General features: G+C 73.1%; 55 protein-coding genes and 1 pseudogene (2 of these 56 cut by a window edge). 38 read left to right on the top strand and 18 right to left on the bottom strand.

Annotated features, from left to right (window positions below):
• Window positions 1–1,375 carry the 5' portion of an alkaline phosphatase D family protein gene (locus BLW47_RS09040; protein ID WP_091554288.1) on the bottom strand. Its footprint begins 329 nt before the window's first position, so the window shows 1,375 of its 1,704 coding nt (coding positions 1–1,375); its start codon is at window positions 1,373–1,375; its stop codon lies beyond the left edge, outside the window.
• Window positions 1,376–1,529: 154 nt separating this feature from the next.
• Here BLW47_RS09040 and ftsY point away from each other — a divergent pair, with 154 nt between their 5' ends.
• From ftsY to BLW47_RS08990, 10 genes are all read left to right on the top strand, one after another.
• Window positions 1,530–2,768 carry a signal recognition particle-docking protein FtsY gene (gene ftsY / locus BLW47_RS09035; RefSeq protein WP_091554284.1) on the top strand — a complete coding sequence of 413 codons (1,239 nt, stop codon included), beginning with the start codon at window positions 1,530–1,532 and terminating at the stop codon, window positions 2,766–2,768.
• Between the two features lie 6 nt (window positions 2,769–2,774).
• Window positions 2,775–3,605 (top strand): aminoglycoside phosphotransferase family protein, encoded by an 831-nt coding sequence (locus BLW47_RS09030; protein ID WP_175543552.1) that lies wholly within the window; start codon window positions 2,775–2,777, stop codon window positions 3,603–3,605.
• 163 nt (window positions 3,606–3,768) lie between these two features.
• Window positions 3,769–5,163, top strand: a complete 1,395-nt coding sequence (locus BLW47_RS09025) for an ammonium transporter (protein ID WP_091554277.1) — start codon at window positions 3,769–3,771, stop codon at window positions 5,161–5,163.
• A 24-nt stretch (window positions 5,164–5,187) separates the two neighbouring features.
• Window positions 5,188–5,526, top strand: a complete 339-nt coding sequence (locus BLW47_RS09020) for a P-II family nitrogen regulator (protein ID WP_175543567.1) — start codon at window positions 5,188–5,190, stop codon at window positions 5,524–5,526.
• Window positions 5,527–5,537: 11 nt separating this feature from the next.
• Window positions 5,538–7,829: a [protein-PII] uridylyltransferase gene (locus BLW47_RS09015; protein WP_091554270.1), complete on the top strand. Its 2,292-nt coding sequence runs from the start codon at window positions 5,538–5,540 to the stop codon at window positions 7,827–7,829.
• 154 nt (window positions 7,830–7,983) lie between these two features.
• Window positions 7,984–9,537, top strand: coding sequence for a signal recognition particle protein (gene ffh, locus BLW47_RS09010; RefSeq protein WP_091554267.1), 1,554 nt, complete (start codon window positions 7,984–7,986; stop codon window positions 9,535–9,537).
• Between the two features lie 42 nt (window positions 9,538–9,579).
• Window positions 9,580–10,158 carry a Uma2 family endonuclease gene (locus tag BLW47_RS09005; RefSeq protein ID WP_091554262.1) on the top strand — a complete coding sequence of 193 codons (579 nt, stop codon included), beginning with the start codon at window positions 9,580–9,582 and terminating at the stop codon, window positions 10,156–10,158.
• 18 nt (window positions 10,159–10,176) lie between these two features.
• Window positions 10,177–11,256, top strand: a complete 1,080-nt coding sequence (locus tag BLW47_RS09000; protein ID WP_091554258.1) for an amidohydrolase family protein — start codon at window positions 10,177–10,179, stop codon at window positions 11,254–11,256.
• 82 nt (window positions 11,257–11,338) lie between these two features.
• On the top strand, window positions 11,339–12,745 hold the full coding sequence (gene proS, locus BLW47_RS08995; RefSeq protein ID WP_091554254.1) for a proline--tRNA ligase: 1,407 nt from the start codon (window positions 11,339–11,341) through the stop codon (window positions 12,743–12,745).
• Between the two features lie 20 nt (window positions 12,746–12,765).
• The gene (locus tag BLW47_RS08990; protein ID WP_091554250.1) at window positions 12,766–13,413 is read left to right on the top strand and encodes a ribonuclease FAU-1 family protein; all 648 of its coding nucleotides are present in this window, start codon (window positions 12,766–12,768) and stop codon (window positions 13,411–13,413) included.
• A gap of 11 nt (window positions 13,414–13,424) precedes the next feature.
• Here BLW47_RS08990 and BLW47_RS08985 read toward each other — a convergent pair whose 3' ends face one another.
• On the bottom strand, window positions 13,425–14,372 hold the full coding sequence (locus BLW47_RS08985) for a GlxA family transcriptional regulator (RefSeq protein WP_091554246.1): 948 nt from the start codon (window positions 14,370–14,372) through the stop codon (window positions 13,425–13,427).
• An 82-nt stretch (window positions 14,373–14,454) separates the two neighbouring features.
• Here BLW47_RS08985 and BLW47_RS08980 point away from each other — a divergent pair, with 82 nt between their 5' ends.
• The 12 genes and pseudogenes from BLW47_RS08980 to BLW47_RS08925 all read left to right on the top strand — a co-directional run.
• A complete protein-coding gene (locus BLW47_RS08980; protein WP_091554243.1) occupies window positions 14,455–15,015 on the top strand; it encodes a cysteine hydrolase family protein in 561 nt (186 codons plus the stop codon).
• Between the two features lie 202 nt (window positions 15,016–15,217).
• The gene (gene rpsP / locus BLW47_RS08975; protein WP_091554240.1) at window positions 15,218–15,679 is read left to right on the top strand and encodes a 30S ribosomal protein S16; all 462 of its coding nucleotides are present in this window, start codon (window positions 15,218–15,220) and stop codon (window positions 15,677–15,679) included.
• Window positions 15,654–15,914, top strand: coding sequence for an RNA-binding protein (locus BLW47_RS08970; RefSeq protein WP_175543551.1), 261 nt, complete (start codon window positions 15,654–15,656; stop codon window positions 15,912–15,914). Before rpsP ends, BLW47_RS08970 begins: the two co-directional genes overlap by 26 nt.
• A complete protein-coding gene (gene rimM / locus BLW47_RS08965; protein WP_091554234.1) occupies window positions 15,914–16,471 on the top strand; it encodes a ribosome maturation factor RimM in 558 nt (185 codons plus the stop codon). The genes BLW47_RS08970 and rimM overlap by 1 nt, the downstream gene beginning before the upstream one ends.
• Window positions 16,472–16,491: 20 nt before the next feature.
• Complete coding sequence (gene trmD / locus BLW47_RS08960; protein WP_091554231.1) at window positions 16,492–17,265, top strand: tRNA (guanosine(37)-N1)-methyltransferase TrmD; 774 nt, start codon at window positions 16,492–16,494, stop codon at window positions 17,263–17,265.
• Window positions 17,266–17,387: 122 nt separating this feature from the next.
• The gene (gene rplS / locus BLW47_RS08955) at window positions 17,388–17,744 is read left to right on the top strand and encodes a 50S ribosomal protein L19 (protein WP_091554228.1); all 357 of its coding nucleotides are present in this window, start codon (window positions 17,388–17,390) and stop codon (window positions 17,742–17,744) included.
• Between the two features lie 186 nt (window positions 17,745–17,930).
• Window positions 17,931–18,830, top strand: a complete 900-nt coding sequence (gene lepB / locus BLW47_RS08950; RefSeq protein WP_091554225.1) for a signal peptidase I — start codon at window positions 17,931–17,933, stop codon at window positions 18,828–18,830.
• Entirely contained in the window at window positions 18,827–19,468 is a 642-nt protein-coding gene (gene lepB, locus BLW47_RS08945; RefSeq protein WP_091554222.1) for a signal peptidase I, read from the top strand. The genes lepB (BLW47_RS08950) and lepB (BLW47_RS08945) overlap by 4 nt, the downstream gene beginning before the upstream one ends.
• Window positions 19,469–19,511: 43 nt before the next feature.
• Window positions 19,512–20,009 carry an NUDIX hydrolase gene (locus BLW47_RS08940; protein WP_245736545.1) on the top strand — a complete coding sequence of 166 codons (498 nt, stop codon included), beginning with the start codon at window positions 19,512–19,514 and terminating at the stop codon, window positions 20,007–20,009.
• Window positions 20,010–20,852: a ribonuclease HII gene (locus BLW47_RS08935; RefSeq protein ID WP_091554218.1), complete on the top strand. Its 843-nt coding sequence runs from the start codon at window positions 20,010–20,012 to the stop codon at window positions 20,850–20,852.
• Window positions 20,849–21,172 (top strand): DUF2469 domain-containing protein, encoded by a 324-nt coding sequence (locus tag BLW47_RS08930; RefSeq protein ID WP_011905215.1) that lies wholly within the window; start codon window positions 20,849–20,851, stop codon window positions 21,170–21,172. The genes BLW47_RS08935 and BLW47_RS08930 overlap by 4 nt, the downstream gene beginning before the upstream one ends.
• Window positions 21,173–21,251: 79 nt before the next feature.
• Window positions 21,252–21,860: pseudogene (locus BLW47_RS08925) on the top strand (murein hydrolase activator EnvC family protein); the annotation flags it as partial.
• Here BLW47_RS08925 and BLW47_RS08920 read toward each other — a convergent pair.
• The 3 genes from BLW47_RS08920 to BLW47_RS08910 all read right to left on the bottom strand — a co-directional run bounded on the left by BLW47_RS08920 (window position 21,844) and on the right by BLW47_RS08910 (window position 24,637).
• Complete coding sequence (locus BLW47_RS08920) at window positions 21,844–23,034, bottom strand: aminotransferase class V-fold PLP-dependent enzyme (protein WP_091554215.1); 1,191 nt, start codon at window positions 23,032–23,034, stop codon at window positions 21,844–21,846. The pseudogene BLW47_RS08925 and the gene BLW47_RS08920 overlap by 17 nt on opposite strands.
• Window positions 23,035–23,180: 146 nt before the next feature.
• Complete coding sequence (locus BLW47_RS08915; RefSeq protein WP_091554211.1) at window positions 23,181–24,122, bottom strand: tyrosine recombinase XerC; 942 nt, start codon at window positions 24,120–24,122, stop codon at window positions 23,181–23,183.
• Window positions 24,123–24,298: 176 nt separating this feature from the next.
• Entirely contained in the window at window positions 24,299–24,637 is a 339-nt protein-coding gene (locus tag BLW47_RS08910; protein WP_139307199.1) for a hypothetical protein, read from the bottom strand.
• A gap of 278 nt (window positions 24,638–24,915) precedes the next feature.
• Here BLW47_RS08910 and BLW47_RS08905 point away from each other — a divergent pair, with 278 nt between their 5' ends.
• Entirely contained in the window at window positions 24,916–25,695 is a 780-nt protein-coding gene (locus BLW47_RS08905; RefSeq protein ID WP_217634806.1) for a GntR family transcriptional regulator, read from the top strand.
• 124 nt (window positions 25,696–25,819) lie between these two features.
• Here the strand turns inward: BLW47_RS08905 and BLW47_RS08900 are convergent, their stop codons facing one another.
• The 4 genes from BLW47_RS08900 to BLW47_RS08885 all read right to left on the bottom strand — a co-directional run bounded on the left by BLW47_RS08900 (window position 25,820) and on the right by BLW47_RS08885 (window position 30,637).
• Complete coding sequence (locus BLW47_RS08900) at window positions 25,820–27,421, bottom strand: acyltransferase family protein (RefSeq protein ID WP_091554200.1); 1,602 nt, start codon at window positions 27,419–27,421, stop codon at window positions 25,820–25,822.
• 68 nt (window positions 27,422–27,489) lie between these two features.
• A complete protein-coding gene (gene dprA / locus BLW47_RS08895) occupies window positions 27,490–28,686 on the bottom strand; it encodes a DNA-processing protein DprA (RefSeq protein ID WP_091554197.1) in 1,197 nt (398 codons plus the stop codon).
• A gap of 16 nt (window positions 28,687–28,702) precedes the next feature.
• Window positions 28,703–30,220, bottom strand: coding sequence for a YifB family Mg chelatase-like AAA ATPase (locus tag BLW47_RS08890; RefSeq protein ID WP_091554192.1), 1,518 nt, complete (start codon window positions 30,218–30,220; stop codon window positions 28,703–28,705).
• Between the two features lie 57 nt (window positions 30,221–30,277).
• A complete protein-coding gene (locus BLW47_RS08885; protein WP_091554189.1) occupies window positions 30,278–30,637 on the bottom strand; it encodes a YraN family protein in 360 nt (119 codons plus the stop codon).
• Between the two features lie 483 nt (window positions 30,638–31,120).
• On the opposite strand from BLW47_RS08885, the gene rpsB reads away from it, so the two are divergent.
• The 7 genes from rpsB (at window position 31,121) to BLW47_RS08850 (ending at window position 38,024) form a co-directional block, all read left to right on the top strand.
• Window positions 31,121–31,948, top strand: coding sequence for a 30S ribosomal protein S2 (rpsB, locus tag BLW47_RS08880; protein ID WP_091554186.1), 828 nt, complete (start codon window positions 31,121–31,123; stop codon window positions 31,946–31,948).
• A 137-nt stretch (window positions 31,949–32,085) separates the two neighbouring features.
• On the top strand, window positions 32,086–32,916 hold the full coding sequence (gene tsf / locus BLW47_RS08875) for a translation elongation factor Ts (RefSeq protein ID WP_091554182.1): 831 nt from the start codon (window positions 32,086–32,088) through the stop codon (window positions 32,914–32,916).
• A 157-nt stretch (window positions 32,917–33,073) separates the two neighbouring features.
• Window positions 33,074–33,841, top strand: a complete 768-nt coding sequence (pyrH, locus tag BLW47_RS08870; protein WP_091554179.1) for a UMP kinase — start codon at window positions 33,074–33,076, stop codon at window positions 33,839–33,841.
• Between the two features lie 239 nt (window positions 33,842–34,080).
• Window positions 34,081–34,638 carry a ribosome recycling factor gene (frr, locus tag BLW47_RS08865; RefSeq protein WP_091554175.1) on the top strand — a complete coding sequence of 186 codons (558 nt, stop codon included), beginning with the start codon at window positions 34,081–34,083 and terminating at the stop codon, window positions 34,636–34,638.
• A complete protein-coding gene (locus BLW47_RS08860) occupies window positions 34,638–35,846 on the top strand; it encodes a phosphatidate cytidylyltransferase (RefSeq protein ID WP_091554170.1) in 1,209 nt (402 codons plus the stop codon). The genes frr and BLW47_RS08860 overlap by 1 nt, the downstream gene beginning before the upstream one ends.
• 83 nt (window positions 35,847–35,929) lie before the next feature.
• Window positions 35,930–37,063, top strand: coding sequence for a dual-specificity RNA methyltransferase RlmN (rlmN, locus tag BLW47_RS08855; RefSeq protein WP_091554166.1), 1,134 nt, complete (start codon window positions 35,930–35,932; stop codon window positions 37,061–37,063).
• 37 nt (window positions 37,064–37,100) lie between these two features.
• Window positions 37,101–38,024: a DivIVA domain-containing protein gene (locus BLW47_RS08850; protein WP_091554163.1), complete on the top strand. Its 924-nt coding sequence runs from the start codon at window positions 37,101–37,103 to the stop codon at window positions 38,022–38,024.
• 66 nt (window positions 38,025–38,090) lie between these two features.
• Here BLW47_RS08850 and BLW47_RS08845 read toward each other — a convergent pair whose 3' ends face one another.
• Window positions 38,091–38,312 (bottom strand): DUF2631 domain-containing protein, encoded by a 222-nt coding sequence (locus BLW47_RS08845; RefSeq protein WP_091554159.1) that lies wholly within the window; start codon window positions 38,310–38,312, stop codon window positions 38,091–38,093.
• Window positions 38,313–38,554: 242 nt separating this feature from the next.
• Here BLW47_RS08845 and BLW47_RS08840 point away from each other — a divergent pair, with 242 nt between their 5' ends.
• Window positions 38,555–40,105: a Rieske 2Fe-2S domain-containing protein gene (locus tag BLW47_RS08840; protein ID WP_091554156.1), complete on the top strand. Its 1,551-nt coding sequence runs from the start codon at window positions 38,555–38,557 to the stop codon at window positions 40,103–40,105.
• Between the two features lie 81 nt (window positions 40,106–40,186).
• Here BLW47_RS08840 and BLW47_RS08835 read toward each other — a convergent pair whose 3' ends face one another.
• The gene (locus tag BLW47_RS08835) at window positions 40,187–41,797 is read right to left on the bottom strand and encodes a phytoene desaturase family protein (RefSeq protein WP_245736544.1); all 1,611 of its coding nucleotides are present in this window, start codon (window positions 41,795–41,797) and stop codon (window positions 40,187–40,189) included.
• A gap of 121 nt (window positions 41,798–41,918) precedes the next feature.
• On the opposite strand from BLW47_RS08835, the gene BLW47_RS08830 reads away from it, so the two are divergent.
• The 7 genes from BLW47_RS08830 (at window position 41,919) to BLW47_RS08800 (ending at window position 50,227) form a co-directional block, all read left to right on the top strand.
• Window positions 41,919–44,168, top strand: coding sequence for an MMPL family transporter (locus BLW47_RS08830; RefSeq protein WP_245736543.1), 2,250 nt, complete (start codon window positions 41,919–41,921; stop codon window positions 44,166–44,168).
• A gap of 85 nt (window positions 44,169–44,253) precedes the next feature.
• Complete coding sequence (locus BLW47_RS08825) at window positions 44,254–44,826, top strand: YcxB family protein (RefSeq protein WP_091554148.1); 573 nt, start codon at window positions 44,254–44,256, stop codon at window positions 44,824–44,826.
• A gap of 77 nt (window positions 44,827–44,903) precedes the next feature.
• Window positions 44,904–45,569: a Uma2 family endonuclease gene (locus tag BLW47_RS08820; RefSeq protein ID WP_091554144.1), complete on the top strand. Its 666-nt coding sequence runs from the start codon at window positions 44,904–44,906 to the stop codon at window positions 45,567–45,569.
• 43 nt (window positions 45,570–45,612) lie between these two features.
• On the top strand, window positions 45,613–46,824 hold the full coding sequence (gene dxr, locus BLW47_RS08815) for a 1-deoxy-D-xylulose-5-phosphate reductoisomerase (RefSeq protein ID WP_091554141.1): 1,212 nt from the start codon (window positions 45,613–45,615) through the stop codon (window positions 46,822–46,824).
• The gene (locus BLW47_RS08810; RefSeq protein ID WP_091554138.1) at window positions 46,824–48,074 is read left to right on the top strand and encodes a M50 family metallopeptidase; all 1,251 of its coding nucleotides are present in this window, start codon (window positions 46,824–46,826) and stop codon (window positions 48,072–48,074) included. Before dxr ends, BLW47_RS08810 begins: the two co-directional genes overlap by 1 nt.
• Window positions 48,075–48,082: 8 nt before the next feature.
• Window positions 48,083–49,255, top strand: a complete 1,173-nt coding sequence (gene ispG, locus BLW47_RS08805) for a flavodoxin-dependent (E)-4-hydroxy-3-methylbut-2-enyl-diphosphate synthase (protein ID WP_091554134.1) — start codon at window positions 48,083–48,085, stop codon at window positions 49,253–49,255.
• A 132-nt stretch (window positions 49,256–49,387) separates the two neighbouring features.
• A complete protein-coding gene (locus BLW47_RS08800) occupies window positions 49,388–50,227 on the top strand; it encodes a GNAT family N-acetyltransferase (protein WP_091554667.1) in 840 nt (279 codons plus the stop codon).
• A gap of 46 nt (window positions 50,228–50,273) precedes the next feature.
• On the opposite strand, the gene BLW47_RS08795 is transcribed toward BLW47_RS08800, so the two are convergent.
• The 7 genes from BLW47_RS08795 to pcaB form a co-directional block, all read right to left on the bottom strand.
• Window positions 50,274–51,341, bottom strand: coding sequence for an NADH:flavin oxidoreductase/NADH oxidase (locus BLW47_RS08795; protein WP_091554131.1), 1,068 nt, complete (start codon window positions 51,339–51,341; stop codon window positions 50,274–50,276).
• Window positions 51,342–51,373: 32 nt separating this feature from the next.
• Window positions 51,374–52,684, bottom strand: a complete 1,311-nt coding sequence (locus tag BLW47_RS08790; protein WP_091554127.1) for a dicarboxylate/amino acid:cation symporter — start codon at window positions 52,682–52,684, stop codon at window positions 51,374–51,376.
• Between the two features lie 186 nt (window positions 52,685–52,870).
• Window positions 52,871–53,512: a DUF998 domain-containing protein gene (locus BLW47_RS08785; RefSeq protein WP_091554124.1), complete on the bottom strand. Its 642-nt coding sequence runs from the start codon at window positions 53,510–53,512 to the stop codon at window positions 52,871–52,873.
• A 140-nt stretch (window positions 53,513–53,652) separates the two neighbouring features.
• Window positions 53,653–54,459, bottom strand: a complete 807-nt coding sequence (locus tag BLW47_RS08780; RefSeq protein WP_091554120.1) for an IclR family transcriptional regulator domain-containing protein — start codon at window positions 54,457–54,459, stop codon at window positions 53,653–53,655.
• 34 nt (window positions 54,460–54,493) lie between these two features.
• The gene (pcaC, locus tag BLW47_RS08775; protein WP_091554117.1) at window positions 54,494–54,919 is read right to left on the bottom strand and encodes a 4-carboxymuconolactone decarboxylase; all 426 of its coding nucleotides are present in this window, start codon (window positions 54,917–54,919) and stop codon (window positions 54,494–54,496) included.
• Window positions 54,916–55,692, bottom strand: coding sequence for a 3-oxoadipate enol-lactonase (gene pcaD / locus BLW47_RS08770; RefSeq protein WP_091554115.1), 777 nt, complete (start codon window positions 55,690–55,692; stop codon window positions 54,916–54,918). The genes pcaC and pcaD overlap by 4 nt, the downstream gene beginning before the upstream one ends.
• Window positions 55,689–56,167: the end of a 3-carboxy-cis,cis-muconate cycloisomerase gene (gene pcaB / locus BLW47_RS08765; protein WP_091554111.1), read on the bottom strand. Its footprint extends 892 nt past the window's final position; the window shows 479 of its 1,371 coding nt (coding positions 893–1,371); the start codon falls outside the window, past its right edge; the stop codon is at window positions 55,689–55,691. Before pcaB ends, pcaD begins: the two co-directional genes overlap by 4 nt.

Here is a 56,167-nt window from a genome sequence, read left to right as displayed (position 1 = left end):
AGTGGTGCACGTCCCCCGACAGGACACTGATCGAGGCCGGGGCCCCGTACGCCGGCCCGGCGCCGACCCGCCGACCGGCGCCGTCCCCGTCGCCCGTCCCGATCCGGGCGAAGAGCGTGCCCAGCGCGGTGAACGAGCGCTGGAACGCCGCCCAGTGCTCCAGGTCGAGCCCGCGCCGCAGCCATTCGGAGAACCCCGCCACCCAGCGCCGCGGGGACTCGGCCAGCAGTTCGTTCCACGCCTCCAGGTAGTGGATGCCCGGGGGCATCAGCCAGGGCAGCGACGCCCCGACCACCAGGTGCTCGTACTCGCCGTGCGCCTGGTCGAGGAACCAACTCCACTCGGCGGGCGGCAGCATCGCCCTCCGTCCCGGCTGGAGCACCCGGCTGCACCGGTTGTCGAGGACGACCAGCCGGGTCCGCCCGATGTCGAGCGCGTAGCTCCACTGGTACTGCCGCGTCCGCCACTGCTCGTGGTCGTGCGCCACGTCAGCTTCCTGGTCGACCCGTGCGCCGAACTCGCGCAGCACCGCGGTCGCGTCCTCCGCGGCGATCACCTTGGCGTAGACCGGGTCGGCCGCGATCTGATCCGGGTGCAGGTTGCCGAGGTGCTGGTAGACCCAGTACGAGGCGAGGCCGCTGGCGATCCGCTCCGCCCACCACGGCTGCCGGCGCGCGTCCGTCCGCCACGACGCCGAGGTGTTCCAGTCGTCGATCACCTCGTGGTCGTCGAAGATCATGACGCTCGGCACGGTCGAGAAGAGCCACCGGATCTCGGGGTCGCGCCACGATTCGAGGTAGAGCGCGGTGTACTCGTTGAACGTGACGACCTGGTCGACCGGGGCGTCGACGGGGCGACGCCGGCGGCGGCGCAGGAAGCGGCGCACCTTCGGCGAGGTCTCGTCCGCGTACACCTGGTCGCCGAGGAGCACGAGTTGATCGGGCCAGGCCGGGTCGTCGCCGTCGAGCGCCATCAGCCGGCGGGCGTACGCGTCGAGCGCGTCGGGGGGCAGTCGACGGGCGGAGGCGCGCGGGGTGGCCTCGCGGCAGGAGCCGAAGACGAGCCGGACCGGTTGGTCGCGGTCGTCGGCGGCCCGGGTGCGGATGACACTGACCGGGTACGGCGAGTCCGGCAACGGCCAGACCCGCTCGCCGTCGAGCAGCACCTCGTACGCCGCCGCCGTCCCCGGCGCGAGTCCGTCCACCACCACGAGCGCGTAGTGGTGGTCGAACGCGGTGAACGTCGGCGCGCTGCCGTGGCCGCCGCCGACGGCGCGCACCTCGACCACCGTCGGCGCGCTCGTCTCGACCCAGATGGTGGCGCGGGTCCCGACGACGCGGCGCAGGACCGGGCCGATCAATAGTTCAGCGTGCACGGGCGTGACCAGCCGCGGGCATGACCGACCTCCGAGGGGTGAGGGGTGAGCCCATCTTCTCTACCCGCAGCGTCCCACGGCTACCCGTGACGTTCGCCGCGCGATCGGTGCGGTGGGCGGGACGCCCGGACGGGCATCTGTCAGGATTTCCCGCATGACGGATTACCTCGTGGCCGCTCTGGTCCTGCTGGGCGTGCTGGTGCTCGGCGCCGTGGGTCTGATGGTGCCCCGGCTGCGTCGCCCACCGCGGCCGCCGGCCCGACCGGCCCCGCCGGTGGAGGAGCCGCAGCGCCCGACCGGGGTGATCGTCGCGGAGCCGCCGCCGGCGCGCGCGCCGGACGTGGTGACGCCGGAGGTGGCCGCCCCCGAGGTGGTGGTGCCCGAGGTCATCGAGCCCGAGGTGCTGGAACGCCCCGAGGTCGTGCTGCCGCCGGTGATCGAGCGCCCCGAGCCGACGGCCGGACGGCTCGTCCGGCTGCGGGCCCGGCTCTCCCGGTCGCAGAACGTCTTCGGCAAGGGGCTGCTCGGTCTGCTCTCCCGCGACCACCTCGACGAGGACGCCTGGGAGGAGATCGAGGACAGCCTGATCACCGCCGACGTCGGGGTGGAGGCGACCCGCGAGATCGTCGACCGGCTGCGGGAGCGCACCCGGGTGCTGGGCACCCGTACCGCGAGCGGGCTGCGGGCGCTGCTCGCCGAGGAGCTGGTGAGCGCGCTGAGCCCTGAGCTGGACCGCTCGCTGCGCACCACCGGCGCGACCGGCAACCCGGCGGTGATCCTCGTGGTCGGGGTGAACGGCGCCGGCAAGACCACCACGTGCGGCAAGATCGCCCGCGTGCTCGTCGCGGACGGGCGCAGCGTGCTGCTCGGCGCGGCCGACACGTTCCGGGCCGCCGCCGCCGACCAGCTCGCCACCTGGGGCGGCCGGGTCGGCGCGGAGGTGGTGCGCGGGCCGGAGGGCGCGGACCCGGCGAGCGTCGCGTTCGACGCGGTGCGGCGGGGGATCGACGTCGGCGTGGACACCGTGCTGGTGGACACCGCCGGCCGGCTGCAGAACAAGATCGGCCTGATGGACGAGCTCGGCAAGGTCAAGCGGGTCGTGGAGAAGCACGGCCCGGTCGACGAGACGCTGCTGGTGCTCGACGCCACGACCGGCCAGAACGGCCTGGAGCAGGCCCGGGTCTTCACCGAGGTGGTCGATGTGACGGGCGTGGTGCTGACCAAGCTGGACGGGACCGCCAAGGGCGGGATCGTGATCGCCGTGCAGCGCAAGCTCGGCATCCCGGTCAAGCTGGTCGGGCTCGGCGAGGGCCCGGACGACCTCGCCCCCTTCGACCCGGTGCAGTTCGTCGACGCCCTGCTCGGGGTCGAGCCGCTCGGAACGGATGCGTAGCCTCGGGTGACATACCGCGATCAGGCGCCACGCCTCGGGAGACCGTACGTGACCCAGCAGGAGATCCCGCTCCGCGGTGGCAACGTCAGCACCGTGGTGCGGGTGGGGGACACGGTCCGGCGCAACGCCGGGCCGTGGACGCCGTCCGTGCACGCGCTGCTGCGCCACCTCGAGTACGTCGGGTTCACCGGGTCGCCGCGGGCGTACGGCATGGACGAGCGCAACCGCGAGGTGCTGTCGTACCTGGAGGGGGAGTGCGGCGAGTACCCGCTGGCCCCGCACTGGGTCACCGACGAGGCGCTCGTGACGGTCGCGACGATGCTGCGGATGTTCCACGACGCCCAGTACGGCTTCCAGCCGCCGCCGGGGGCGGTGTGGCGCTCGTTCGGGCCGCCGCCGCCGGACACCGAGGTGATCTGCCACCACGACGCCGCCCCGCACAACGTCATCTGGCGGCCGGACGGGACGCTGGCCCTGATCGACTTCGACCTCTGCTCGCCGGGCGCCCGGATCTACGACGTGGCGTACGCGGCGTGGACCTGGGTGCCGCTCTTCTCCGACCGGGACTCCTACACGCTCGGCTGGAAGCGGCCGGACCGGCCGCGCCGGCTGCGGCTCTTCGCCGACGCGTACGGGCTGATCCCGCGGGACCGGCACCGGCTGGTGCGCACGATCCGCAAGCGGGTCGTCGACCACGTGGAGGGGATCCGCCGGATGGCGGCGGCCGGCGATCCGGCGTTCGTCCGGATCGTGCACAAGGGCCATCTGCGTCGGCCGATGCGCGACCTGCGATTGCTCGACTACGAGCGGAACATTCTGGAGCAGGCGCTCCTCTGATCTTTCTCCCTCGGTGTCCGTTTTAACGGCCCGTGAGGGTTTCTTCACACGTCCGAAACAACCCGTGACCGCGCCGAAACAGCGTCGAACCGCTGCCGGAAACAGGCCACGGGAAGGCTTCGCCGCATCGGGTGTCGAAGAGACTCACCAAAGGGAGGCCAGCGTGCCTGACGCACCGACGATCGACTCCGGCAACACCGTGTGGTTGCTGGTCTCGACCGCGCTCGTGCTGCTCATGACGCCGGGTCTGGCACTGTTCTACGGTGGCCTGAACCGGTCCAAGGGCGTTCTGAACATGATGATGATGAGCTTCTCGGCGATCGGGCTGATCTCGATCCTGTGGTTGCTCTACGGCTTCACGGTCGCCTTCGGGTCGGACGTCAACGGCGTCTGGGGGGATCTGGGGCAGTACCTCGGCCACCGCACGTACCTCGCCGAGACCGACCTGTGGGGGGCCACCGCGGAGAACCCGAGCGGCATCGGGGTCCCGCTCTACGTCTTCATGGCGTTCCAGATGATGTTCGCGGTGATCACCGTCGCCCTGATCAGCGGCGCGGTCTCCGACCGGGCCAAGTTCGCCGGCTGGCTGCTCTTCGCGTTCGGCTGGGCCACGCTGGTCTACTTCCCGGTGGCGCACATGGTCTGGGGCGGCGGCCTGATCGGCGCCAAGCTGCACGCGCTGGACTTTGCCGGCGGCACCGCCGTGCACATCAACGCCGGTGCCGCGGCGCTCGGCCTGGTACTGGTGCTCGGCAAGCGGGTCGGCTGGCCGAAGGAGCAGATGAAGCCGCACAACGTGCCGATGGTGGCGCTCGGCGCGGGCCTGCTCTGGTTCGGGTGGTTCGGCTTCAACGCGGGGTCCGAGCTGACCGTCGACGGCGTCGCCGGCCTGGCCTTCATCAACACCCAGGTCGCGACCGCGGCGGCGGTGCTCGGCTGGATCGTCGTCGAGTGGATCAAGAGCGGTAAGCCGACCATGGTCGGCGCGTCCTCCGGCGCGGTCGCCGGCCTGGTGGCGATCACCCCGGCGTGCGGTTTCATCGAGCCGTGGTCGGCGGTGCTGCTCGGCCTGGTCGCCGGCGCGGTCTGCGCGCTGGCGGTCAGCCTGAAGTACAAGCTCGGGTACGACGACTCGCTCGACGTGGTCGGCGTGCACTTCGTCGGCGGCTGGATCGGCTCGCTCTGGCTCGGCCTCTTCGCCACCACGAAGGTCAACAGCGCGATCTCGGAGGTGATCGGGGCGTCGAACGGGCTGTTCTACGGCGGCGGCCTCACCCAGTTCGGCCGCCAGCTGCTGGCCGGTCTGCTCGTCACCGTCTGGTCGTTCGGGGTGGCCTGGGTCCTCGGCTTCGTGATCCAGAAGACGATCGGGTTCCGCGCCGACGCGGAGGACGAGGTCAACGGCATCGACGTCGCGGAGCACGCGGAGACCGCGTACGACTTCTCGCCGGCCACCGGCGGGGGCGGCGCGTTCGCGATGGCGGGCCTCGGCTCGCCCGGGAAGACTCCGGCCGCGGGCGCGCCCGCCGCGCCGGTCAACGAGAAGGTCGCCGGTTAACGTTCCCTGATGGAGGGGTTGAAGATGAAGCTGGTGACCGCGGTCATCAAGCCGTACCAGCTCGACGCGGTGAAGGACGCGCTGCACGCCCTCGGCGTGGCCGGCCTGACCGTGAGCGAGGTCCAGGGCTACGGCCGCCAGAAGGGGCACACCGAGGTCTACCGGGGTGCCGAGTACACGGTGGAGTTCCTGCCGAAGATCCGGGTCGAGGTGCTGATCGACGAGATCGACGTCGACAAGGTCGTGGACGCGGTGGTGACCGCGGCCCGGACCGGCAAGATCGGTGACGGGAAGGTGTGGGTCACGGCCGTGGAGGACGTGGTCCGGGTCCGCACCGGCGAGCGCGGCCTCGACGCGCTCTGAGCGAGGTACGGATGATCAAGGGGTCGGCGGCGCGCGAGGCCGGGAACGCGCCCGCCGGCCCCTTGATCGACGGGGAGCCAGGGATCGGCCCGGCGGCGCGGGCGGACCGGGCCGCGGCGCTCGACCGGTGGCTCGGCGGGTTGATGCCGGACCGGCCCGAGGGTGGCGTCGCGCTGGTCGCGGTCGGGGGGCTGGGACGGCGGGAGTGCGCGCCGCACAGCGACCTCGACCTGGTGCTGCTGCACGCCGGGGTGCCCGGCATGGACGAGCTCGCCGCGAAGCTCTGGTATCCGATCTGGGATGCGCGGCTCGGGCTGGACCACTCGGTGCGGACCCTGCCCGAGGCGCTGTCGGTCGCGCACGACGACGTCAAGGTGACGCTCGGCCTGCTCGACGCCCGGCACGTCGCGGGCGACCGGGAGCTGTCCGGGCAGCTGCGCGCCGCCGCGACCGAACAGTGGCGGCGTACCGCGCTGCGCCAGCTGCCGCGGCTGCGCGAGGTCACCGCGGCGCGCTGGCGGGCCCACGGCGAGCTGGCGTTCCTGCTGGAGGGCGACCTCAAGGAGGCGGCCGGCGGCCTGCGGGACGTCGGGCTGCTGCGCGCCATCGCGCTCGCCGGGATCGCCGACACCCGCCCGGCGGCGCACGCCGCCCACCGGCGGCTGCTCGACACCCGCGACGCGCTGCACCTCGCGGTCGGCCGCCGGGTGGACCGGCTGGTCGCGCAGGAGCGCGCGGCGGTCGCCACGCTGCTCGGGCTCGACGACGGGGACGCGCTCCTGCGCCGCGTCGCCGGTGACGCCCGCACCGTCGCGCACGCGCTCGACGACGCCTGGCGGGCGGCCGACCGGCTGCGCGCCGGCCGCGGGCGCACCGGGCGTCCGACGCGGCGCCCGGTGGCCCGCGACGTGGTCGAGCACGACGGCGAGCTGGTGCTCGCCCGTACCGCCATCGGCGCCCGGCCCGACCCGAGCCTGTCGCTGCGGGTCGCCGCCGCCGCGGCCACCACCGGACTGCCGATCGCGCGGGCCACCTGCGAGTGGCTCGCCGCGTACTGCCCGCCGCTGCCGACGCCGTGGCCCGAGCCGGCCCGCACCGCGCTGGTCGCCCTGCTCGGCGCCGGTCCCGGCCTGGTGCCCACCTGGGAAACCTGCGACCGGTACGGCCTGGTCGACCGCTGGTTTCCGGAGTGGCCGCGGATGCGCAGCCGGCCGCAGCACAACCCCGTGCACCGCTTCACCCTCGACCGGCACCTGGTGCAGGCGGCCGCCGAGGCGACCGGGTACGCCCGCGAGGTGGACCGGCCCGACCTGCTGCTGCTCGGGGCGTTCCTGCACGACGTCGGCAAGGGGCTGCCGGGCGCGGACGCGTCGCGCCCCGACCGGATCGGCGTCTGCGCCGACCACAGCACGGTCGGCGCCCCGATCGCCGCCGGGATCGCCACCCGGATCGGGCTGCCGCCCACCGACGTCGCGGTGATCGAGAAGCTTGTCCGGCTGCACCTGCTGCTGCCCGACGTTGCCACCCGGCGCGACCTGGGCGACCCGGTGACGATCGCCGCGGTCGCGGACGCCGTCGGCGACACCGGCACGTTGGCGCTGCTGCACGCGCTGGCCCGGGCCGACGCGCGCGCCACCGGGCCGGCCGCGTGGTCGGAGTGGAAGGGACGGCTGATCGCCGAGCTCGTGCGCCGGGTGCACACCGCGTTGGACACCGGCGTGCTGCCCGCCCCGCCGGTCCCCGATCCGGCGCTGGTCGCGGGCGCGCTGCCGGCGGTGCACATCGACGGGGACCGGGTGGCGGTGGCCGCGGCGGACCGGCGCGGCCTGCTCGCCGCGGTCGCCGGCTGCCTCGCCCTGCACCGGCTCGACGTGGTCGGCGCGGACGCGTCCACGGTCGAGGGGCGGGCGCTGGTGGAGTTCCGGGTGCAGCCGCGCTACGGCACGCCGCCGGACACGGTCGCGCTCGCGGCGGACCTGCGGCGCGCGGTCGCCGGCGACGTCTCCGTGACCCAACGGCTGCGCGGACGCGCGCTCGCGGCGGGCCGCCCCGGCGCCGCGCCCCGGGTGGTGTGGCACCGTGGCGCCGCCACCGACGCGGTGGTGCTGGAGCTGCGCGCGGCGGACTCCGCCGGGCTGCTCTACCGGGTCGCCAGCGCGCTCGACGCGGCCGGCGCCCAGGTGCGGGCCGCGCGGATCTCGACCCTCGGCGGGGACGTGGTGGACGCCTTCTACCTCGTCGGGGCCGCCCCGTCCGATCCCGAACGCGAACGCCTGGAGGCCGCCGTCCTCGCCGCCGTGTGACCTGTCCGTCGGGGGCGGTCGGGGTGGGCCGGTCAGGAACCGATCGGCCGGATCGGGCGTTGAGGTGAACGGCCGGATACCCTTGCCACGGCCGGGAGTGCGACCGCCGGCCACGTACTGCCCGCCGCAATTCTGACAAACGGGATGTTACGCCGTGTTTGACACCTTGAGTGACCGCCTGACGGGGATCTTCGGCAAGCTCCGCGGCAAGGGCCGGCTCACCGACGCCGACATCGACGCGACCGCGCGTGAGATCCGGCTCGCCCTGTTGGAGGCCGACGTCGCGCTGCCGGTGGTGAAGACCTTCATCGCCAGCCTCAAGGAGCGGGCGCGCGGCGCCGAGGTGTCGCAGGCGCTCAACCCGGCGCAGCAGGTCATCAAGATCGTCCATGAGGAGCTCGTCGGCATCCTCGGCGGCGAGGGGCGCCGGCTGCAGTTCGCCAAGCAGCCCCCGACCGTGATCATGCTCGCCGGTCTGCAGGGTTCCGGTAAGACCACCCTCGCCGGCAAGCTGGCCCGCTGGCTGAAGGCCCAGGGCCACCAGCCGCTGCTGGTCGCCGCCGACCTCCAGCGCCCCAACGCCGTCAACCAGCTCCAGGTGCTGGGCGGTCGCGCCGGCGTCGAGGTGTACGCGCCCGAGCCCGGCAACGGCGTCGGCGACCCGGTCCGGGTGGCCGAGGCGTCGATCGAGCACGCCAAGCGCGCCGCCCGGGACATCGTGATCGTCGACACCGCCGGCCGGCTCGGCATCGACGCCGAGATGATGGCGCAGGCCGCGAACATCCGCGACGCCGTCGACCCCGACGAGGTCATCTTCGTCATCGACGCGATGGTCGGTCAGGACGCGGTCACCACCGCCGAGGCGTTCCGCGACGGTGTCGGGATCACCGGTGTGGTCCTGTCCAAGCTCGACGGCGACGCCCGCGGTGGCGCCGCGCTCTCGGTCCGGCACGTCACCGGGCAGCCCATCCTCTTCGCGTCCACCGGCGAGAAGCTGGAGGACTTCGACGTCTTCCACCCGGACCGGATGGCGAGCCGCATCCTCGGCATGGGCGACGTCCTCACTCTGATCGAGCAGGCCGAGCAGGCCTTCGACGCCGATCAGAAGGAGAAGATGACCGCCAAGCTGATGGGCGGGGAGCAGTTCACGCTGGAGGACTTCCTCGAGCAGCTGATGGCGGTGCGCCGGATGGGCCCGATCGCCAACGTGCTGGCGATGATGCCCGGCATGGGTCAGATGAAGGACCAGTTGGCCGAGGTCGACGACAAGCACCTCGACAAGGTCGCCGCGATCATCCGCGGCATGACGCCGGGCGAGCGGACCAACCCGAAGATCATCAACGGCTCCCGCCGGGCGCGCATCGCCAACGGCTCCGGGGTCACCGTGATGGACGTGAACCAGCTGCTCAACCGGTTCGCGGACGCGCAGAAGATGATGAAGCAGATGGGCGGCATGATGGGCCTGCCCGGCAGCCGGCGGAAGGCGACCAAGTCCCCGAAGAACAAGCGGAAGGGCGCCAAGGGCGGCGGGCGGCAGCGGGTCGGCGGTCCCGCCGGCGGCATGCCCGCCGGATTCCCGGGCGGGATGCCGCAGCTTCCGCCGGGGCTCGACCCGTCCGCCCTGCAGGGCGGCGACGGCTTGCCGCCGGGGTTCAAGCTGCCGAAGCTCGACTTCAACAAGCTGACCAAGCGGGACGGCGGGAAGTAGGCTCTCATCGATAGGGTGGCGGCGACCACCGGAGGAGGAACCATGACCGCGGCGCCCCTGCGGCCGGAGCGGCGGGAGTGGACGGTCGACGACCTCGGCGAGCTGCCGAACGACCTCCGGTACGAACTGGTCAACGGAAGGTTGATCGTGCCGTCGCCGACCCACCTGCACCAGGACCTGTGCGTGGAGATCCTGCTCGCGCTCCGCGCGAACTGTCCGCCGGAGTACGTGGTCAGCCTCGACCTGTCGATGAAGGTCAACCGGCGTAACGAGCCGCGACCGGACGTGGTCGCGTTGCGTCCCGACCGCGTCGACCGGAGCCCCGTGCCGGTCGAGGACGCGATCCTCGCCGTCGAGGTCGTCTCGCCGGAGTCGACCTTCCGGGACATGTACGACAAGGCGCGGGTCTACGCCCATGCCGGCGTCGCGACGTACTGGGTGGTCGATCCGCTGCACGAGCGGATGACGCTTACCGAGATGCTCCTCGGCGCGAACGGCGAATACGAGGTGGGCGTCCACACCGACGATGTCTTCACGACCGAGCGGCCGTGGAAGGTGACGATCGACCTGCCCGCGCTCACGACGCGGTGGGCGGGGCTGCGCGAGCGTCGCGGGGCGTGATGCGGTAGGACTGTGCGCATGCCGTTGCACGTACGCGGGGTGGTGCTCCCCGACGACGAGGTGCGCGACCTCTGGCTGGTCGGCGACCGCGTCACCACCACGCCGGTGGCCGGCGCCACGACCGTCGCCGACGGCGGGTTCATCCTGCCCGGCCTGGTCGACGCGCACTGCCACATCGGCATCGCCCGCGGCGGCGCGCCCATCGGCTCGGTCGACGAGGCGCGGCGACTCGCCCGGATCGACCGGGACGCCGGGGTGCTGGCGATCCGCGACGCCGGCTCGCCGTACCCGTACCCCGAGCTCGACGACGACCCCGACGTGCCGCGACTGGCGCGCGCGGGCCGGCACGTCGCCCCGCCGAAGCGCTACCTGCGCGACATCGGCATCGAGGTCGCCGCGCCCGACGTGCCGGCCACGGTCGCGGAGCAGGCCCGCGCCGGCAACGGCTGGGTGAAGCTGGTCGGCGACTGGATCGAGCGCGACGCCGGCGATCTCGCCCCGGCCTGGGACGCCGACACGATGCGCGCCGCGGTGGACGCGGCGCACGCCGAGGGGGCGCGGGTCGCGGTGCACACCTTCTCGGAGTCGGCCGTCGAGATCATGGTGCGGGCCGGGGTTGACTCGGTCGAGCACGGCACCGGACTCCGCCCCGAGCTGGTCGACGAGATGGCCCGGCGCGGCACCGCGCTGGTGCCCACGATGATCAACATCGCCACCTTCGGCGACATCGCCGAGCGGGCCCGGGAGAAGTTCCCCGGCTACGCGAAGCACATGCTCGCGCTGCGCGACGGCTTCCCCGCCGTGGTGGCCGCCGCGTACGAGGCGGGCGTGCCGATCTACGTCGGCACCGACGCCGGCGGCGGCATCGACCACGGCCTCGCCGCGCGCGAGATGCTGCTGCTGCGCGAGCGCGCCGGGATGTCCACCCTGGACGTGCTCCGGGCCGCCTCCTGGGGAGCGCGCGACTGGCTCGGCTTCCCCGGCCTGGTCGAGGGCGGGCTCGCCGACCTCGTGGTCTACGACGCCGACCCCCGCGCCGACCTGCGGGTCGTGCAGGACCCGAAGCGCATCGTGTTGCGGGGTCGCGTGGTGCTCTGACGCCTCGCCCGCCGTCGGCCGGCGCGGCGCGGCCAGCGGGCGCTACCGCTGGCCGCGGACCTCCCGGCTAGGATGACCGGTCATGGCCCGCGTGCTCACACCCCGCTCCGAAGACTTTCCCCGCTGGTATCAGGACCTGATCGCCAAGGCGCAGCTCGCCGACAACGGTCCGGTGCGCGGCACCATGGTGATCCGACCGGCCGGGTACGCCATCTGGGAGCGGATGCAGTCGGAGATGGACGGCCGGATCAAGGCGTCCGGCGCGGAGAACGCGTACTTCCCGCTCTTCATCCCGGAGAACTACCTCAAGCGCGAGGCCGAGCACGTCGAGGGCTTCTCGCCGGAGCTGGCGGTCGTCACCCACGGCGGCGGCAAGCAGCTCGCCGAGCCGGTCGTGGTCCGCCCGACCAGCGAGACCGTCATCGGCGAGTTCATGGCCAAGTGGGTCGACTCGTACCGGGACCTGCCGCTGCTGCTCAACCAGTGGGCCAACGTGGTGCGCTGGGAGCTGCGCCCGCGGGTGTTCCTGCGGACCAGCGAGTTCCTCTGGCAGGAGGGGCACACCGCGCACGCCGACGAGGCGGACGCGCGCGCCTACGCCCGGAAGATCCTGCACGAGGTGTACGAGGATTTCATGGTCAACGTCCTCGGCATCCCGGTGGTGGTCGGCCGCAAGACGGCGCGCGAGCGCTTCGCCGGCGCGACCAGCACGTACACGCTCGAAGGGATGATGGGCGACGGCAAGGCGCTGCAGATGGGCACCTCGCACGAGTTGGGCCAGAACTTCGCCCGGGCCTTCGACATCACCTATTCCGGCAAGTCCGGCGGGGTGGAGCACGCCTGGACCACCTCGTGGGGCACGTCGACGCGGATGCTCGGCGGTCTGATCATGTGCCACGGTGACGACAACGGGCTGCGGGTGCCGCCGCGGCTCGCGCCGGTGCAGGCGTACATCATGATCGTGAAGGCGGGCGAGGGCGTCGGCGAGGCCGCGGCCAAGCTGCGCGACGCGCTGCGCGACGCCGGGGTTCGGGTCGGGTTCGACGACCGGGTCGACACCCCGTTCGGCCGCCGGGCCGTGGACGCCGAGCTCAAGGGCTATCCGGTTCGCGTCGAGGTCGGTCCCCGCGACCTCGCCGCCGGCAACGCCGTCGTGGTGCGCCGCGTTGACGGGGCCAAGACCCCCGTCCCGGTCGCCGACGTCGTGTCGACGGTGCTCGCCGCGCTCGAGGCCGACCAGCGGGCGTTGTACGACCAGGCGCTCGCGTTCCGCGACTCCCACACCGTGTCGGTCGGCTCGCTGGACGAGGCGGTCGAGGCGGCCGCGACCGGCTGGGCGCGGGTGCCGTGGTCCGAGGTCGGCGCGCGCGGCGAGGCCGAGGCGAACGGGCAGGGCGTGACCGTGCGCTGCCTGGTGCGCCCGGACGGCTCGGTGCCGGACTCCGAGGACGAGCCCGACCTCATCGCCATCATGGCCCGCTCGTACTGACCGGGCCGGAGGCCGGGCTGATGCGTTTCGAGCCGGGGCGGCTGATCCTGCACCGCAACATGCGGCACGGGCGGGTCGGCTGGGTCCGCCCGGCCCGCGTCGTCAGCGACGACGAGCGGGGGCTGCTGGTCTGGATCGACCGCGGCAGTCCGGTGGTCACCGAGGCCGCCGACGACGGGCGGGGGCTGCGCGCCATGCCCTTCGCCGAGTGGATCGGCCGGTCGTACCGGCCGGCGCACGGCGTGTGGGCGGGCCCGCCGGTGCTGAAGTTCCTGCCGACGGGCGCGGCGCACTCGGTGTGGTGGTTCCGCGACGAGCGCGGCCGCTTCACCAACTGGTACGTCAACCTGGAGGAGCCCGGCGTGCGTTGGGACGACGGCGCGGTTGCCGGCGTCGACATCGTCGACCAGGACCTCGACGTGCTCGTCCACCCGGATCTGAGCTGGGAGTGGAAGGACGAGGACGAGTTCGTCGAGCGGCTCGGCTTTCCGGAGCACTACTGGGTGGTCGACGAGGCGGCGGTGCGCGCCGAGGGGGAGCGCGTGATCAAGCTGGCCGAGGCGGGCGAATTTCCCTTCGACGGCACGTGGTGTGACTTCGTACCCGATCCGTCCTGGACCCCGCCCATGGAGTTGCCGGCAGGGTGGGATCGGCCGCAGGCGCGCTGACGCGGCACCGATCAGGTGGGGGTCGCGAAGCGGCGGCGGTAGGCGGTCGGGGTGGTGCCCAGGTCGCGGCCGAAGTGCCGGCGCAGCACGGCGGTGGTGCCGAAGCCGGCGCGCCGGGCGACCTCCTCCACCGGCAGGTCGGTGCGTTCCATCAGTTCCTGGGCGAGCTGGACCCGCTGGTGGTGCAGCCAACGCAGCGGGGTGCTGCCGGTGGTCTCGGCGAAGCGCCGCGCGAACGTGCGCGGCGACTGCTGGGCCCGCCGGGCCAGCACCGCGACGGTCAGCGGCTCGTGCAGGTGGTCGCGGGCCCAGGCGAGCACGTCGGTGAGCGCGTCCGGCAGCGGCCCGGCGCCGGCGGGCACGTACTGCGCCTGATCGCCGTCGCGGTGCGGCGGGGTGACCATCCGGCGGGCGATCGTGGCGGCCACGGCGGCGCCGTGCGCCCGCCGGACCAGGTGCAGGCAGAGGTCGATGCCGGCGGCGGTGCCGGCGGCGGTCAGGATCGGGCCGTCGGAGATCCAGAGCGGCCCGGACTCGATCCGGGCGTCCGGCGCGGACCGGGTCAGCGCGTCGACCAGCCGCCAGTGGGTGGTCGCGCGCCGCCCGTCGAGCAGCCCGGCGTCGCCGAGCAGGAACGCGCCGCTGCACAGCGCGGCGATCGGGACGCCGGCATCGGCCGCGGCGCGCAGGGCCCGGACCTCGGCCGCATCGGCGCGCGGTGGCGCGGGCTCGCCGCCCGGCACCAGCACCAGGTCCGCGCGGGCCAGCGCCTCGAGGTCGTGCGTGGCGGCGAGGGTGGCCCCGCCGGGCAGCGACACCGGGGTACGCCCCGGGGAGCAGCGCCACAGCGACATCGCCGGGACGTGGTCGTCGCTGCGGTCCACGCCGAAGACCTCGTGGATGACCCCGTAGTCGAAGATCCGTACGGCGTGGTGGAGCAGGACGGCGATCGTGCGCATCCGTCGAGTCTGGCAGAAATCAGCGCAGGGGTGTCAATCCTGCCACTCGTACCCGTACGGCGGCGTCGACATCATCGAGAGCATGACGAACCTTCTCCAACCGGACGCCGTGCTCCTCGTGATCGACGTGCAGCAGGGCTTCGACGACCCGTACTGGGGTGAGCGGAACAACCCGGACGCCGAGGCGAACATCGGGCGCCTGATCGACGCGTGGACCGCCGCCGGCCGCCCGGTCGTGCGGGTGCGGCACGCCTCCACGAGCCCGCGCTCGCCGCTGCGCCCCGACGCGCCCGGCCACGCGTACAAGCCGGTGGTGGCCGGGTTCACCCCCGCGCTGGAGATCGCGAAGAGCGTGCACTCCGCCTTCCTGGGCACCCCGGATCTGGGCCGGTGGCTGCAGGCCCGCGGCGCGCGCCAGGTCGTGATCACCGGCATCCAGACCAACCGGTGCTGCGAGACCACGGCGCGGATGGCGGGTGATCTCGGGTACGACGTGCTGTTCGCGATCGACGCCACGCACACGTTCGGCGAGGCGGGCCCGGACGGGGTGGTGGTGACGGGCGACGAGTTCGCGCGGGCGACCGCCGCGAACATCCACGGTCATTTCGGCACGGTGGTGCACACCCGGGACCTGTTGGCGTGACGTCACCGGCTCCGGTGTGAAGTTTCCGGGCCCGATCTGGCAGAATGGTTGGCTGGTATCCGGCGCGCGTCCGGCGCCCTCTAACCCGGGCGTGTCGCCAGTCCATCGAGCAGTCTCCGGCCCAACCCCACTGTGCCGGTCGACTCTCACCCACCCCACCGCCCGCTCGGGTTGGTGAGAATCGCAACAGGAGCGAACACACGTGGCCGTTAAGATCCGGCTCCTGCGGATGGGCAAGATCCGCAACCCGCAGTACCGCATCGTCGTCGCCGACTCGCGCACCAAGCGCGACGGCCGTGCGATCGAGTTCCTCGGGATCTACCAGCCGAAGGAGCACCCTTCGGTGATCGAGGTCACCTCGGACCGGGTCCAGTACTGGCTCTCCGTCGGCGCGCAGCCGAGCGAGGCGGTTCAGCGCCTGCTGGAGAAGACCGGCGACTGGCAGAAGTTCAAGGGCCTGCCGGCCCCGCCGCCGCTGCTGGTCGCGCCGGAGCGCGCCGACCGGAAGGCGGCCTACGAGGCCGAGGCCAAGGCCGCGGCCGGGCTGGCCGAGACCCCGGCCAAGCCGACGAAGAAGGCCGCCGAGAAGAAGGCCGAGCCGGCCGCCGAGGCCCCGGCGCAGACCGAGGAGCAGGCCGGTGCGGACTCCGGCGAGCAGGCCTGACGTGGCAATCCGGCCGGCGTTGGAGCACCTGGTCAAGGGCATCGTCGACCACCCGGACGACGTGCGCGTCCGGCTGGTCGACAACCGCCGGGGCAAGCTCCTGGAGGTGCGCGTGCACCCCGAGGACCTGGGCACGGTGATCGGACGCGGTGGTCGCACCGCCAAGGCGCTGCGCCAGGTCATCGGCTCGGTCGGTGGGCGCGGCGTGCGCGTCGACATCGTCGACTCGTACTGATGCTCCTGATCGTCGGCCGCATCGGCCGTCCGCACGGCATCCGCGGTGAGCTCACCGTGGAGGTGCGGACGGACGAGCCCGAAACACGGTTCGCCGTCGGGTCGGTGTTGATCACCGACCCGACGGCGCTTCCCGCCCCCGAGCCGGGGGGCGACGACGCCCATCGGGTACGGGTACCCGAGCGGCTCGTCGTCGAAGCGGTGCGCTGGCACCAGGGACGCCCGCTCGTGCTCTTCGAGGGCGTCTACGACCGCAACGTCGCCGAGGTGCTGCGTGGCGTTCTGCTCTGCGTGGACAGCGACGAGGTGCCGGCGCCGACCGACCCGGACGAGTTCCTCGACCACCAGCTGGTGGGGCTGATCGCGGTCAGCCCGGCGGGGGAGCCGCTCGGCGAGGTGACCGCCATCGACCACGCGCCCGCCTCCGACCTGCTCGTGCTGCGCCGTCCGAGCGGAGGCACCGCGCTGGTGCCGTTCGTGAAGGAGATCGTCCCGGACGTCGACCTGGCTGCCGGTCGGGTCGTTGTGGACGCGCCGCCGGGGCTGCTCGAGCTGTGAACGCACCGCGACACCCCGCGATGCGGGTCGACATCGTCACGATCTTCCCCGAGTACTTCGGCCCGCTCGACCTGTCGCTGATCGGCAAGGCCCGCCGCAACGGGCTGCTCGACCTCGCCGTACACGACCTGCGGACCTGGACCCACGACGTGCACCGCACCGTGGACGACACGCCGTACGGCGGCGGTCCCGGCATGGTGATGCGACCGGAGCCGTGGGGCGAGGCGCTGGACGCGCTCGCCCCCGCCGACGCGCCCGCGCCGCGGCTGGTGGTGCCGACGCCGGCCGGCGTCCCGTTCCGCCAGGCGTTGGCGCACGAACTCGCCGACGAGCCCCGGCTGCTCTTCGCCTGCGGCCGGTACGAGGGCATCGACCAGCGGGTGCTGGAGCACGCGGGGACTCGGATGCCGGTGACGGAGGTGTCGCTCGGCGACTACGTGCTCTTCGGCGGCGAGGTCGCGGTGCTGGTGATCCTGGAGGCGGTGACCCGGCTGCTGCCCGGCGTGCTCGGCAACGTCGGGTCGCTGGAGGAGGAGTCGCACGCGCACGGCCTGCTCGAAGCGCCGGTCTACACGAAGCCCCCGACGTGGCGCGGCCACGACGTGCCGGAGATCCTGCGCTCGGGGGATCACGGGCGGATCGCGCGGTGGCGCCGCGACGAGGCGCTGTTGCGGACCGGGCGCCGTCGTCCGGACCTGCTCGCGGCGCTGCCCGCCGAGTCGCTCGACAAGCGCGACGTGACCCTGCTGACGGGGGCCGGATTTCAGGTCCGGCCCGACGATATGGCAAAGTAGTGAGGTTGCCGCAGCCGACCACACCGTGGGCGGCTGCGAGGATCCCCAGAAGTCGTGAGGATCAGAATCATCCATTCGCGCACCGGTGGTCGGTGCGCCTTGAGTATCACAAGGATGCAGCGATGAACACGCTGGACGCTCTCGACGCCCAGTCGCAGCGGACCGACATCCCGGACTTCCGTGCCGGCGACACGCTCAAGGTGCACGCCCGGGTCGTCGAGGGTAACCGCTCCCGCGTCCAGGTCTTCCAGGGCGTCGTGATCCGCCGCCAGGGCGGCGGCCTGCGCGAGACCTTCACCATCCGCAAGGTCAGCTTCGGTGTCGGGGTCGAGCGGACGTACCCGATCAACAGCCCGGCGATCGACCGACTCGAGGTCGTGACCCGCGGTGACGTCCGTCGGGCGAAGCTCTACTACCTGCGTGAGCTGCGGGGCAAGAAGGCCAAGATCAAGGAGCTTCGGGAGACCAAGGTCGGCTGAGCCGGTCACCGACCCGCTCCCGGGACTGCCGCTCGGGTCCGGCGCCAATTACGCTGGCCGCAGTGACAAACGGCGAACGCTACGTCCACGACCCGCGTCGTGGCGGCGGGACACAACCGCGCTACCGCCCGTGGTGCCTCTCCCGAGGCGCCTCGGGCGGTAGCGCTGTATCTGGGGACCGGGGAGATGCGTAGCGTGTATCGGGAAAACGACCTGGATCCGTGGCCGCGCCGCGAGGACCGGGCGCCGCGTCCGGCCCGGAAACGCAAGCAGATGCCGCTGTGGCAGGAGCTGCCGCTCCTGCTCGTCGTCGCGTTCTGCCTCGCGGTCCTGATCCGCACGTTCCTGCTGCAGGCGTTCTTCATCCCCTCCGGGTCGATGGAGGACACCCTGCTGATCGGCGACCGGGTGCTCGTCAACAAGATCGTCTACGACGTGCGGGACCCGGTGCGCGGCGAGGTCGTGGTCTTCCGCGGCACCGACCGGTGGGCCCCGGAGCACGCCGACGAGCCCGAGCCGGGCTTCGTCGGCAAGCTCGGACGGACGGTCGGTGACCTCGTCGGGGTCACCCGACCGGGCGAGAAGGACTTCATCAAGCGGGTCATCGGGATCCCCGGCGACCGCGTGAAGTGCTGCGACGACCGCGGACGGGTCACCGTCAACGGGCAGCCGCTCGACGAGCCGTACGTCATCGAGGACTCCGACCTGGACGTGCCGCCCAATCCCCGCGAGTGCCGTTCGCGCCGCTTCGACGAGGTCGTCGTCGAGCCCGGCCAACTCTTCGTGATGGGCGATCACCGGCTGGTCTCGCAGGATTCCCGCTGTCAGGGGCCGGTCCCGATTGAAAACGTGATCGGGCGGGCATTCGTGATCGTCTGGCCGCAGAACCGCTGGGACGGGCTCTCCGTGCCGGCGACCTTCGACCGGATGCCGAAGACCGCTGCCGCGCCGACCTCCGGTCGTCCGCCGGCCGTTCCGCACGAATCGGGAGGGATTGCCGTTGTCCTGCCACTCCTGGGGCCTCTTCTCATTACCGCGCGTTCCCGGCCACCGTTCTCAGTTCGACGTCGTAGGCTCCGTCCGTGATTGACGAGCAGACCGAAAAGCGCCCCAATTCCTTCTGGCGCGAACTTCCGATCCTGCTGGGCGTGGCCGTCCTCGTCGCCGTCCTGGTCCGCGCCTTCGTGCTGCAGACCTTCTGGATCCCCTCGCCGTCGATGGAGCACACCCTCGACATCAACGACCGGGTGCTCGTCAACAAGCTGGTCTACGACTTCCGGTCGCCGGAGCGTGGCGAGGTCATCGTCTTCCGCGCGCCGTCCTCCTGGCGCAGCGACCCGAGTGGCGAGGACTTCATCAAGCGGGTGATCGGGATCGCCGGTGACCGGGTGCAGTGCTGCGACGCGCAGCAACGCCTGATGATCAACGGCCACCCGATCGACGAGCCGTACATCTTCGCGGAGGGCGGGGTCAGCGACCCCGCCGCCGACCAGCCGTTCGACGTCACCGTGCCGAAGGGCCGGCTCTGGGTGATGGGCGATCACCGGTCGGCGTCGGGCGACTCCCTGGAACACTGGGAGCGCTCCGACCATGACATCCAGCTCGCCACGGTGCCGGAGGACTCCGTCGTCGGCCGGGCCTTCGTGGTGTTCTGGCCGGTCGACCGGGCCAAGTGGCTCTCGGTGCCGGAGTCGTTCGCGTCGGTGCCGAAGCCGCAGCCCTGACCGCGACGCGACCGCGGCGCGACGCAGGACCTACGCTGGTGCGGTGACCGATGCCGCCCTCGACCCGCCGCTGCCGGCCGGATCGGACGAGTGGATTCCGCGGCGCGCCGCCCGGGTGCTGCTGCTCGACGGCGCCGACCGCGTGCTGCTGTTCCACGGCTGGGACCCGGCGCGCCCGACCCACCGCTTCTGGTTCACCCCGGGCGGCGGGCTCGAGCCGGGCGAGCCGGCGCGGCTCGGCGCGGCGCGGGAGCTCGCCGAGGAGACCGGCCTGCGGCTGGCGCCCGAGGCGTTCGGCGCGCCCGTGTGGCGGGAGCGGACCGAATATCCGTTCGACGGCCGGCGGTACCGCCAGGACCAGGAGTTCTTCCTGGTCCGGGTGCCGACCTGGGAGGTCGACACGGCGGGGTTCGACGAGGTGGAGCGGGACACGATCGACGGGCACCGCTGGTGGACGGTCGACGAACTGGAAGCGACGGACGAACGGATCTACCCGGTGGAGCTCCCCGCGATGCTCCGGCGACTGCTGGACGGTGATTGAGTGCTGACCCCACCCCGCACGGTGGTCCGCCGGGACGGCGGCCTCTACGCGCTGGAACGCGCGCTGCAGCGGCGCGGGTTCCGACACGTCGCCGGGGCGGACGAGGCGGGCCGGGGGGCCTGCGCCGGGCCCCTGGTGGCCGCGGCCGTGGTGCTGCCGGAGGGGCGGCGCGGCGAGATCGAGGGTCTGGCCGACTCCAAGCTGCTCACCGCGGCCACCCGGGAGCGCCTCTACGACGAGGTGCTGGCGCGCGCCCTCGCGTACGCCGTGGTGGTCGTGCCGGCGGACGAGGTCGACTTCCGGGGTCTGCACGTCTGCAACGTGGCCGCGATGCGCCGCGCTCTCGCCTCGCTCGCGACCCGACCCGAGTACGTGCTGACGGACGGCTTCGGCGTCGACGGCCTCGGCGTGCCGGGGCTCGCGGTCTGGAAGGGCGACCAGGTGGCGGCGTGCGTCGCGGCCGCGAGCGTGCTGGCGAAGGTCACCCGGGACCGGATCATGGTCGAGCTCGACGAGCGGTTTCCGGGCTACGGCTTCGCCGAGCACAAGGGATACATCACCCCGGTGCACAGCGCGGCGTTGGAGCGGCAGGGACCGTGCGCGGAACACCGCTTCTCGTACGTGAACGTGGCCGCGGTGTCGGGGCGGGCCGGGCGGCCGCCACGGGCGCGCCGCCCGCACATCGTGGGCGTGCGCGAGCCGGGAGTCGCTGTGCCGGGCGCGCCTGAGCCCATGGGGCGACCGGGCGCGGCAGGGGGTACCGTCGGCGTGGCGTTGGGTGAGCGGCTTCGACACCGGGCGTCGGTGGGGGAAGATGTTGCCATGGAAGGCGGAGTGCGATGAGCGCAGAAGATCTCGAGAAGTACGAAACCGAGATGGAGCTGCAGCTCTACCGGGAGTACCGCGACATCGTCCGCCAATTCTCGTACGTCGTGGAGACCGAGCGCCGGTTCTACCTGGCGAACCAGGTTGACCTGCATGTACGCAACTCCGACGGCGAGGTCTACTTCGAGGTGGAGATGCACGACGCGTGGGTGTGGGACATGTACCGGCCCGCCCGCTTCGTGAAGAACGTTCGGGTGATGACGTTCAAGGACGTGAACGTCGAAGAGCTGGAAAAGCCCGACATCTCACTTCCGGCGGATTCCGGCTTCGGCAGCTGACCGGCGGCACGCTCCCTCTCCCGTCCCGCCCCCGCCGTACCCCGGCGCTCCACCACCACGGTGATCATCACTCGCCCGGGTGACGGCCGACCGTCCGGTTCCCGGGCGTTGTCCACAACGCGGCCGCTGTCCACAGCGACGCGCCCCGCCGGTTGCCTGCGCCGGGGTCCTGACGGCAGGCTGCCCAGCCATGACAGGGAAAGCTCTGCCGATCCTGCTCGCGGCGGTCGCGCTGGCGCCTCCCGCGCCGGCCGCTCCCGCACCGGCGGGCCGCTTCCGCTGGCCGCTCGACGGCGCGGTGACGGTGGTCCGCCGCTTCGACCCGCCGCCGCAGCCGTGGGTGTCCGGCCACCGCGGCGTCGACCTCGCGGCGGCGCCCGGCGCCGTGGTGCGGGCCGCCGGCGCCGGCACGGTGCTCTTCGCCGGTCGGATCGCCGGCCGCGGCGTGGTGAGCGTCCGGCACCCCGGCGGGCTGCGCACCACCTATGAGCCGGTCCAGCCGCGGGTCGCCGCCGGTGACCCGGTCCCGGCCGGCGCGCCGCTCGGAGCGCTCGCCGCCGGCCACGCCGGCTGCCCCGCGCCCGCCTGCCTGCACTGGGGGCTCCGCCGCGCCGAGACCTACCTCGACCCGCTGCTGCTGCTCGGGCTCGGCCGGGTCCGGCTGCTGCCGCTTAGCGCAGCGCGCCGAGCAGCTGCGGAAGCCGCTGCGCTAGCCGCACGTACTCCTCGGCGCGGTTGTAGACCTGGCCCGAGATTCGGAGCAGGCTCCGGCCGCGCCACGCGGAGACGGCCACGTGGGCGCCGAGCGCGTCCGCGATCCGCAGCCGCAGCGCCTGCGCGTCGTCCACCGTGCTGACCAGGCCGTCGGGGAGCGGAACGAGCCGCATGGACACCCCCGGAGCGCCGGGGTCGGGCAGGTCGGCGGGGGCCAGGCCGAGCGCCTCCCCGAGCACCCGCTGCCCGTACGCCGCCAGCGCCGCGTTGTGCGCGCGCACCCGGTCCACGCCGAGGCTGCGCAGCGTGAAGAGCCCGGTCGGTGCCGCCAGCCACGGCGTGTAGTCGAGCGTCGCCTGCCACTCCACCCGCAGTGGGAAGCCGGACTCCTGCTGCCAGGAGACCGCGAGCGGCTCGATCCGGTCACGCCAGCGCGGCGCGACGACCAGCAGGGCCGTGCCGCGCGGCGCGAACGCCCACTTGTGGAAGTTGCCCACCCAGAAGTCGGCGCCGAGCGCGTCGACGGCGACCGGCAGCATGCCGGGGGCGTGCGCCGCGTCGACGAACACCGGCACGTCGTGCTCCCGCGCCGTGGCCACGATGGCCGCCGCCGGAAAGAGCCGCGCCGTCGGGGAAGTGAGCTGGTCGACCATGAGCAGCTTGGTGCGGCCCGGACGCAGCGCGGCGCGCACGAGCGCCACGATCTCGTCGTCGGAGGCGGTCAGCGGCACCTCGATGGTGCGTACGGTCGCACCGGTGCGCCGGCACTCCCGCTGCACGGCGAACCCCACCGCGCCGTACCCGTGATCGGTGACCAGGACCTCGTCGCCGGGGCCGAGCCGCAGCGACTGCAGCACGATCGCCGCGCCGGTGGTGGCGTTGCCGACCAGCGCACTGCCGTCGGGGTCGGCGCCGAGAAAGGTCGCCAGGTGGCGGCGGACGTGCACGATCCGGTCGACGAGCCCCTGGGTGAAGAAGCGCATCGGGTCCGCGTCCATCTCGTCGCGCAGCCGCTGCTGGGCGCGCTGAACGCCGATCGGCACCGCGCCGTACGAACCGTGGTTGAGATGGGCCGACGCCGGATCGAGCGAGAAGAGCAGCCGCGCGCCGGGAATCGGCTCGGGGGGTTGGGGATCTCCAGCGCTCACGGCGGTGATCCTACGGCCCGGTGGCGCATTGATCGAGGAATCTGCAGATCCGCTTCGCCGGCCTGGCGTCGCCCGGGCTCGGGGGCCCCGCTCGTGCCGGGCCGGGCGGCCGCCGTCGGCTTCCGGAGCGTTGCCGCGTCCGCCCGTCAGGCGCGCGGGTGGGCCTGGCGGTAGGCGCTGCGCAGCCGCTCGACCGAGACGTGGGTGTAGAGCTGCGTCGTGGCCAGCGACGCGTGCCCGAGTAGCTCCTGCACGGCGCGCAGGTCCGCGCCGCCCTCCAGCAGATGCGTGGCCGCCGAGTGCCGCAGCCCGTGCGGGCTGATGTGCGGCAGCCCGGCCGCGCGGGCGTACCCGCTGACGATCCGCCGCGCCACGGCCGGCTGCAGCCGTGCCCCCCGCGCGCCGAGCAATAGCGCGTCACCGCTGTCCGGCCCGGCGAGGGTGGCCCGGCCCAGCCGGAGCCAGTCGTCGATCGCCTGTTCGGCCGGCAGGCCGTACGGCACCGAGCGCTCCTTGTCGCCCTTGCCGATGACGCGCACCACCCGCCGCGCCCGGTCGACGTCGGCGACGTCCAGCCCGCACAGCTCGCTGACCCGGATGCCGGTGGCGTAGAGCAGCTCCAACACCGCCCGATCGCGCAGCAGCACCGGCGACGCCTCGTCGCCGGGGGCCGTCACGAGCTCCGCCGCCTGGTCGGACCGGAGCACGGTGGGCAGCTCGCGGTGGGCCTTGGGGCTGGCGAGCTGCGCGCCGACGTCCGTGCGGAGCAGACCGGCGCGGTGCGCCCAGGCGCTGAAGGTGCGGACCGAGGCGGCTCGGCGGGCCAACGAGGCACGGGCGGCGCCGAGGGTGCGTAGCTTCGCGAGCCAGCTGCGCAACACCGTGATGTCGAGCTCGTCCAGGGTGCCGCATCCCAGCTGCCCGGCGTGGTCGAGCAGCGCGACGACGTCGCCGATGTAGGCGCGTACGGTGTGGACCGATCGGTTCTCCACCGCGGACAGGTGCCGGGCGAACTCGTCGACGGCGTCGCGCATGGCCGACGGCAGGCGCTCGTGTTTGTCCTGGGTGCTGTGATCCTCGCGGCTCATTACTGTGACCGTGCGGCGTGGGCCGTCGGGCGTCAAGGCGGCGCGCGGGGAGCTGTCTGCGGAGGCTCGTCGCGCGTGCGGGTCCTTGTCGGTTCGTGGCGTGCGCGGAGCCATCCGGGCCGGGCCCGTGCCGCGGGGAGCCCCGGATGCTCCGGCCGGCGTCGGTGAATGCGCGGCTAGGAATCGGCCTGCTCCGCCGCGTCGCGGCTCCGCTCGGGACCGCGGGGGCCGTGGTCCTCGCGGGGGTCGTGCTCCTCGTGACGGTCGTGGTCCTCGCTAGGGCCGTGGTCCTCGTGCGCGTCGGGGCTCCCGTGCGGGTCGGGGCTCCCGTGCGCGTCGGGGCTGCCGTGCGCGTCGGGGCTCCCGTGCGGAACCGTGTCGGGGCGCCCGGCCGGGTTACCCGCGGCACCGGTTTGGCAGCCGGCGTACGAGCCGGCGCGGTGCGGGTAGGACGTCGCCGGCCCGGTCGCGTCCACCGCGGCTGCCGGCCGAACGAACCATTTCCACCGTGCCATCTCCGCGTCCCTCTCGGTGGGGGCGGCGGCCCGCGGTACGGGGGAACGGCGGGCCGCCGCCGGCTCTGGGGGAGGCGGAGTGGTCGTGGACATACCAGACACCGCGTCCCTGGGTGCGTTGTGCTGTCGCGGGCGGTCCGGCCCACGGCGGGTGACCCGACGAGTCAGCGGTCTCGACGCAACCGGAGTCACCATCGGCATCGATGTTATACTCATCCATACCACTCGTCTAGACGAGACGGTGAGCGCTCGACGGGATCGCGGGTAGCGTGATCCACGTGGGTAGCCCGCACCTACGACCGCGTTACCGGATGGTCGCCGACGAACTGCGCCGCAGGATCGCGGCCGGCGCGTCTCCGGCCGGGGCGCTGCTGCCCTCCGAGACCGCGCTGATGGCGGAGTTCCGCGTTTCGCGCGGCACCGTCCGCGAGGCGATCAGCCTGCTTCGCGCCGAGGGACTTGTCGTCACGGAACACGGCCGGGGCAGCTACGCGCGACCGGCCCTGCCGGTGCGGCGGATCACCTCCGAGCGCTACGGCCGGGAGCTCGACCAACTGCGCAGCGGCCGGCCGATCGAGTCGCCCTTTCCGGTGAACCCCGACCTCCCGTGGTCGCACTACCGCCTCGAGAAGGACTTCCGGGAAGTGGCGGCGACAACCACGCGGGCCGAGCTGTTCGACGTGGAGGTGGGCACCCCGCTGCTGGAGCGTCGCTTCGTCTTCCACGCGTACGGGCTGGCCCAGCAGATGTCGACCTCGTGCCTGCTGCTGGAGATGGTGACCGGCACTCCGCTGGTGGACCCCGACGGGGAGCCGTGGCCGGGCGAGACGGCGGCCCAGCTGCATCGCCTGGGTATCACGGTGACGGGAGTGCGGGAGCGGGTGCGGGCGCGCATGCCGGACGCCGACGAGGTGGACATGCTGCAGTTGCCGTCGGGCGTGCCGGTGGTCACGGTGACGCGGCAGACGTACGCCGGTGACCGCGTGGTGGAGGTGGCCACCGACATCGTGATGCCCGCGGACCGGGTCGAGCTCGACTACTGGATCACGGTGGACTGAGGCTCGCGGCGGCCATTCCTCCGCCGCCATTCCCCACGCCCTGCGCCCGCAACGGGTGGCCGAACCGTGGCGGTGGGCGTCCGCCCGGCGGTCGGCGGTGCGGCGCCCGGTGACTGTTGCGGCCCTACCCGACGACGTCCGCCGGCGCCGCGTCCGCCCGCGGGCCCGCGCCCGTCCGGGTGCCGGCCGGTGCGGTGGCGGTTGCGACGGCGGTTGCGGCGGCCCTGCTCGCGACGGCGGCGGTTGCGGCGGCCGTGCTCGCGGCGGCGGCCCTGCTCGCGACGGCGGCGGTTGCGGCGGCCGTGCTCGCGGCGGCGCGTCGTCGGCCGCCGCGGTGCGCGACGCGCATCACGACGTCGGTCGACCTGCGGGGGGCTCGGCGTCGGCCCGGGCCACGCGGGGCCCGCGTCACCACGTCGGCCGACGCGCCGGCGCGGTCGGGACCGAACCGGCGGTCGAGGGCCCGTCCGACCCGCTTGCCGAGCCGTTGTCCCGGCATCTCGACGAGGTGGTAGGAGAGCCACGACACGACCAGCACGGCGGCGAGGTAGAGCATGGCGGCGGCGATCTGGGTGGGGAAGGGCCAGCGCAGGGCCCCTCGCAGGTACGGGATGAAGACGATGAGCACGACGGTGTGCAACAGGTAGACCGAGTAGCTCACGCGACCGAGCCAGGTCAGCCAGCCGGGCACGCGTCGGTGGCGTAGCGCGAACCCGAGGGCGAACGTGGCGGCGACGGCGATCAGCGTGCTGACTGCCTCGATGCGCATCTGCGTCGCCGTCGCGGCCGGGTACGCCGCGTGGAACCACACGCTGAGCAGCAGGCAGGCGAGAACAGTGCCGAGCGTGACCGCCGCATGTGAGGCCCGCATCCGGCCGTGGTGGGCGGCGTGCACGACCGTGCCGGAGAACATGACGGCGAGGAACGTCAGCGACTCCCAGGACCCGTGGCCGTGCACGCCCGCGTCGGCGGAACCGTTGAGGAGCGGCAGCGCCAGAGCCCCGAGGCCGACGACCGCGGTCAGCAGGGCGGTGTCGCGGCGACCCAGGATGTAGGCGGCGACGGTCGCGCCCAACGCGACGGCCACCAGTGTGGTGACGGCGACCCGGCCGACGAGATCGTCGAGCAGATCGTCCGGCAGCGCGCGGCCCCCGATCAGGGCGGTGGCCGCGAGCCCGACAGCCCACCAGTCGCATCGGCGGTGCAGGCCGAGGACGAACAGCGCGGACATCAGGACGTAGAAGATCATCTCGTACGAGAGCGTCCAGAACACGCCGACCAGACTGGGCACTCCGACCAGATCCTGCAGCATCGTGGCGTGGGCCAGCACGGCCGAGATCGGGTCGTCGACGAGCTTGGCGGAGATCTTGCGGAGGCCGAGCACGACCAGGAACAGCATGGCGCCCACGGTGAGCAGGTACGCCGGGTAGATGCGGAAGATCCGGCCCACCCAGAACCGCCGAAGGCTGCCGTAGCGCTCCAGCGACATCGGGATGACATAGCCGCTGACCAGGAAGAAGACCAGGACGCCGTACGGGCCGAGCTGCACCCAACCGGTGAGGAGCTGCCGGCCGTGGGGAAGCACGTAGGGGGAGAGGTGGAAGTAGACCACCACGAGGGCGGAGATGCCGCGCAGTGCGTCCAGCCAGCCGAGACGCGGGGGGCCCGACGGCGGAGTGCTGCTGGGCCGGGCGGGAGTCGCCATGTCGTGGTGGTGCAAGTGCATGATGGCGAACGGTACCGTAGGTGATCGATCGATTACTTATTTGCCCTCGAACGGGTGAGTCGCTTCTCTCATTCCGACCCCGGCTTCGCCGCCGTGCGCGGTGTCGGCCGCAGCGCGTACGCGCCGTCGCGGCGCAGCAGCAGGCCGAGACTCTCCAATAGCGAGAGCTTGCGCAGCGCGGTCCGGACGTCCACCCCGGCCCGCGCCGCGAGTGAGTCCGGGCCGATGAAGCCCCGCCCGGGCACCGCCTCCAAAACCCGGGCGGCATCGTCGTCCAGCTGATCGCGCGGGCGCTGCGGACCGCGGGCCGGCGGAGCGAGGTCGGCCCCGATCCGGCCGATCTCCTCCAGCACGTGCGGAACCCCGGTGACCAGCCGGGCGTCCTCCTCGTCGCGGAGCAGCTCATGGGCGCCGACGGACATCGCGGAGGTGACCGGTCCGGGCACCACCATCGCCCGACGGCCGACCGCGAGCGCCCGCCGCAGCGTCTGGGTGGCGCCGCTGCGGGCCGCCGCCTCCACGAGCACGGTGCCGCGGGTGGCGGCCGCGATCACCCGGTTACGGATCAGGAAGCGGTGCCGCAGCGGCTCAGCGCCCGGCGGCCATTCGCTCAGCAGCAGGCCGGTATCGGCGATCTGCTGGAAGAGCGCGGTGTTGCTCACCGGGTACGGGCGGTCCAGTCCGCACGCCAGCACCGCCACGGTCACGCCCCCGGCGGTCAGCGCGCCACGGTGCGCCGCCGCGTCGATGCCGTACGCGCCGCCCGAGACCACCGTCCACTCCCGCTCCGCGAGCCCGTAGGACAACTCGGTCGCGATGTGGACGCCGTACGAGGTCGCGGCTCGGGAGCCGACCACCGCGACGGAACGCTCCAGCGCCTCGCCGACCGGCCACCCACCACGCGCCCAGAGGCACAACGGCGGAGCTGTCTCCCGGTCGACCTTCCGCTGCGGGTTGGACACGGCCAGCCTCGTCAGCGCGTCGACCGGGCTCGGCCACTCCTCGTCCTCCGGGATGACGACCCGCGCTCCCAGCCGGTCGGCCCGCGCCAACGCCGCCTCCGCGACGGCGTACGGGTCGCCGGCCGTCAGCCGCGCGGCGATCGCCGAACGCAGCGTCTGGTCCGGCACGTCGCCGCGGATCAGCCGCTGCAGCGCCCCGGTCGGTCCGACGCCGTCGACCAGCCGGTGCACGGCCCGGGTGCCGGGCTCGGTGAGCCAGGTCAGCGCGACCCGTGCCAGCCGTTGTTCGTCCCCATCGGTCATCGCCGCTCTCCGTTCGTCAGCACTGTCCGGTCCGCAACTGCACCGCCTCGTCGACGTCGGATCCGTCGGGGCGGTGCCGCCCGTCCAGGTCCGCGATCGTCCAGGCCATCCGGATGATCCGGTCGAAGCCCCGCGCCGACAGCGCGCCGCTGTCCAGTCGTCGCCGCAGCGCCTGGGTGTCGGCGGCCGGCAGCCGCCACGGCGGCCGACGCAGCTCCGGGCCCGGCACCCCCGCGTTGACCCGCCATCCGTGCGCGCGCCACCGGGCCGCGGCTGCGGCGCGGGCCGCGGCGACCCGTGCGGCGACCGGCGCGGAGGGCTCGGCCGGCGCGTCGGCGGCCATCAGCTCGGCGGCGCGCAGCGGGGTGAGCGTGACCTGCACGTCGATGCGGTCGAGCAGCGGTCCCGAGATCCGCCCCAGGTAGCGGCGGCGGGTCAGCGGGCTGCACTCGCAGGCGGTGTCGCCGGCGGGCTTGGCGCACGGGCAGGGGTTGGCGGCGAGCACCAGCTGCACCCGCGCCGGATACTCCGTGGCGCCCCGCGTCCGCGTCAGCAGCACGCGCCCCTCCTCGAGCGGTTGGCGCAGCGCGTCGAGGGCGCGGGCGTTGAACTCGGGCGCCTCGTCGAGAAAGAGCACGCCGTGGTGCGCGAGCGAGACCGCGCCCGGGCGGGCGAGTCCCGTCCCGCCGCCGACCAGCGACGGGACGGTGGCGGTGTGGTGGGGCGCCTGGAACGGCGGCCGTCGCACCAGCTGACCGCCGGGCGGCAGCGCGCCGGCGATGGAGTGCAGGGCGGTGACCTCCAGGGCCATCGGATCGTCGAGCTCCGGCAGGATCGAGGGCAGCCGTTCGGCCAGCATCGTCTTGCCGGCGCCCGGCGGCCCCAGCAGCGCGACGTGGTGTCCGCCGGCCGCGGCCACCTCCAGCGCGCGCCGACCGAGCTCCTGCCCGGCCACGTCGGCGAGGTCGGGCCCGTCTGCGGTCCCCGGCGGGGCCGGGGGCGGCGGGTCGAGCAGCCGGCCGCCGTCCCGGACGAACGCCACGAGCCGGTGCAGGGTGTCGACGGCCTTCACCCGGACGCCGGGCACGACCGCGGCCTCCCGCGCGTTGGGCAGCGGCACCACCACGCGGGTGATCCCGGCCCGCGCGGCCGCCACGACCATCGGCAGCACCCCGCGTACCGGCCGGACGGTGCCGTCCAGCCCGAGTTCGCCGAGGATGACCACGCCGTCGAGCGGGGCGAGGGGCAGCTCGCCGGCGCTGCCGAGCAGCGCCGCGGCGATCGCGAGATCGAAACCGGAGCCGAACTTCGGCAGCGTCGCGGGCAGCAGGTTGACGGTTATCCGTCGGTTGGGCCAGCTCTGGCCGGAGTTGACGACCGCCGCGCGGACCCGGTCGCGGGCTTCGTTGAGCGCGGTGTCGGGCAGCCCGGAGAGCGCCACGGCGGGCAGGCCGGCCGCCAGGTCCGCCTCGACCTCGACCAGGTGCCCGGTCACCCCGACGAGCCCGACGCAGAGCACCTTCGCGTAACTCATCGCCGCGCCCCCGCCGCCCGGCGATCCGGTCGCGTCACGCGCACCCGTCCGGGCATGTCAGAACGCTCCGCGGATGTGCTCGATCCGGGCCGCGCCCCGGCGGGCGGGCAGCACGGCCACGACGTCGAAGCGGACCTCGCGGGGGTGGGCGCCGGTGGTCGTGAGCCAGCGGGCGGCGAGTTGTCGGATCCGGCGCGCCTTGCTCGGCACGACGGCCGCGGCCGGTGGGCCGTACGCGCCGCCGCGTCGCGTCTTCACCTCGCAGAAGACCGCGACGTCGCCGTCCCAGGCGATGATGTCGATCTCGCCCTGCGGGCACCGCCAGTTGCGCGCCACGATCCGTAGTCCCGCCGCGGCCAGGTGTTGCACGGCGCACCGCTCGCCGTACGCGCCGACCGCCTGTCTCGCCAAAGTCATGCCACGACCGTCGCGCCGGGCGCCCCGGCCCGGAAGCCCACCTTGATCGACATGTGGACAACCGGACCCGCTGTGGACGGCCGACCGATCATGGTCCGGGTGTGCTAGCTGCCGCGTCCGGGAGCCGCCGGTTCCGAAGCGCCCGGTCGGGCCGATCGAGGACGTCCGGGCCGATCGGGGACGGCGTCACACGGCTGAGGATCCACTCCTGCGCACCGCTCCGCGATTGGTGGGGGCGTCCGTGGTGGGGCAGGTCGGGGGCGGCGGGTGGGCTGGCGTGATGGGGGGTGCGGTGGGGCGTACACTGGGCAACTGGCGACCGCCTCTGCGGTCGACCTCGCGTGCCTTCCCCGCGGCCTTCCGTGGGGCGACGGCCTCCCTGGTCCCGATCATGATCGGGCCCTCCATGGCCGGCGACCGGGCACCAGGAGCCCGACCGACCGGACGGGCTGGACAACCAGGGACAAAAGGGAGTACCCCACCATGGCCGTCGTAACCATGCGCCAGCTGCTCGAGAGCGGCGTGCACTTCGGGCACCAGACCCGGCGCTGGAACCCGAAGATGAAGCGCTTCATCTTCACCGAGCGCAACGGCATCTACATCATCGACCTGCGCCAGACCCTCGACTACATCGAGAAGGCGTACGGGTTCGTTCGCAACACCGTCGCCGAGGGCGGTTCGATCCTGTTCGTCGGGACCAAGAAGCAGGCCCAGGAGGCGATCGCCGAGCAGGCGACCCGCGTCGGCCAGCCGTACGTCAACCACCGCTGGCTCGGCGGCATGCTGACCAACTTCCAGACGGTCTACAAGCGGCTGCAGCGGATGAAGGAGCTGGAGGCGCTGGGCGACCTCAGCGGCACCGCGGCGGGCTACACCAAGAAGGAGACCCTGCAGCTGTCGCGTGAGAAGGAGAAGCTGACCCGCACGCTGGGCGGCCTCCGCGACATGCAGAAGGTGCCGGCGGCGATCTGGGTGGTCGACACCAAGAAGGAGCACATCGCGGTCGACGAGGCGCGCAAGCTGGGCATTCCGGTCATCGCCGTGCTGGACACCAACTGCGACCCCGACGAGGTCGACTTCCCGATCCCGGGCAACGACGACGCGATCCGCTCCGCCGAGCTGCTGACCAAGGTCGTGGCGGCGGCGGTGGCCGACGGCCTGATCGCCCGCTCGGGCAAGCAGCGCGGCGCCGACGAGAAGCCGGAGCCGGGTGTGGTCGGCAGCGACGAGCCGCTGGCCGAGTGGGAGCGCGAGCTGCTCGAGGGCCCGGAGAAGAAGACCACGGAGCCGGCGGCGGCCGCCGCGGAGTGATCTCGTGACGCGGTATCCGCCGGCCGGCGCAGCGTCGACCGGCGGATACCGCGGCCAGCACGAGGCACGGGGGATCCCGATCCGGGGTATCCCCTGAAGACCACCCAACCAGCCGCCCACTCAGCGAAGAGAGAGTCATGTCCAACTTCACCGCCGCGGACGTCAAGAAGCTCCGGGACCTCACCGGGGCCGGCATGATGGACTGCAAGAAGGCGCTTACGGAGGCCGAGGGCGACTTCGACAAGGCCGTCGAGATCCTGCGCGTCAAGGGCGCCAAGGACGTCGGCAAGCGCGCCGGTCGCACCGCCGCCAACGGCCTGGTCGCGCACTCCGGCAACGCGCTGCTCGAGCTCAACTGCGAGACCGACTTCGTCGCCAAGAACGCCGACTTCGTCGCGCTGGCCCAGCAGCTCGTCGAGCACGGCGCGCAGGCCAACGTCGCCGACGCGGAGGCGCTGCTCGCCTCGACGCTCGCCGACGGCCGCATCGTGGCCGACGTCATTCAGGAGCAGTCGGCGAAGATCGGCGAGAAGCTGGTCCTCAACCGCTTCGCGGTTCTCGACGGCACCGTCGCGGTCTACCTGCACCGCAAGAGCCAGGACCTGCCGCCGCAGGTCGGTGTCCTGGTCGAGTACACCGGCAAGTCCGACGAGGCGGCCGACACCGACGCGCGCGCGGTCGCGATGCAGATCGCCGCGATGCGGCCGAAGTACGTCACCCGCGACGAGGTCCCGGCCGACATCGTCGAGTCGGAGCGCCGGATCGCCGAGCAGACCGCTCGCGAGGAGGGCAAGCCGGAGGCGGCCATGCCCAAGATCGTCGAGGGTCGGGTGAACGCCTTCTTCAAGGACTACGTCCTGCTGGAGCAGGCGTCGGTGGCCGACAACAAGAAGTCGGTCAAGCAGGTACTCGCCGAGGCGGGCATCAACGTCACCCGGTTCGCCCGCTTCGAGGTCGGCCAGGCCTGACGTCAACGCTGTACGGCTCGGCGCCCGTCGCGGCGCCGAGCCGACCGGGCTAGGACCATCCGAGGAGGCCGCAGGTGTACGTGACACGTACCGCGGCCTCCTCGTTCCATAGTGTGAGCTGGGCGGCGGGCGTGCCCGCCGAGGGGAGGCGGGTCGGATGACGCAGGTGATGAGCGACCAGACCGTGGCGGCGGACGATCCGACCGCGCCGCCTCCGGGGCGGGCCCGGCGGGTGGTGCTCAAGCTCTCCGGCGAGGTCTTCGGCGGCGGGGCGATCGGCGTCTCGCCCGACGTCGTCCAGGCGATCGCCCGGCAGATCGCGACGGTGGTCCGGCGCGGGATCCAGGTCTCGGTGGTCGTGGGCGGTGGCAACTTCTTCCGCGGCGCGGAGCTGCAGAAGCGCGGCATGGACCGGGCGCGCGCCGACTACATGGGGATGCTCGGCACCGTCATGAACTGCCTGGCCCTGCAGGACTTCCTGGAGAAGGAGGGCATCGAGACGCGCGTGCAGAGCGCGATCACGATGGCGCAGGTCGCCGAGCCGTACATCCCGCTGCGCGCGATCCGGCACCTCGAGAAGGGCCGCGTGGTGATCTTCGGGGCCGGCGCCGGCATGCCGTTCTTCTCCACCGACACCGTGGCCGCCCAGCGGGCGCTGGAGATCCACGCCGACGTGGTGCTGATGAGCAAGAACGGGGTGGACGCCGTCTACACCGCGGACCCCCGCGTCGATCCCGACGCCCGCAAGCTTGACTCCATCACGTTCTCCGAGGCGCTCCGCCGGGGCCTGCGGGTCGCCGACGCGGCGGCGTTCAGCTTGTGCATGGAAAACGGGCTCCCCATGCTGGTGTTCGGCGCGGAGGGCGACGACACTATCGTCCGGGCCGTCGGGGGCGAGCGCATCGGGACGTTGATCACGGCGTAACCGTGACCATCGGACGGAACGCGGCGTCGGCGTCGGGGTTGCCGACGCGACGGGCGTCACCGTCCGACGGGGCGCGGCATGCGTCGTGCCGGATCAGCGGCAGCGGGCCCGGTGACGGCGTCGTCGGTGCCGGCGCGGCACGAGCGTGACCATCGAGCAGAACCGGCCGGACCCGTGCAGGGCCCGGCCACCGGCCCAGTTTTGGGACAACGAGGCATCAGAAGGAGGCGACGGAGCAGGTGATCGATGACACGCTGCTTGAGGCCGAAGAGAAGATGGATCGCGCGGTCGAACACGCCAAGGAGGAGTTCGCCGCGATCCGCACCGGTCGCGCGACCCCGGCGATGTTCTCCAAGGTCATCATCGACTACTACGGCACCCCCACCCCGCTCACCCAGATGGCCTCCGTCGGCGTGCCCGAGCCGCGGATGGCGATCATCAAGCCGTACGACGCCTCGCAGCTCGCGGCGATGGAGAAGGCGATCCGGGACTCGGACCTCGGGGTGAACCCGAACAACGAGGGCAACCAGCTGCGCATCCTGCTGCCGCAGATGACCGAGGAGCGGCGGCGGGACATGATCAAGGTGGCCCGCGGGAAGGGCGAGGAGGCCAAGGTCGCGATCCGCAACGTGCGGCGGCGCGCCAAGGAAGAGCTGGACCGCATCGTCAAGGACGGCGAGGCCGGCGAGGACGAGGGGCGGCGGGCCGAGAAGGAGCTCGACGACCTCACCCACCGGTACGTGGCGACCATCGACGACCTGGTTAAGCACAAGGAAAACGAGCTGCTAGAGGTCTGATGTCCTACCCCGACCCCTACGGCGGCCAGAAGCGCGACGTTCGGCCCGGGGCGCGGCACGGCGGTGCCGCGCCCGATCCGTACCCGCCGCACCGCGGCTACGACGCCGACGCCCCGTACCCCGGCACCGGCCGGGACAGCTTCCCTCCCGGCGCCGGTGCCACCCCGCATCCCCGCGCCGTCGACGTCCCCGGCGGGCTGGCGGAGGCGGAGACGGCCGGGTGGCCGCTGCTCGACGCGGACCCGGCACCGCCGGCCCGGCGCGCGCCCGGCCGGCGGCGCGCCTCCCGGCACCGCCGGGCGGACCACGACCAGCCGCGCGCGGCCGACGACCAGGCGCAGCCGACCGACGCGGATCGGTCTGCGGGGCCGAACGGCGCCGACAAGGGGTCGACGCCGAGCCGGGCCGGCCGGAACCTGCCGGCCGCGATCGGCGTCGGGGTCGCCCTCGTCGCGCTCATCCTCGGCTCGCTCTTCTTCTGGCCGCCGGCGTTCCTCGCGGTGCTCGTGGCCGCCGTCTCCATCGGTATCTGGGAGATGGCCCGGGCGGTACGCGCCAAGGGCGCTCAGCCGCCGCTGGTGCCGCTGCTCGGCGGCGGTGTGGTGATGCTCGGGATGGCCTGGTGGGCCGGGCCGGATGCGCTGTCGCTGGGCCTCATCGTCACCGTGCTCGCCTGCCTGGTCTGGCGCCTCGGCGACGGTCCGGCGCGCTACCAGCGGGACATCTCGGCGGCCACGCTGATCGCCGTCTACGTGCCGTTCCTCGCCGGCTTCGCCGCGCTGCTCGCCGTGCAGCCCGACGGTGACCTGCGGATCCTGGTGACCCTGGCGGCCGTGGTGCTCTCCGACACCGGCGGGTACGCCGCCGGCGTCTTCTACGGCAGGCATCCGATGGCGCCGTCGGTGAGCCCGAAGAAGTCCTGGGAGGGCTTCGGCGGGTCGCTGGTCGCCGCAGCGCTCGGCAGCGCGCTCCTGCTCTGGCTGCTGCTGGACGTCGCCCCCTGGTGGGGGGCGTTGTTCGGGCTGGCGGTGTCGGTAGCGGCGGTCCTCGGTGACCTCGGCGAATCGATGATCAAGCGGGACCTCGGCATCAAGGACATGAGCGATCTCCTGCCCGGCCACGGCGGGCTGATGGACCGACTCGACTCGATCCTGTTCGCGCTGCCCACGGCCTACCTGCTGCTGGCGCTCCTCGCGCCGGTGGGCTGAGACGCCGGGGGTTGAGACGTGTCTGACGTTCGCGTCCCCGCGCACCGCCGTTACGCCGTGACGCATGGGACACTGGGCAGGTTATGACGAGCCTCCCCGTGATTCCGACCAGCCCGGACGCCCCCATCGGTGGGGCCGCCCGGCGCGCCGCCATGCCGCCGCGGCACCTCGCCGACCTCGACCTGGCCGGGCGTCAGGCGCTCGTCGCCGAGCTCGGAGAGCCCGCCTTCCGGGCCAAGCAGCTCTCCAACCACTACTTCGGCCGACTGGTCCGCGATCCGGAGCAGATGACCGACCTGCCCGCCGCCACCCGCGCCCGGCTCGCGGAGCAGCTGCTGCCCCGGCTGCTGAACCCGGTGCGGGAGATGGCCTGCGACGACGGCGCCACCCGCAAGGCGCTCTGGCGGCTGCACGACGGCTCGCTGGTCGAGAGCGTGCTGATGGGCTACCCGGACCGGATCACGGTCTGCATCTCCAGCCAGGCCGGCTGCGGCATGGCCTGCCCGTTCTGCGCCACCGGCCAGGCGGGGCTGACCCGCAACCTCTCGACCGCCGAGATCGTCGACCAGGCGGTCTACCTGGCCGGTGTGGCCGCCTCCGGCGCGGTGGCCGGCGCGCCGCCGCGGCTGTCGCACGTGGTGTTCATGGGCATGGGCGAGCCGCTGGCCAACTACGCCCGGGTGGTGGCGGCGATCCGGCGGCTCTGCGCGCCGGCCCCGGAGGGTCTGGGGCTGTCGCAGCGGCACATCACGGTCTCGACCGTGGGGCTGGTGCCGGCCATCCGCCGACTGGCCGACGAAGACCTCTCAGTGACCCTTGCGCTGTCGTTGCACGCGCCCGATGATGATCTGCGCGACGAACTCGTGCCGGTCAACCAGCGGTGGAAGGTAGCGGAGGTGTTGGACGCCGCGTGGGACTACGCGGGGCGTACGGGCCGGCGCGTGTCCATCGAATACGCGATGATCAGAGACGTGAACGACCAGCCGTGGCGCGCGGATCTGCTGGGCCGCCTGCTGGCCGGCCGGCTGGCGCACGTCAACCTCATCCCGCTCAACCCGACTCCGGGCAGCCGCTGGGACGCCAGCCCGAAGCCGGTCGAGCGGGAGTTTGTCCGCCGGCTGCGGGAGGCCGGGGTCTCGACAACCGTGCGGGACACCCGGGGCCGGGAGATCGACGGTGCGTGCGGGCAGCTTGCCGCGGCGGAGGTCGCATCGTGACCAGACTTTGTGACGAGTGAGCGAACCAGGAGACATAGTGGCGAGTCAGGGTCAGCGTTTCCGGCGCAAAGCGCTCCGTCGGGGATACAAGGTTGACGAGGTCGACGCGTTCCTGGACCGCGTCGAGGCCACCCTCGCGGGGGAGTCGGTCGGCGCCCCGGTCGCGTCGCAGGACGTTCACGACGTCGTGTTCCGGGTGCGGTTCGGCGGCTACGACGAGTGGCAGGTCGACCTGCACCTGGACCGGGTGGAGCGGCAGCTCGCCGAGCTGGAGGAGCGGGGCGGTCCCAACCGGGGACCGGACCCGCGGATGGCGCCGCCGGAGCGGATGGGCCCGCCGCCGGAGCGGATGGGCCCGCCGCTGCGAGACGAGCGCGGCATGGCTCCCGTGCCGCCGCCGCTGCCGCCGCGTCCGATGCCGGCACAGGCCGGTCCGCCGCCGGAGCAGTACGGCCGCTACGACGAGCCGACCGGGGCGTTCGGCGGCGGCTACGACGACCCGCGCGGCGGTTACGACCGGCCGCCGGTGCCGGCCGGCCCCGGCGGGCCCGGCGGTGGCTACGGTGCGCCCGAGGAGCGGTTCGACGGCTTCGAGGCGGGTCGGCACGGCAAGATGGACATGACGGCCGAGATCCGGATGCCGGACCGCGACCCGCGGGCCGCCGGGATGGGCATGCCGCCGATGGGGGGCGCGCCGGGCTTCGGTGACCCGGCGATGCAGCGCATCGACCAGATCCGGCGGACGTTCCAGGTGCGGCGCTTCGGCAGCGGCTACGACCCGATGCAGGTGGATCGCCTCTTCGAGGGCATCCTCAACGCGATGTCGGGGCGGGGGCCGATGCCGGTGCCCGAGAACGACCTGGACACGTTGCGGTTCGGGCTGGTCTCGGGCGGCTACTTCGAGGCCGAGGTCGACGCGGCACTGCGCGAGGTGAAGGACATCCTGCTGCGCCGTCGCTGAGCGGTGACACGACGAGGGCCCGCCCGGAACTCCGGGCGGGCCCTCGTGTCTGTGCTGGGGCGGGGGTCAGGACCGCAGGCCGTAGCGGCGCAGCACCTCGTCGCCGATCACGATGAGCAGGAGCAGCGCGGCCACGGAGATCAGCCAGATGTTCTCGACGTTGCCCTCGTGATTGCCGATCGTCATCAGCACCAGCGCCACGGCGGAGACGATCGCGCCGATGCGTCCGGCCTTGCGGTGGCCCGGCTTCCGCTGGTCGGGCGAGGTTACCGGCTCGCTACCTGCCACTTTCGGTCCTTCTCTCTCGTTGGCGAATCCGGCTCCCAGTCTGTCACGCCGTCCTCGCCGCGCGGCGCAGGGTCGACGTCCGACAGGCGTGGGGCGTGCCGGGACGGGTACGCGCCGCACCGGGACCGACTGGTGGAGCCGCCGCCGGGCGGGCGGATGCGGGCGTCGCCATTCGGTGGTCCAACGGCCTCCGGTAGGTTCTGCCGTACACCTTCGTGTTTCTCAGCTAGGGGGTCTGCGCGGTGCGAGTGACGGGTACGGGACACGCCAGCATGCGGATCGACACGGCCGCGGGCAGCATCCTGACCGACCCGTGGGTCAATCCGGCGTACTTCGCGTCGTGGTTCCCCTTCCCCGACAACTCGCAGCTGGACTGGGAGACGCTCGGGCAGGTCGACTACCTCTACGTGTCGCACCTGCACCGCGACCACTTCGACGCGGCGCACCTCAAGCGCTTCATCTCGAAGAAGGCGACGGTGCTGCTGCCGGAGTACCCGACCTCGGAGCTCGAGGACGAGCTGCGCGAGCTGGGCTTCACCAGCTTCATCCGGACCAAGAGCGAAGAGGTCATGGAGCTCGACGGCGGGCTCAAGATCATGATTCAGGCGCTCACCAGCCCGACGGACGGGCCGATCGGTGACTCGTCGCTCTGGGTGGAGTACGACGGGATCCGGCTGCTCAACCAGAACGACGCCCGCCCGACCGACCTGGCGCTCTTCGCCGAGCTGGGCCACGTGCACGCGCACATGCTGCAGTTCTCCGGCGCGATCTGGTACCCGATGGTCTACGAGCTGCCCGAATCGGCGAAGCGGGCGTTCGGCAAGCAGAAGCGCGAGCGGCAGTACGACCGCACGTGGCGCTACATCGACGACCTGAAGGCCTCGCACGTCTTCCCGATCGCGGGTCCGCCGTGCTTCCTGGACGACTCGCTGTGGCAGTTCAACGACATCCACGGCGACGAGGGCAACATCTTCCCGGACCAGCACGACTTCCTGCGCGAGTACGCGAAGGTCGGTGGCACCAACGGGGTGGTGCTGCTGCCGGGCAGCGTCTCCGAGCTGACCGTCGACGGTGGCATCACCACCACCCATCCGGTCGCCGACCTCGACGAGTTCTTCGCGAACAAGGAGCAGCACCTGCGCGACTACCAGGCGCGGCAGCGCCCGGTGATCGAGGCGGCCAAGGCGTCGTGGCGGCACCCCGAGATCGACGTGCTGAAGGAGATGAAGCACCGGATCGAGCCGCTGCTCGAAGAGTCGATCTACCTGGCCAAGGGGGTCGGTGGGCCGGTCCGCTTCGACCTGGTCGGCTACGACGGCGAGTCCGTCGAGTCGATCCTGGTGGACTTCCCCGGCAAGCAGGTCCGGCCGTACGCCGACGAGAAGGTCCGCTACCGGTTCCGCACCGAGCGGGCGCTGGTGGAGCACCTGCTGCACACCGGCGAGGTCGACTGGGTCAACTCGCTCTTCCTCTCCTGCCGCTTCTCGGCCGCCCGCATCGGCCAGTACAACGAGTTCGTCTACGCGTTCTTCAAGTGCCTCTCCGAGGAGCGGCTGCAGTACGCCGAGGGCTGGTACGACGAGCACGAGCGGGCGGTCGACGCCGAGGACATCACGATCGGCGACTGGGTGGTGCAGCGGCGCTGCCCGCACCTGAAGGCGGACCTGAGCCGCTTCGGGATCGTCGAGGGCAACCAGCTCACCTGCCAGCTGCACGGCTGGAAGTTCGACCTCTCCAGCGGCCGCTGCCTAACGAGCGTAGGCCACCAAATCCGCGCCCACCGCGCCGACTGATCACGCCGATCTTGCAGTTGTGGCCCGGACAAGTCAGGTATAACCGGACAAAGGCAGGGCCACAACTGCAAGATCGCGGGGCTATCGGCCGAGGTCGCGCAGGATGCGGCGGGCGGCGTTGTGGCCGGGGGCGCCGATCACGCTGCCCGCCGGGTGGCAGCCCGCGCTGCCGGCGTACACGCCGTCAACCCCCGTCGCGTACGGCATCCGGTCGGTGAACGAGACGGTGTTGTCGACGTGGTGGATGTGCCCGCCCGTGATGCCGAAGTGCGCCTCGATGCCGGGCGGCGCCAACGGCACGGCGTCGGCCACCAACTCCGCGGTGCCCGGCGCGTACCGCTCGCAGATCTCCAGCAGCCGCGCCACGTAGCCCGGCAGCGCCGCCTCCCAGGTGGTGTCCGCCAGCGCGTAGGGCACGGACTGCACGAACAGCGCGGACGAGTGGTGGCCCGCCTCGTCCCGCAGCGACGGGTCGACGGTGGTGTGCAGATACCACTCGATGGTCGGCTCCGCCGGCAGTCGCCCGGCCCGCACGTCGGCCCACATCGCCCGCAGCGCCGCCATCGGCGACTCGCCGGTGCCCCCGCCGACGAGGGACGCCGAGCCGGGGAGCAGGTGGATGGTCGACCCGAACGGGCTGGGCGCGTCGGCGGGCAGGCAGGAGAAGCGCGGCAGCCCGGTGAGGGCGAGGTTGAGCTTGAGGGTGGCGCCGGGGCGGCGGACCGCCGTCATCCGCTCGGTGAGCGGCGCCGGGAGCGCGCCGTCGGGCATCAGCTCCATCAGCCGGTACGGGTCGCACGCGCCGAGCACCACGCTCGCCGCCACCGCGCGGCCGTCGGCGAGCTCGACGCCGCTCGCCGCCCCGCCGTCGAGCGTGATCGACGTGACCGGGGCCCCCGTGAAGATCTTCGCGCCGGCGGCCCGCGCCGCGTCCGCGAACGTCCGCGACACCGTGCCCATGCCGCCGGCCGCGATCATCCAGGTGCCGTCCGCGCCCGGCAGCCGGCACATGTTGTGCACGAGGAAGTTGTGGCCGGTGCCGGGGTCGTCGGGGCCGGCGTTGAGCCCGGAGAGCCCGTCGGTGACGGCGTACATCGAGACCAGCAGCTCGGAGCGGAACTCGAAGCGGGCGAGGTAGTCGGCGACCGAGCCGCGGACCAGGTCGACGAAGTGCTGCCGCAGCGCCGGCCGTACGTACCGCTCGGCGGTCTCCTCCGCCGACAGCGGCTCGGCCAGCCAGGCCGGAGCGAGGTCCTCCCGCAGCGCGGCCAGCTCGGCCTGCATCGCGTCGTCCGCCCCCACGTCGGCCGGAGAGAAGAACGACGCCATCTGGCTGCGGGTGGCGGCGCGGTCGCTGCCGAAGAGCAGGTACGGCGAGCCGGCGCCGCCGGGGGTCGGCAGGAAGTAGTGCGGGTCGCGGCGCAGCACCGGAATCTCCACGTCCAGCGTCCTGATCAGCTCCGGCGGCATCAGGCCCAGCAGGTAGGAGCCGGTGGAGTGGCGCAGCCCGGGGACGTTCGGGAAGGGCCGCTCGGTGCGGGTGGCGCCGCCGATCGTCTCCGCGCGCTCCAGGACCACCACGTCGAGCCCGGCCCGGGCCAGGAGCACGGCCGAGACCAGGCCGTTGTGCCCCGCGCCGACGATCACCACGTCGGCGCGGCGGGGCAGTTCCTGCACGATGTCGCTGGTCACGGCGGCTCCTCGCAACGCTGGGGAAGGGCAGCTCAGACTAGCGGCGGGGCGGCCCGTACCGTACGGGTGACGGGCGTCGGACGGGGGGGCGGGAATGTTCGCGTGGTGGGGGAGCGCTGTCGTGCGGCTGCGCTGGGTCGTCCTGGCCGCGGCGATGGTGCTGATCGCCGTCGGCGCGACCTGGGGCGCGGGGGTCTTCGGCGCGCTCACCGGCGGCGGGTTCGACGATCCGGCGAGCGAGTCGAGCCGGGCGCGGGAGCGGATCACCGCCGAGCTCGGCAACCAGGACGTCGACCTGCTGGTTCTCTACTCCAGCGACAGCGCCGCCGTGACGGACCCGGCGTTCCGCGACCCGGTGACCGCCACGCTGCAGCGGCTGCGCGAGCGGCCGGAGGTCGCCAGCGTGACGAGCTGGTACGACACCCGGTCGCCGGCGCTGCTGGCCACCGACCGGCGGGCGACGTACGCGCTGGTGCAGCTGCGCGCCGCCGACGAGGACGGCAAGATGTCGGCGTACGCGGCGCTGCGCCCGGCGCTCGACGCGCCCGGCCTGACCACCCGGGCCGGCGGGACCGTCGCCTTCCTCGACGAGGCCAACCGGCAGTCCGTCGAGGACATCACCCGGGCCGAGACGCTCTCCATGCCGGTGCTGCTGGTGCTGCTAGTGGTGATCTTCGGTGGCCTGGTCGCCGCGTCCACGCCCCTGCTCATCGGCGGTCTGGCGATCCTGGGCGCGTTCATCGCGGTGCGGCTGCTGAGCATGGTGACCGACGTGTCGGTCTTCGCGATCAACATCATCACGTTGATCGGGCTCGGCATGGCGATCGACTACGCGCTCTTCGTGGTCAGCCGGTTCCGCGAGGAGCTGGCCGCCGGACACGACACCCCGGCCGCGATCCGGCGCACCATGGCCACGGCCGGCCGGACCGTGCTGGTCTCCGGGCTGACCGTCGCGCTCGCGCTGGCCAGCCTGCTGATCTTCCCGCAGCCGTTCCTGCGCTCGATGGCGCTCGGCGGGGTCGCGGCCGTGCTGGTCGCCATGCTCGCCTCGCTGACGGTGCTGCCGGCCGTGCTGGCGGTGCTCGGGCACCGGGTCGACGCGTTGCGCGTACCCGTGCCGTGGCGGCGGAGGACGGCCGGGCGGTCGCCGGCCGGCCCGGCGCGCGATGGCGGCTCGGCGCGCCCGGCGCGCGATGGCGGCTCGGCGCGCCCGGCGCGCGATGGCGGCTCGGCGCGCCCGGCGCGCGATGGCGGCTGGGCGCGGCTGGCGCGCAGCGTGATGCGCCGCCCCGTTCTGTACGCCGGCGCCGTGATCGCGCTGCTCGCGCTGCTCGCCGCGCCGTCGCTGCGGATGACGTTCGGTGGCTTCGACGAGCGGGTGCTGCCGGCGAGCTCCGAGGCGCGCGCGGTGGCCGACCGGATCAACGCGGACTTCCCGGGCGGCACGGTCGGCCCGATCGACGTGCTCGTCTCCGGCGCCCCGGCGGAGCAGGCGCGGCAGTTCGCCGACCGCATCGGCGCGGTGCCGGGCGTCACCGGGGTGCAGGTGGCGGCGAACCGCGGGACGGCGACGCTGCTGTCGGTCGCGTACCGCGGCGAGCCGACCGGCGAGACCGCGCAGGAGGCGGTGCGGGCGATCCGCGGGCTGAGCCCGCCGCCCGGCGCGCAGGTGCTGGTGGGCGGACGCACCGCCGCCAACGTCGACCTGGTGCAGAGCCTCGGCTCCCGGCTGCCCTGGATGGCGCTGATCATGGCGTCGGCGACCCTGGTCCTGCTCTTCCTCGCGTTCGGGTCGGTGGTGCTGCCGATCAAGGCCGTGCTGATGAACCTGGTCTCGATCGGTGCGTCCTTCGGTGTGGTCGTCTGGATCTTCCAGGACGGGCACCTCGCCGACCTGCTCGACTTCACCTCGACCGGGTTCATCGAGCCGAGCAACCCGATCCTGATGCTCGCGGTGCTCTTCGGGCTCGCCACCGACTACGAGGTCTTCCTGCTGTCCCGGGTCCGTGAGGAGTGGGACCGGACCGGCGACAACACCGCGTCCGTGGCCTCCGGGCTGCAGCACACCGGCCGGATCATCACGGCGGCCGCGTTGCTGCTGGTCATCGTGGTGGCCGGGTTCGCCACCGGTGGCATCCAGTTCGTCAAGCTGATCGGCGTCGGCATGATCGTGGCGATCGTGGTGGACGCCACGCTGGTCCGGGCCCTGCTGGTCCCGGCGACGATGCGGCTGCTCGGCCGCTGGAACTGGTGGGCCCCCGCCCCTCTAACCCGCCTCTACCACCGCATCAACCTCCGCGAACCCCTCGACCCCGATGATCAGGGAGTTACTCCCGCGGGTCGTCGGCGTGTCGGCGCCAGCGCCCCCTGATCACGCGGATCATGCCCGCGGGGTTCCGTGGGGCGGTGGGAATCGGGGATTGGTTTTATGATCGCCGGGCGCGGGAGGAGGTCCGGTGCTCATCCGGTTCGAGGCGGCGCCCGACAAGAAACTGCTGACCGGGGCCGTGCGGCACACCATGCGTCGCTCGCTGCGGACGCTGCGGGCGACGGGCGTGCTGGCCCTCGGGCTCGCCGTGGTGACGGCGCTGCTCGGGTTCCGGGCCGCCGCCGTGCTGCCCGCGGTGGTCGGCCTCGGCTACCTGCTCGTGCTGCCGGTGGTCCTGGTACGCCGGGCGGTCGGGACGAGCTGGCGCTTCTGCGGCCTGCCGACCACGTACGAGATCACCGCCGAGAGCGTCCGATGGTCCACCCCGCTCGCCGACTCCACCATCAAGTGGGACGCGTTCGCCCGCGTGGACCCGCTGCCGGGGCAGCTCGTCTGCCGGCTCACCAAGGTCCAGTTCGTCGCGCTGCCGACCGCGCCGCTCTCCGGCGAGGACGAGCACAAACTGGTGGGCGTGCTGCGCGACCGGGGACTGATGGACCCGGTCCGGCCCGACGATCCGGACCGCGTCCCCCCGCCGTCGCCCCGGGCGGAGATGAAGGCCGCCAAGCGGGACGAGCGGATCCGCCGCCCCGTGCCCTGACCCGGCCGATCCCGTCGGACGGGGCAGCGCGGTTAGGCTGGCCGCAGCAGAATGTCCCGCGGAAGGGGTGAGCGTCGATGGCGCAGCCGGCGTCCCGGTCCGGGGCCGAGGTGCCGCGGGAGCCGTCGTTCGACGTGCTCGGCGTCGTCGACGCGCCGTGGACCGCGAAGCTCGCGCTTGACCTGTTGCCCGAAACCAACGGCCCCAAGGTCGAGGTCTTCAGCGGGAGCGTCATCGTGACCCCACACGCCGGGATCGACCACCAGTCGGTCGAGCGCGAGCTGCCGTACCTGCTGCACCGTGCCGCCCGCCGGGCCGGATTCTGGGCGTATCCCGAGATCAACGTGATCTCGGGTGACGACCTTTTCATTCCCGACCTCGCGGTCCTGCGGGTCTCCGGCGGGGGGAAGCCCGCGGTCCCGATCTCCGACGCCGTCCTGCTCGGCGAGATCGTCTCGCCGGGGAACCGGCGCAAGGATGTGATCGACCGGCCGCGCGAGTACGCCGCCGCCGGGGTGCCGTTCTTCCTCCGCGTCGACCTGCGCAACCGGGTGCCGGCGCTCGCGCTCTACGAGCTCGTCGAGGGCGGCTACCGGCCGATCTCCGCCGCCGCCGCCGGCAGCACGTTCGTGATGACCGAGCCGTTCAAGTTCTCCATCGACCCGGCCGAGCTGCTCGACGACGAGGCGGCCGGAGACGGCGCGCGCGACGGGGCACCGGGGTCGGAGCCGGGGCGGGCGTGAGGCTCGCAGAAGGCGGTCGAACGGCTTCAGGGAGAATGAGGGCGTGACCCCACCCCGCGAGATCGTTCTGCTCGGCTCCACCGGCTCGATCGGCACGCAGGCGATCGACATCGTCCGGCGCAACCCGGAGCGTTTCCGCGTCGTCGGGCTCGGCGCCGGCGGCGGCAACGTCGGGCTTCTCGCCGCCCAGGCGCTCGAGCTCGGCGTCGAGGTGGTCGGGGTCGCGAAGGCGTCCGCCGCCCAGGATCTGCAGCTGGCGTTCTACGCCGAGGCCGCCAAGCGGGGGTACGCCACCGGCGACTTCCGGATCCCGAAGATCCTCGCCGGCCCGAACGCCATGGCCGAGCTGGCCGAGTGGCCCTGCGACGTCGTGCTCAACGGGGTCGTCGGCTCGCTGGGGCTCGCGCCGACCCTGGCGGCGCTGCGCGCCGGGCGTACGCTCGCGCTCGCCAACAAGGAGTCCCTGATCGCCGGCGGGCCCGTCGTGCGCGCCGCGGTGACGCGGCCGGGGCAGATCGTGCCGGTCGACTCGGAGCACAGCGCGCTGGCCCAGTGCCTGCGCTCCGGCGCCCCCGCGGAGGTGCGGCGCCTGGTCGTGACCGCCAGCGGCGGCCCGTTCCGGGGGCGGCGGCGGGAGGAGCTGACCGGGGTCACGCCGGAGCAGGCGCTGGCGCATCCGACCTGGAACATGGGGCCCGTCGTCACGATCAACTCGGCGACCCTGGTGAACAAGGCGCTGGAGGTGATCGAGGCGCATGAGCTGTTCGACATCGCCTACGACGACATCCAGGTCGTCGTCCACCCGCAGTCGGTGATCCATTCGATGGTCGAGTTCGTCGACGGGTCGACCATCGCCCAGGCCAGCCCGCCGGACATGCGGCTGCCGATCGCGCTCGCGCTGGGCTGGCCCGACCGGGTGGCCGACGCCGCGCCCGCGGTCGACTGGACCACGGCGCACACCTGGGAGTTCCAGCCGCTCGACGACGAGGTCTTCCCCGCCGTGCGGCTGGCGAAGCAGGCCGGCGCCGCGGGGCGCTGCCGGCCGGCGATCTACAACGCGGCCAACGAGGAGTGCGTGGCGGCGTTCATGGCCGGGCGACTGCCGTTCCTCGGCATCGTGGAGACCCTGGAACGGGTGTTGCAGGTGGCGCCGGACTTCGACGAACCGGGTACCGTCGAAGACGTGCTCGCCGCCGAATCCTGGGCGCGCGCACGTGCCCAGGAACTCATTCAGACGGCGGCGAGGGGAGCTTGATGCTGTACGTGCTCGGGACGGCGATCATCGCCCTGGGGATCCTGATCTCGGTAAGCCTGCACGAGGCCGGTCACATGCTCACGGCCAAGCGCTTCGGGATGAAGGTCACCCGTTACTTCGTCGGTTTCGGCCCCACGGTCTGGTCGTTCAGGCGGGGCGAGACCGAGTACGGCCTCAAGGCGATCCCGCTCGGCGGGTTCTGCAAGATCGTCGGAATGACGCCGCAGGACGACGATGTCGATCCGGCCGACGAGCCGCGCGCGATGTGGCGCTTCCCGGTCTGGAAGCGGACCATCGTGATGGCCTCCGGTTCCATCACCCACTTCGCGCTCGCGCTGATCGCCGCGTGGTTCGCGGCCATGTTCGTCGGACTGCCCAACCCCGACCTGCCCACGACCGAGGCCGAGATTCGGCAGGAGCCCGCGGTGATCGCGGTGACCGACTGCGTCTACGCGCAGCAGCCCACCCGGGCCGGCTGCCAGCCCGGCGACCCGGCCAGCCCGGCCAGGGCCGCCAACCTCCGCGACGGCGACCGGATCACCGCGGTCAACGGCACGCCGGTCGCGACCTGGGGCGAGATGACCCAGACGGTGCGCAACACGCCGCCCGGCAAGGCGAAGATCGACTACGTCCGCGACGGCACGCCCGGGCGCGTCGACGTCGAGTTGGCCGCGGTGCAGCGGGCGCCGGTGGGCGATCCCAACGGCCCGAAGAGCACGGTGTCCGCGCTCGGCGTCGAGCTGACCATCCAGAAGCCGGCGACGGTGACGTACGGCCCGGTCGACGCGATCGGCGCGACGGCGCGCTACACCGGCGACATGGCGGTGGGCACGTACCACGCGATGAAGCGGATCCCGGAGAAGGTGCCGGCGCTCTGGGCGGCGATCACCGGGGCGGAGCGCGACGTCGACACCCCGATCAGCGTGGTCGGCGCGAGCCGCCTCGGCGGTGAGGCGCTGGAGAACGGGGTCTGGCAGATCCTCGTCTTCCTCTTCATCTCGCTGAACTTCTTCGTCGGGGTCTTCAACCTGCTGCCCCTGCTGCCCCTCGACGGCGGCCACATCGCGATCGCCTGGTTCGAGCGGGCCCGGTCGTGGGTCTTCGCCCGGCTCGGCAAGCCCGACCCCGGCCGCGTCGACTACTTCAAACTGATGCCCCTCACGTACGCGGTGATCCTGATCGGCGGCGTCTTCACGCTGCTGACCGTCACCGCGGACGTCGTCAACCCCATCACGCTCTTCTCAAGGTGAGTGCCCAAGTGACCGCTGTCAGTCTCGGTATGCCCGCCGCGCCCGCGCCGCAGTTGGCGCCCCGCCGCAAGAGCCGGCAGATCATGGTCGGCTCGGTGCCGGTCGGTGGCGGCGCCCCGGTGTCGGTGCAGTCCATGACCACCACGCTGACCGCCGACATCAACGCGACCCTGCAGCAGATCGCGGAGCTCACCGCGGCCGGTTGCCAGATCGTCCGGGTGGCGGTGCCGTCCCAGGACGACGTGTTGGCGCTGCCGGCGATCGCGAAGAAGTCGCAGATCCCGGTGATCGCCGACATTCACTTCCAGCCGAAGTACGTGTTCGCCGCGATCGACGCGGGCTGCGCGGCGGTCCGGGTCAACCCGGGCAACATCCGGCAGTTCGACGACAAGGTGAAGGAGATCGCCAAGGCGGCCTCCGACGCGGGCGTGCCGATCCGGATCGGCGTCAACGCCGGGTCGCTGGACAAGCGGCTGCTCGCCAAGTACGGCAAGGCGACGGCGGAGGCGCTGGTCGAGTCGGCGCTGTGGGAGTGCTCGCTCTTCGAGGAGCACGGCTTCCGGGACATCAAGATCTCGGTGAAGCACAACGACCCGGTGGTGATGATCCGCGCGTACCGGCAGCTCGCGGAGCGGTGCGACTACCCGCTGCACCTCGGCGTCACCGAGGCCGGCCCGGCCTTCCAGGGCACGATCAAGTCGGCGGTGGCGTTCGGCGCGCTGCTCGCCGAGGGGATCGGCGACACGATCCGCGTCTCGCTCTCGGCGCCGCCGGTGGAGGAGATCAAGGTCGGTAACGCCATCCTGGAGTCGCTGGGCCTGCGCGAGCGCGGCCTGGAGATCGTGTCCTGCCCGTCCTGCGGGCGCGCCCAGGTGGACGTCTACACCCTCGCCGAGCAGGTGACGGCCGCGCTGGAGGGCCTGCCGGTGCCGCTGCGGGTCGCGGTGATGGGCTGCGTGGTGAACGGTCCGGGGGAGGCGCGCGAGGCGGACCTCGGGGTGGCCTCCGGCAACGGCAAGGGGCAGATCTTCGTCAAGGGCGAGGTCATCAAGACGGTGCCGGAGTCGCAGATCGTCGAGACGCTGGTGGAGGAGGCGCTGCGCCTCGCCGACCAGATGGGCGCCGAGCTCCCGGAGGAGCTGCGCGAGCTGATCACCGGCCCCACGGTCACGGTTCACTGACGAGGTCGCGGCTCTGCTCAACACGGTGGGGTGGGGAGCCGGCCGGCATTTCGGGCTGAGGTGCGCCCCTCGACCGGGTGGGTAACGACGGCGGTGCTACCCGCGGGGGCGGGATCTGGCAGGCTGATGGGCGTGCTGATGGCGCCGGTACGGCAGCTCGGTGAGGGCGAGCGTGGAGCGGTCGAGCGACTGCTCGACCAGGATCCCTACGCGGCCGCGCAGGTGGCCGAGCGGGTCGCGGCGCACGGCCTGTCCTGGTGGCGCGCCGAGGGCCGCATCTTCGGCTACGGCGCCCGCCGCCGGATCGAGTCGATCTGCTGGTCAGGTGGGCACCTCACCCCGGTCTGCGCCTCCCGGCCCGCCGTCGAGGCGTTCGCCGAGCGGCTCGGCGCGGAGGAGCGGATCTGCTCGTCGATCGTGGGGCGCGCCGACGCCGTGCTCGGGCTCTGGGAGCTGCTGTCGCCACGGTGGGGGCCGGCCCGGGACATCCGGGAGGACCAGCCGCTGCTCGTCGCGGACGCCCCGCCGGAGGTGCCGCCCGACCCCCGGGTCCGGCTCGTCGGCATGACCGAGGTCGACCTGCTCTTCCCGGCGTCGGTGGCGATGTACACCGAGGAGGTCGGGGCGTCGCCGCTGGCCGGCGACGGCGGGCGCAGCTATCGCCGCCGCGTCACCGATCTGGTCCGGGCGCGGCGGGCGTACGCGCTGATCGTCGACGGCGAGGTGCTCTTCAAGGCGGAGCTGGCGATTGTCACCCGGCACACCGCGCAGATCCAGGGCGTCTGGGTCGCGCCCGCCTGGCGGGGGCGGGGGCTGGCCGCCGGCGCGATGGCGGCGGTCATGGCGGACGCGCTGGGCCGGGTCGCCCCGACCCTCTCCCTCTACGTCAACCACTACAACGTGGCGGCCCGCCGGCTCTACCGCCGGTGCGGTTTCCGCGAGGTCGGCGCCTTCGCCACCGTGCTGTTCTGACGCGACAGGCCCCTCCCACGGCGGGAGGGGCCTGTCGCGTGTCATGTCACCAGGCGCGGAGGTACTGGGACGGCCAGCCCGGCTCGGCGCCGAGCTTCGCCGCCGCGCGCCGCGGCCAGTACGGGTCGCGCAGCAGTTCCCGGCCGAGCAGCACCAGGTCCGCCTGCCCGCTGGTCACGATCTCCTCGGCCTGCTCCGGCTCGGTGATCAGGCCGACCGCGCCGGTCGGCACCCCCGCGTCCCGGCGTACCCGGGCGGCGAGCGGCACCTGGTAGCCCGGTCCCACCGGGATGGTCGCCCGCGGCGCCGCCCCGCCCGACGAGCAGTCGATCAGGTCCACGCCGGCGCCCGCCAGCTCCCGGGCGAGCGCCACGCTGTCCTCGACGGTCCAGCCGCCCTCGACCCAGTCGGTCGCGGAGATCCGCGCCAGGACCGGCACGTCCTCGCCGACGGCCGCGCGGACCGCCCGCGCCACCTCCAGGGTCAGCCGCATCCGCCCGTCGAGGTCCCCGCCGTATCCGTCGGTGCGGTGGTTGGTCAGCGGGGAGAGGAACTCGTGCAGCAGGTAGCCGTGGGCGGCGTGGATCTCGACGACCGCGAAGCCGGCGTCCAACGCCCGCCGGGCCGCGACCGCGAACGCCTCGACAACCGCCGCGATGCCGGCCTCGTCGAGCGCGGTCGGGGTCCGGTAGGAGGGGATGAACGGCTCGGCGCCGGGACCGACGGGCGTCCAGCCGCCCTCGGCGTCCGGCACCCCGCCCTGCCGCTGCGCCCACGGCCGCGCGGTCGAGGCCTTGAAGCCGGCGTGCGCGAGCTGCACCCCCGGCACCGCGCCCTGCTCGGTGAGGAACGCGGTGATCGGCCGCCACGCCTCGACGTGCGCATCCGACCAGATCCCGACGTCCTGCGGGGTGATCCGCCCCTCGGGCAGCACCGCGGTCGCCTCGGTGAGCACCAGGCCGGCGCCGCCGACCGCGCGCGACCCGAGGTGCACCAGGTGCCAGTTGTGCGGCAGCCCGTCCGGGCCCGCGGAGTACTCGCACATCGGCGAGACCGCGACCCGGTTGGGCAGGGTGACCCCCCGCAGACGCAGGGGTGTGAAGAGCTGACTCATTCGGCTACTCCTTGACGGATGAGCGGGACGGATCAGGCGGTCGCTGCGACGGGCTCCCGGCTCGGCGTCGCCGCCGCCCCCGACTCCGGCTCGTCGAGGCCACGCCGGCCCGCCGCGTCGTACGCGGCGCGGTCGAGGATGCCCTCGCGGGCGGCCACCACGGTCGGCACCAGGGCCTGGCCCGCCACGTTGGTCGCGGTGCGGATCATGTCGAGGATCGGGTCGATCGCCAGCAGCAGGCCGGCGCCGGCCAGCGGCAGCCCGAGCGTGCTCAGCGTCAGGGTCAGCATCACGATCGCCCCGGTGAGGCCGGCGGTGGCCGCGGAGCCGACCACCGACACGAACGCGATCAGCACGTAGTCCAGCGGCCGCAGCGGCACATTGAAGACCTGCGCGACGAAGATCGCGGCGAGCGCGGGGTAGACCGCCGCGCAGCCGTCCATCTTGGTGGTGGCGCCGAACGGCACGGCGAACGAGGCGTACTCGCGGGGGACGCCGAGCCGTTCCACGACGCGCTGGGTGACCGGCATGGTCCCGACCGACGAGCGCGAGACGAACGCCAGCTCGATCGCGGGCCACGCGCCGGCGAAGAAGCGCAGCGGGTTGAGCCGGCCGGCGGCGACCAGCACCAGCGGGTAGACCACGAAGAGCACGATCGCGCAGCCCAGGTAGACGGCGGTGGTGAAGGTCGCGAGCGGGGCGAGCAGGTCCCAGCCGTACGCCTCAACCGCGTGGCCGATCAGGCCGAGCGTGCCGAGCGGGGCGAGCCGGATGACCCACCACAGCGCCTTCTGCACGATCTCCAGCACGGACTTGCTGAGCGTGACGAACGGCTCGGCGGCCGCGCCGACGACCAGCGCGGCGGCGCCGGCGACGACGGCGAGGAAGACGATCTGCAGGACGTTGTTCTCGACGAACGCGCCGATCGGGTTGGTGGGGATGATCCCGGTGAGGAAGTCGGTCCACGACCCGGTCTTCTTCGGCGGCTGCGCGCCGGCGATGTCGAGCGTGACGCCACGGCCGGGGTCGGTGAGCACCCCCAGGCCGATACCGACGCCGACCGCGATCAACGCGGTGATGGCGAACCACATCAGGGTCTTGAGCGCGAGGCGGGCCGCGTTGGCGACGCCGCGCAGGCTGACGATGCTCACCACGATCGCGGTGAACACCAGCGGGGGCACCGCGAGCTTGAGCAGCTGCACGAAGAGGCTGCCGACGGTGTTCAGCGTGGTGCCGAGCCAGGCGACGTCGCCGGCGCGGGCGACGTAGCCGAGGACGGCGCCGAGCAAGAGACCGAGCAGGATCTGCACGGAGAAGGGGATTTTGCGAAGAACGGCGGGCATGACGACTCCAGGGCGTCTGGGTGGGGGTCGGGCGTACGCGGGAGCGGGTTACGCGCGACAGCCGGCGCTGGCCTGCAGTCGGAGATCGACGTACAGGCGCACGGTCAGGAACCAGACGTTGGTCATAGCGGCTTGACGGTACGCCTCACCGGGCGGGGATCGAAAGTGGCTGACCCGTGACGGTCCTTACAAGGAAGATCGGGAATGTTCCGTCCCGCCGGGGCGGCGCGCCGCGATCGCCGCGGTGGCCAGCAGCCACCACGCGACGACGAGCAACAGCAGCCGCTCCAGCAGCCCGAGCAGGAGGCCCCGCCCGACGAGCAGGAAGGCCGGCGGGTACGCCGCCGACAGCGGCAGCGCGACGAGCGCGGTCCGCGCCGACCAGCGGCGCCAACCGGGCGCCGCCGCGGGGGCGTGCGCCGCGAGCACCGGGGCGAGCACCAGCGCGGCGACGGCGGCGATGCTCACCGCGGCGTGCGCCAGGTCGGCCGGGGTCGAGCGGGACGCCGGCGGCAGCGGACACCCCGCCGTGCAGGGGACGGCGCCGGAGACGGCGATGCCCGCGGCCGCCGCGGCCAGCAGCGCGGCGACCGCCCGCGATGTCGGCACGGCCGCGGCGAGCAGCAGCAGTCCGGCGACCAGCGACCCGATCCCGAGCCGGTACGTCGACGCCTGTGGATGCCCCGCGACGCCCGCCTCGCTGACGTACCCGGCGAGCCCGGGCGCCGGCCCGGCCGCCAGCGCCACGATCACCGCGGCGGTACCCGCGACGATGGCCGCGCCGCCGCAGGCCGCGCCGATCCGGCGCGCCCGGTCAGCCACGTCCATGCGGCGTGGTCCACCCGGTGACGCGGTGGGGCTGGCGGACGAACGCGCCGCTGGTCGCGGTTTCCCTGGTGAACTGCGCCTGCGCCATGCCGCCAAACCTATCCCCACCGCGCCCCGCCGGTGCGCCGCGCGAGCGCCGGTCAGGCGCCGATGAGCCGGGTGGCGCGGGCCGGGGCGGTGATCCGCAGATCGGCGTCGATCTTCGCTGCGGTGGCGAGCAGGTGGGGCAGGATGTCGCGGCGGATCGACTCGATCGAGTTGCGGCTGGCGTGCACCGACATGTTCACCGCGGCGACAACGCTGCCGCTGCGGTCACGGATCGGCGCGGCCACCGAGCGCAGCCCCTCCTCGAGCTCCTGGTCGACGATGGCGTAGCCCTGGGCACGGATCCGGATCAGCTCCGCCCGCAGCGCCTTGACCGTGGTCAGGGTGCGGCTGGTCAGCGGCGGCAACTCCATCCGGGTCAGCCGCGCCTCCAGCTCGTCGTCGGGCAGGTACGCCAGCAGCACCCGCCCGACGGACGTCGCGTACGCGGGGAAGCGGGTGCCGACGTTGATGGAGACCGTCATGATCCGGGAGGTCGGCACGCGGCACACGTAGACCGCGTCGTTGCCGTCGAGCACGCAGACCGACGAGGACTCGTGCACCTGGGCGACGAGCCGTTCCAGGTGCGGCTCGGCCACCTCCGGCAGCGAGATGCTGGAGAGGTACGCGTAGCCGAGCTCCAGCACCCGCGGGGTGAGCGAGAACATCCGGCCGTCGGTGCGGACGTAGCCCAGGTCGACCAGGGTGAGCAGAAAGCGTCGCGCGGCGGCGCGGGTCAGGTCGCACACCCGCGCGACCTCGCTGAGCGTCAGCTCCGGGTGCTGTGCGTCGAACGCCCGGATCACCGCCAGGCCGCGCTCCAAGGACTGGACGAAATGGCCCTCCCGGCCCTGCTCGGTCATCCCCGTACCGCCCGTCTCCCTATGTTCCGGAACACTACCGCTGGCCCTGGCCGTCCGGCGTGGCCCGATCGGCGGCCCCGTCCGCCCCGCTCTCCTCGGCCAGCACCCGCTGCGCGACCGCGAACGCGGTGTTCGCGGCGGGCACGCCGGCGTAGACCGCGGTGTGCAGCAGCACCTCCGAGATCTCCTCGGGGCTCAGCCCGTTGCGCCGCGCCGCCCGTACGTGCATCGCCAGCTCGTCCTCGCAGCGCAGCGCGGTGAGCACGGCCAGCGTGATGCAGCTGCGGGTGCGCCGGTCGATTCCCTCGCGCGTCCAGACCGAGCCCCAGGCGTACCGCGTGATGAAGTCCTGGAACGCGGCGGTGAACTCGGTGGTGCGCGCGACGGCGCGGTCGACGTGGGCGTCGCCGAGCACGGCGCGGCGCACCACCATCCCCGCCTCGTGGGTCGGATCCGTCACGACTGTTCCTTCCCGGTCAGGTGCGTGATGATCAGGTCGGTCACCCGATCGGACTGCTCCACATTGGCTAGATGCGCCGCGTCGGTCAGCACCGTTACGCGGGCGTCGGGAATCCCGGCGGCGATCGTCTCGGCGTGCGCCGGCGGGGTCGCCGGGTCGTCGGCGCCGGCGATCACGAGCGTGGGCGCGGCGATCCGGGGCAGGACCGGCTCCAGGTCCATGTCCGCGATCGCTTCGCAGCAGCCGGCGTACCCCTCCGCGGGGGTCTGGGCGACCATCGCCCGCAGCGCGGCGACCCGGTCCGGCTTCCGGGAGGTGAAGCCGGGGGTGAACCAGCGCTGGAGCACCGCGTCGGCGACGGCGACGGTGCCCTGCGCGCGGACGGCGCGGGCGCGCTCGGCCCAGCCCTCGGGCGGGCCGAGCCGGGCGGAGGTGCAGCAGAGCACGAGCCGGTCGACCCGCTCCGGCGCGTGCGCGGCCAGCCACATCCCGACCATGCCGCCGAGCGAGAGCCCGCAGAAGTGCGCCCGCGCGACCCCGAGGCGGTCGAGCAGGGCCAGCACGTCGCCGCCGAGGTCCGCGAGGGCGTACGGGCCGGTGGGGACGGGGGAGCGACCGTGCCCACGGGTGTCGAACCGGACCACCCGGAACTGTTCGGCCAGCCGCGGCAGTTGCGGCTCCCACATCGCCAGGGTGCTGCCGAGGCTGTTGCCGAGCAGCAGCACGGGCGCGTCGGCCGGCCCTTCGACCACATGGTGCAGGGACACGCTCACTGGGCGCCCTCCGTTCGGCTCGCGTGCCGCGCCAGCGCCCGGTCGGTCAGCGCGGGCGCGCTGCCGAGATAACCGGCGGGCTCCAACAGTGACTCGATCTGCTGCCGCGACAGTGCGGCTGCGATCCGCGGCTCGGCGGCGAGCTGCGCGGCGAGCGGGGCCGCCTGCTCCGCCGCCCGCGCCACGGCCGCCGCGACGAGCTCGTTGGCCGAGCCCCGGCCGATTGTGCCGGCGAGCGCGCCGCTGACCCGCTCGGCGAGCAGCGCCCCACCGGTGGCGTCCAGGTTGGACCGCATCCGGTCGGCGTCCACCCGCACCTGCGTGAGGCAGACGCGCAGCCAGTGCGCCGCGGACCCGACGCTCTCGAACAGCGCGCGCAACGGTCGCCATTCGGCGTGCCAGGCGCCCGCCGCGCGCTGGTGTTCCTGGATCATCGCGCCGAGCAGGGTGGCGACCAGGCCGGGCGCCTGGGTGG

This window comes from Micromonospora pattaloongensis (genome assembly GCF_900107255.1).
GTDB classification, from domain to species: Bacteria; Actinomycetota; Actinomycetes; order Mycobacteriales; family Micromonosporaceae; genus Micromonospora_I; species Micromonospora_I pattaloongensis.
The sequence above is the reverse complement of the archived record's forward strand: the minus strand, read 5'-3'. Positions and strand labels throughout refer to the sequence as shown.

What these genes read in the sequence shown, in the direction of transcription:
- ftsY (WP_091554284.1), top strand. Translation starts at nt 1,530, where the DNA reads ATGACGGATTACCTCGTGGCCGCTCTGGTCCTGCTGGGCGTGCTGGTG.
- BLW47_RS09020 (WP_175543567.1), top strand. Translation starts at nt 5,188, where the DNA reads ATGAAGCTGGTGACCGCGGTCATCAAGCCGTACCAGCTCGACGCGGTG.
- BLW47_RS09015 (WP_091554270.1), top strand. Translation starts at nt 5,538, where the DNA reads ATGATCAAGGGGTCGGCGGCGCGCGAGGCCGGGAACGCGCCCGCCGGC.
- BLW47_RS09005 (WP_091554262.1), top strand. Translation starts at nt 9,580, where the DNA reads ATGACCGCGGCGCCCCTGCGGCCGGAGCGGCGGGAGTGGACGGTCGAC.
- BLW47_RS09000 (WP_091554258.1), top strand. Translation starts at nt 10,177, where the DNA reads ATGCCGTTGCACGTACGCGGGGTGGTGCTCCCCGACGACGAGGTGCGC.
- proS (WP_091554254.1), top strand. Translation starts at nt 11,339, where the DNA reads ATGGCCCGCGTGCTCACACCCCGCTCCGAAGACTTTCCCCGCTGGTAT.
- BLW47_RS08990 (WP_091554250.1), top strand. Translation starts at nt 12,766, where the DNA reads ATGCGTTTCGAGCCGGGGCGGCTGATCCTGCACCGCAACATGCGGCAC.
- BLW47_RS08985 (WP_091554246.1), bottom strand. Translation starts at nt 14,372, where the DNA reads ATGCGCACGATCGCCGTCCTGCTCCACCACGCCGTACGGATCTTCGAC.
- BLW47_RS08980 (WP_091554243.1), top strand. Translation starts at nt 14,455, where the DNA reads ATGACGAACCTTCTCCAACCGGACGCCGTGCTCCTCGTGATCGACGTG.
- rimM (WP_091554234.1), top strand. Translation starts at nt 15,914, where the DNA reads ATGCTCCTGATCGTCGGCCGCATCGGCCGTCCGCACGGCATCCGCGGT.
- trmD (WP_091554231.1), top strand. Translation starts at nt 16,492, where the DNA reads ATGCGGGTCGACATCGTCACGATCTTCCCCGAGTACTTCGGCCCGCTC.
- rplS (WP_091554228.1), top strand. Translation starts at nt 17,388, where the DNA reads ATGAACACGCTGGACGCTCTCGACGCCCAGTCGCAGCGGACCGACATC.
- lepB (WP_091554225.1), top strand. Translation starts at nt 17,931, where the DNA reads ATGCGTAGCGTGTATCGGGAAAACGACCTGGATCCGTGGCCGCGCCGC.
- BLW47_RS08930 (WP_011905215.1), top strand. Translation starts at nt 20,849, where the DNA reads ATGAGCGCAGAAGATCTCGAGAAGTACGAAACCGAGATGGAGCTGCAG.
- BLW47_RS08915 (WP_091554211.1), bottom strand. Translation starts at nt 24,122, where the DNA reads ATGAGCCGCGAGGATCACAGCACCCAGGACAAACACGAGCGCCTGCCG.
- BLW47_RS08910 (WP_139307199.1), bottom strand. Translation starts at nt 24,637, where the DNA reads ATGGCACGGTGGAAATGGTTCGTTCGGCCGGCAGCCGCGGTGGACGCG.
- BLW47_RS08900 (WP_091554200.1), bottom strand. Translation starts at nt 27,421, where the DNA reads ATGCACTTGCACCACCACGACATGGCGACTCCCGCCCGGCCCAGCAGC.
- dprA (WP_091554197.1), bottom strand. Translation starts at nt 28,686, where the DNA reads ATGACCGATGGGGACGAACAACGGCTGGCACGGGTCGCGCTGACCTGG.
- BLW47_RS08890 (WP_091554192.1), bottom strand. Translation starts at nt 30,220, where the DNA reads ATGAGTTACGCGAAGGTGCTCTGCGTCGGGCTCGTCGGGGTGACCGGG.
- BLW47_RS08885 (WP_091554189.1), bottom strand. Translation starts at nt 30,637, where the DNA reads ATGACTTTGGCGAGACAGGCGGTCGGCGCGTACGGCGAGCGGTGCGCC.
- rpsB (WP_091554186.1), top strand. Translation starts at nt 31,121, where the DNA reads ATGGCCGTCGTAACCATGCGCCAGCTGCTCGAGAGCGGCGTGCACTTC.
- tsf (WP_091554182.1), top strand. Translation starts at nt 32,086, where the DNA reads ATGTCCAACTTCACCGCCGCGGACGTCAAGAAGCTCCGGGACCTCACC.
- pyrH (WP_091554179.1), top strand. Translation starts at nt 33,074, where the DNA reads ATGACGCAGGTGATGAGCGACCAGACCGTGGCGGCGGACGATCCGACC.
- BLW47_RS08860 (WP_091554170.1), top strand. Translation starts at nt 34,638, where the DNA reads ATGTCCTACCCCGACCCCTACGGCGGCCAGAAGCGCGACGTTCGGCCC.
- rlmN (WP_091554166.1), top strand. Translation starts at nt 35,930, where the DNA reads ATGACGAGCCTCCCCGTGATTCCGACCAGCCCGGACGCCCCCATCGGT.
- BLW47_RS08820 (WP_091554144.1), top strand. Translation starts at nt 44,904, where the DNA reads ATGGCGCAGCCGGCGTCCCGGTCCGGGGCCGAGGTGCCGCGGGAGCCG.
- BLW47_RS08810 (WP_091554138.1), top strand. Translation starts at nt 46,824, where the DNA reads ATGCTGTACGTGCTCGGGACGGCGATCATCGCCCTGGGGATCCTGATC.
- BLW47_RS08795 (WP_091554131.1), bottom strand. Translation starts at nt 51,341, where the DNA reads ATGAGTCAGCTCTTCACACCCCTGCGTCTGCGGGGGGTCACCCTGCCC.
- BLW47_RS08790 (WP_091554127.1), bottom strand. Translation starts at nt 52,684, where the DNA reads ATGCCCGCCGTTCTTCGCAAAATCCCCTTCTCCGTGCAGATCCTGCTC.
- BLW47_RS08785 (WP_091554124.1), bottom strand. Translation starts at nt 53,512, where the DNA reads ATGGACGTGGCTGACCGGGCGCGCCGGATCGGCGCGGCCTGCGGCGGC.
- BLW47_RS08780 (WP_091554120.1), bottom strand. Translation starts at nt 54,459, where the DNA reads ATGACCGAGCAGGGCCGGGAGGGCCATTTCGTCCAGTCCTTGGAGCGC.